At 67.7% G+C, this 54,969-nt stretch carries 50 protein-coding genes (1 of these 50 cut by a window edge); 15 read left to right on the top strand and 35 right to left on the bottom strand.

Features of this window, described 5'->3' with window-relative positions:
- Positions 1 to 46: 46 nt before the first annotated feature.
- The 3 genes from PSK12I2_RS0110350 to leuA form a co-directional block, all read right to left on the bottom strand.
- Positions 47 to 997 carry an aldo/keto reductase gene (locus tag PSK12I2_RS0110350; RefSeq protein ID WP_027598336.1) on the bottom strand — a complete coding sequence of 317 codons (951 nt, stop codon included), beginning with the start codon at positions 995 to 997 and terminating at the stop codon, positions 47 to 49.
- Between the two features lie 53 nt (positions 998 to 1,050).
- Entirely contained in the window at positions 1,051 to 4,362 is a 3,312-nt protein-coding gene (locus PSK12I2_RS23905; RefSeq protein WP_037007658.1) for an EAL domain-containing protein, read from the bottom strand.
- A 139-nt stretch (positions 4,363 to 4,501) separates the two neighbouring features.
- A complete protein-coding gene (leuA, locus tag PSK12I2_RS0110340) occupies positions 4,502 to 6,172 on the bottom strand; it encodes a 2-isopropylmalate synthase (RefSeq protein ID WP_007162440.1) in 1,671 nt (556 codons plus the stop codon).
- 363 nt (positions 6,173 to 6,535) lie between these two features.
- Here leuA and PSK12I2_RS0110330 point away from each other — a divergent pair, with 363 nt between their 5' ends.
- Positions 6,536 to 6,967, top strand: coding sequence for a DUF4174 domain-containing protein (locus tag PSK12I2_RS0110330; RefSeq protein ID WP_027598335.1), 432 nt, complete (start codon positions 6,536 to 6,538; stop codon positions 6,965 to 6,967).
- A gap of 382 nt (positions 6,968 to 7,349) precedes the next feature.
- Here the strand turns inward: PSK12I2_RS0110330 and PSK12I2_RS0110325 are convergent, their stop codons facing one another.
- Both PSK12I2_RS0110325 and PSK12I2_RS0110320 read right to left on the bottom strand, forming a co-directional pair.
- On the bottom strand, positions 7,350 to 8,018 hold the full coding sequence (locus tag PSK12I2_RS0110325) for a glutathione S-transferase family protein (protein WP_027598334.1): 669 nt from the start codon (positions 8,016 to 8,018) through the stop codon (positions 7,350 to 7,352).
- A gap of 29 nt (positions 8,019 to 8,047) precedes the next feature.
- Positions 8,048 to 9,328 carry a mechanosensitive ion channel family protein gene (locus PSK12I2_RS0110320; RefSeq protein WP_027598333.1) on the bottom strand — a complete coding sequence of 427 codons (1,281 nt, stop codon included), beginning with the start codon at positions 9,326 to 9,328 and terminating at the stop codon, positions 8,048 to 8,050.
- Between the two features lie 112 nt (positions 9,329 to 9,440).
- Here PSK12I2_RS0110320 and PSK12I2_RS0110315 point away from each other — a divergent pair, with 112 nt between their 5' ends.
- Together PSK12I2_RS0110315 and PSK12I2_RS0110310 are read left to right on the top strand one after the other, a co-directional pair.
- Complete coding sequence (locus tag PSK12I2_RS0110315) at positions 9,441 to 9,830, top strand: DUF6491 family protein (RefSeq protein WP_027598332.1); 390 nt, start codon at positions 9,441 to 9,443, stop codon at positions 9,828 to 9,830.
- Positions 9,831 to 9,836: 6 nt separating this feature from the next.
- Positions 9,837 to 10,400 (top strand): DUF488 family protein, encoded by a 564-nt coding sequence (locus PSK12I2_RS0110310; RefSeq protein WP_027598331.1) that lies wholly within the window; start codon positions 9,837 to 9,839, stop codon positions 10,398 to 10,400.
- Here the strand turns inward: PSK12I2_RS0110310 and PSK12I2_RS0110305 are convergent.
- The 3 genes from PSK12I2_RS0110305 to PSK12I2_RS0110295 form a co-directional block, all read right to left on the bottom strand.
- A complete protein-coding gene (locus PSK12I2_RS0110305) occupies positions 10,397 to 10,603 on the bottom strand; it encodes a hypothetical protein (RefSeq protein WP_027598330.1) in 207 nt (68 codons plus the stop codon). The two genes, PSK12I2_RS0110310 and PSK12I2_RS0110305, sit on opposite strands and share 4 nt — an antisense overlap.
- A 108-nt stretch (positions 10,604 to 10,711) precedes the next feature.
- A complete protein-coding gene (locus tag PSK12I2_RS0110300; RefSeq protein ID WP_027598329.1) occupies positions 10,712 to 11,533 on the bottom strand; it encodes a M23 family metallopeptidase in 822 nt (273 codons plus the stop codon).
- A 76-nt stretch (positions 11,534 to 11,609) separates the two neighbouring features.
- Positions 11,610 to 12,716: an L-dopachrome tautomerase-related protein gene (locus PSK12I2_RS0110295; protein WP_027598328.1), complete on the bottom strand. Its 1,107-nt coding sequence runs from the start codon at positions 12,714 to 12,716 to the stop codon at positions 11,610 to 11,612.
- 159 nt (positions 12,717 to 12,875) lie between these two features.
- On the opposite strand from PSK12I2_RS0110295, the gene PSK12I2_RS0110290 reads away from it, so the two are divergent.
- Positions 12,876 to 13,055 carry a hypothetical protein gene (locus PSK12I2_RS0110290; RefSeq protein WP_027598327.1) on the top strand — a complete coding sequence of 60 codons (180 nt, stop codon included), beginning with the start codon at positions 12,876 to 12,878 and terminating at the stop codon, positions 13,053 to 13,055.
- A 3-nt stretch (positions 13,056 to 13,058) separates the two neighbouring features.
- Here the strand turns inward: PSK12I2_RS0110290 and PSK12I2_RS0110285 are convergent, their stop codons facing one another.
- Positions 13,059 to 14,096 carry a purine nucleoside permease gene (locus tag PSK12I2_RS0110285; RefSeq protein ID WP_027598326.1) on the bottom strand — a complete coding sequence of 346 codons (1,038 nt, stop codon included), beginning with the start codon at positions 14,094 to 14,096 and terminating at the stop codon, positions 13,059 to 13,061.
- 73 nt (positions 14,097 to 14,169) lie between these two features.
- Positions 14,170 to 15,549: an exodeoxyribonuclease VII large subunit gene (gene xseA, locus PSK12I2_RS0110280; protein ID WP_027598325.1), complete on the bottom strand. Its 1,380-nt coding sequence runs from the start codon at positions 15,547 to 15,549 to the stop codon at positions 14,170 to 14,172.
- A gap of 102 nt (positions 15,550 to 15,651) precedes the next feature.
- Here xseA and PSK12I2_RS0110275 point away from each other — a divergent pair, with 102 nt between their 5' ends.
- Positions 15,652 to 16,203 (top strand): hypothetical protein, encoded by a 552-nt coding sequence (locus PSK12I2_RS0110275; protein ID WP_027598324.1) that lies wholly within the window; start codon positions 15,652 to 15,654, stop codon positions 16,201 to 16,203.
- Positions 16,204 to 16,448: 245 nt separating this feature from the next.
- Here PSK12I2_RS0110275 and otnI read toward each other — a convergent pair whose 3' ends face one another.
- The 6 genes from otnI to PSK12I2_RS0110245 all read right to left on the bottom strand — a co-directional run bounded on the left by otnI (position 16,449) and on the right by PSK12I2_RS0110245 (position 22,396).
- On the bottom strand, positions 16,449 to 17,228 hold the full coding sequence (gene otnI, locus PSK12I2_RS0110270; RefSeq protein ID WP_027598323.1) for a 2-oxo-tetronate isomerase: 780 nt from the start codon (positions 17,226 to 17,228) through the stop codon (positions 16,449 to 16,451).
- 15 nt (positions 17,229 to 17,243) lie between these two features.
- On the bottom strand, positions 17,244 to 18,704 hold the full coding sequence (locus PSK12I2_RS0110265; RefSeq protein ID WP_027598322.1) for an SLC13 family permease: 1,461 nt from the start codon (positions 18,702 to 18,704) through the stop codon (positions 17,244 to 17,246).
- Between the two features lie 139 nt (positions 18,705 to 18,843).
- Positions 18,844 to 19,482, bottom strand: coding sequence for an aldolase (locus PSK12I2_RS0110260; RefSeq protein WP_027598321.1), 639 nt, complete (start codon positions 19,480 to 19,482; stop codon positions 18,844 to 18,846).
- The gene (gene otnK / locus PSK12I2_RS0110255) at positions 19,479 to 20,771 is read right to left on the bottom strand and encodes a 3-oxo-tetronate kinase (RefSeq protein WP_027598320.1); all 1,293 of its coding nucleotides are present in this window, start codon (positions 20,769 to 20,771) and stop codon (positions 19,479 to 19,481) included. The genes PSK12I2_RS0110260 and otnK overlap by 4 nt, the downstream gene beginning before the upstream one ends.
- Before the next feature lie 5 nt (positions 20,772 to 20,776).
- Positions 20,777 to 21,670, bottom strand: coding sequence for an L-threonate dehydrogenase (gene ltnD, locus PSK12I2_RS0110250; RefSeq protein WP_027598319.1), 894 nt, complete (start codon positions 21,668 to 21,670; stop codon positions 20,777 to 20,779).
- A gap of 21 nt (positions 21,671 to 21,691) precedes the next feature.
- Positions 21,692 to 22,396 (bottom strand): FadR/GntR family transcriptional regulator, encoded by a 705-nt coding sequence (locus PSK12I2_RS0110245; RefSeq protein WP_027598318.1) that lies wholly within the window; start codon positions 22,394 to 22,396, stop codon positions 21,692 to 21,694.
- A gap of 192 nt (positions 22,397 to 22,588) precedes the next feature.
- Between PSK12I2_RS0110245 and dksA the strand changes: the two genes are divergently transcribed.
- Positions 22,589 to 22,993, top strand: a complete 405-nt coding sequence (gene dksA / locus PSK12I2_RS0110240; protein WP_027598317.1) for an RNA polymerase-binding protein DksA — start codon at positions 22,589 to 22,591, stop codon at positions 22,991 to 22,993.
- A gap of 656 nt (positions 22,994 to 23,649) precedes the next feature.
- Here dksA and pdxY read toward each other — a convergent pair.
- Positions 23,650 to 24,543 carry a pyridoxal kinase PdxY gene (gene pdxY / locus PSK12I2_RS0110235; RefSeq protein WP_027598316.1) on the bottom strand — a complete coding sequence of 298 codons (894 nt, stop codon included), beginning with the start codon at positions 24,541 to 24,543 and terminating at the stop codon, positions 23,650 to 23,652.
- A gap of 186 nt (positions 24,544 to 24,729) precedes the next feature.
- On the opposite strand from pdxY, the gene PSK12I2_RS0110230 reads away from it, so the two are divergent.
- A complete protein-coding gene (locus PSK12I2_RS0110230; RefSeq protein WP_017638634.1) occupies positions 24,730 to 25,167 on the top strand; it encodes a DUF4345 family protein in 438 nt (145 codons plus the stop codon).
- Here PSK12I2_RS0110230 and PSK12I2_RS0110225 read toward each other — a convergent pair whose 3' ends face one another.
- The gene (locus tag PSK12I2_RS0110225; RefSeq protein ID WP_027598315.1) at positions 25,168 to 26,100 is read right to left on the bottom strand and encodes a LysR family transcriptional regulator; all 933 of its coding nucleotides are present in this window, start codon (positions 26,098 to 26,100) and stop codon (positions 25,168 to 25,170) included.
- 120 nt (positions 26,101 to 26,220) lie between these two features.
- Here PSK12I2_RS0110225 and fpr point away from each other — a divergent pair, with 120 nt between their 5' ends.
- Entirely contained in the window at positions 26,221 to 27,000 is a 780-nt protein-coding gene (gene fpr / locus PSK12I2_RS0110220) for a ferredoxin-NADP reductase (protein WP_007160677.1), read from the top strand.
- Between the two features lie 137 nt (positions 27,001 to 27,137).
- On the top strand, positions 27,138 to 27,824 hold the full coding sequence (locus PSK12I2_RS0110215; RefSeq protein ID WP_027598314.1) for a dihydrofolate reductase family protein: 687 nt from the start codon (positions 27,138 to 27,140) through the stop codon (positions 27,822 to 27,824).
- On the opposite strand, the gene PSK12I2_RS0110210 is transcribed toward PSK12I2_RS0110215, so the two are convergent.
- The 6 genes from PSK12I2_RS0110210 to PSK12I2_RS0110185 form a co-directional block, all read right to left on the bottom strand.
- Positions 27,821 to 30,046: a bifunctional diguanylate cyclase/phosphodiesterase gene (locus tag PSK12I2_RS0110210; RefSeq protein WP_027598313.1), complete on the bottom strand. Its 2,226-nt coding sequence runs from the start codon at positions 30,044 to 30,046 to the stop codon at positions 27,821 to 27,823. The two genes, PSK12I2_RS0110215 and PSK12I2_RS0110210, sit on opposite strands and share 4 nt — an antisense overlap.
- Before the next feature lie 351 nt (positions 30,047 to 30,397).
- Positions 30,398 to 31,774, bottom strand: a complete 1,377-nt coding sequence (gene ppnN / locus PSK12I2_RS0110205; RefSeq protein WP_007160674.1) for a nucleotide 5'-monophosphate nucleosidase PpnN — start codon at positions 31,772 to 31,774, stop codon at positions 30,398 to 30,400.
- Between the two features lie 119 nt (positions 31,775 to 31,893).
- Positions 31,894 to 32,589 (bottom strand): tRNA (N6-threonylcarbamoyladenosine(37)-N6)-methyltransferase TrmO, encoded by a 696-nt coding sequence (gene tsaA / locus PSK12I2_RS0110200; RefSeq protein WP_027598312.1) that lies wholly within the window; start codon positions 32,587 to 32,589, stop codon positions 31,894 to 31,896.
- Between the two features lie 31 nt (positions 32,590 to 32,620).
- Positions 32,621 to 32,887 (bottom strand): hypothetical protein, encoded by a 267-nt coding sequence (locus PSK12I2_RS0110195; RefSeq protein ID WP_007160672.1) that lies wholly within the window; start codon positions 32,885 to 32,887, stop codon positions 32,621 to 32,623.
- Positions 32,888 to 32,956: 69 nt separating this feature from the next.
- On the bottom strand, positions 32,957 to 33,583 hold the full coding sequence (locus PSK12I2_RS0110190; RefSeq protein ID WP_027598311.1) for a CatB-related O-acetyltransferase: 627 nt from the start codon (positions 33,581 to 33,583) through the stop codon (positions 32,957 to 32,959).
- 54 nt (positions 33,584 to 33,637) lie between these two features.
- On the bottom strand, positions 33,638 to 34,381 hold the full coding sequence (locus PSK12I2_RS0110185) for a haloacid dehalogenase type II (protein WP_027598310.1): 744 nt from the start codon (positions 34,379 to 34,381) through the stop codon (positions 33,638 to 33,640).
- 100 nt (positions 34,382 to 34,481) lie between these two features.
- Here PSK12I2_RS0110185 and PSK12I2_RS0110180 point away from each other — a divergent pair, with 100 nt between their 5' ends.
- On the top strand, positions 34,482 to 35,069 hold the full coding sequence (locus tag PSK12I2_RS0110180; protein ID WP_027598309.1) for an HAD family hydrolase: 588 nt from the start codon (positions 34,482 to 34,484) through the stop codon (positions 35,067 to 35,069).
- 92 nt (positions 35,070 to 35,161) lie between these two features.
- A complete protein-coding gene (locus tag PSK12I2_RS0110175) occupies positions 35,162 to 37,351 on the top strand; it encodes an ATP-binding protein (protein ID WP_027598308.1) in 2,190 nt (729 codons plus the stop codon).
- On the opposite strand, the gene PSK12I2_RS0110170 is transcribed toward PSK12I2_RS0110175, so the two are convergent.
- The 4 genes from PSK12I2_RS0110170 to PSK12I2_RS0110155 all read right to left on the bottom strand — a co-directional run bounded on the left by PSK12I2_RS0110170 (position 37,319) and on the right by PSK12I2_RS0110155 (position 41,749).
- Positions 37,319 to 38,356, bottom strand: coding sequence for a hypothetical protein (locus tag PSK12I2_RS0110170; protein WP_027598307.1), 1,038 nt, complete (start codon positions 38,354 to 38,356; stop codon positions 37,319 to 37,321). The genes PSK12I2_RS0110175 and PSK12I2_RS0110170 overlap by 33 nt on opposite strands.
- A 20-nt stretch (positions 38,357 to 38,376) precedes the next feature.
- Positions 38,377 to 39,237: a neutral zinc metallopeptidase gene (locus PSK12I2_RS0110165; RefSeq protein ID WP_027598306.1), complete on the bottom strand. Its 861-nt coding sequence runs from the start codon at positions 39,235 to 39,237 to the stop codon at positions 38,377 to 38,379.
- A gap of 262 nt (positions 39,238 to 39,499) precedes the next feature.
- A complete protein-coding gene (locus PSK12I2_RS0110160) occupies positions 39,500 to 40,567 on the bottom strand; it encodes an NAD(P)-dependent alcohol dehydrogenase (protein WP_027598305.1) in 1,068 nt (355 codons plus the stop codon).
- Positions 40,568 to 40,816: 249 nt separating this feature from the next.
- Positions 40,817 to 41,749, bottom strand: coding sequence for a LysR family transcriptional regulator (locus PSK12I2_RS0110155; RefSeq protein WP_027598304.1), 933 nt, complete (start codon positions 41,747 to 41,749; stop codon positions 40,817 to 40,819).
- Positions 41,750 to 41,915: 166 nt separating this feature from the next.
- On the opposite strand from PSK12I2_RS0110155, the gene PSK12I2_RS0110150 reads away from it, so the two are divergent.
- From PSK12I2_RS0110150 to PSK12I2_RS0110140, 3 genes are all read left to right on the top strand, one after another.
- A complete protein-coding gene (locus PSK12I2_RS0110150; RefSeq protein WP_007160663.1) occupies positions 41,916 to 42,980 on the top strand; it encodes an SDR family oxidoreductase in 1,065 nt (354 codons plus the stop codon).
- 102 nt (positions 42,981 to 43,082) lie between these two features.
- Positions 43,083 to 43,853 carry a sulfite exporter TauE/SafE family protein gene (locus PSK12I2_RS0110145; protein ID WP_027598303.1) on the top strand — a complete coding sequence of 257 codons (771 nt, stop codon included), beginning with the start codon at positions 43,083 to 43,085 and terminating at the stop codon, positions 43,851 to 43,853.
- 250 nt (positions 43,854 to 44,103) lie between these two features.
- Entirely contained in the window at positions 44,104 to 44,991 is an 888-nt protein-coding gene (locus PSK12I2_RS0110140; protein ID WP_027598302.1) for an alpha/beta fold hydrolase, read from the top strand.
- Between the two features lie 322 nt (positions 44,992 to 45,313).
- Here the strand turns inward: PSK12I2_RS0110140 and PSK12I2_RS0110135 are convergent, their stop codons facing one another.
- The 7 genes from PSK12I2_RS0110135 to PSK12I2_RS0110105 form a co-directional block, all read right to left on the bottom strand.
- A complete protein-coding gene (locus tag PSK12I2_RS0110135) occupies positions 45,314 to 46,285 on the bottom strand; it encodes a D-2-hydroxyacid dehydrogenase family protein (RefSeq protein WP_027598301.1) in 972 nt (323 codons plus the stop codon).
- 144 nt (positions 46,286 to 46,429) lie between these two features.
- Positions 46,430 to 47,236 carry an ABC transporter ATP-binding protein gene (locus PSK12I2_RS0110130; RefSeq protein ID WP_027598300.1) on the bottom strand — a complete coding sequence of 269 codons (807 nt, stop codon included), beginning with the start codon at positions 47,234 to 47,236 and terminating at the stop codon, positions 46,430 to 46,432.
- The gene (locus PSK12I2_RS0110125; RefSeq protein WP_027598299.1) at positions 47,218 to 48,231 is read right to left on the bottom strand and encodes an iron chelate uptake ABC transporter family permease subunit; all 1,014 of its coding nucleotides are present in this window, start codon (positions 48,229 to 48,231) and stop codon (positions 47,218 to 47,220) included. Before PSK12I2_RS0110125 ends, PSK12I2_RS0110130 begins: the two co-directional genes overlap by 19 nt.
- Positions 48,228 to 49,205 carry an iron ABC transporter permease gene (locus tag PSK12I2_RS0110120; protein WP_027598298.1) on the bottom strand — a complete coding sequence of 326 codons (978 nt, stop codon included), beginning with the start codon at positions 49,203 to 49,205 and terminating at the stop codon, positions 48,228 to 48,230. The genes PSK12I2_RS0110125 and PSK12I2_RS0110120 overlap by 4 nt, the downstream gene beginning before the upstream one ends.
- Positions 49,206 to 49,264: 59 nt before the next feature.
- On the bottom strand, positions 49,265 to 50,209 hold the full coding sequence (locus PSK12I2_RS0110115; protein WP_027598297.1) for an iron-siderophore ABC transporter substrate-binding protein: 945 nt from the start codon (positions 50,207 to 50,209) through the stop codon (positions 49,265 to 49,267).
- A 249-nt stretch (positions 50,210 to 50,458) separates the two neighbouring features.
- Positions 50,459 to 51,709, bottom strand: a complete 1,251-nt coding sequence (locus PSK12I2_RS0110110) for a hypothetical protein (protein ID WP_027598296.1) — start codon at positions 51,707 to 51,709, stop codon at positions 50,459 to 50,461.
- Positions 51,710 to 51,940: 231 nt separating this feature from the next.
- On the bottom strand, positions 51,941 to 54,067 hold the full coding sequence (locus tag PSK12I2_RS0110105; protein ID WP_027598295.1) for a TonB-dependent siderophore receptor: 2,127 nt from the start codon (positions 54,065 to 54,067) through the stop codon (positions 51,941 to 51,943).
- Positions 54,068 to 54,232: 165 nt separating this feature from the next.
- Between PSK12I2_RS0110105 and guaB the strand changes: the two genes are divergently transcribed.
- Positions 54,233 to 54,969, top strand: partial view of an IMP dehydrogenase gene (gene guaB, locus PSK12I2_RS0110100; protein WP_007160653.1) — the 5' portion only. Its footprint extends 733 nt past the window's final position; the window shows 737 of its 1,470 coding nt (coding positions 1-737); it begins with the start codon at positions 54,233 to 54,235; its stop codon lies beyond the right edge, outside the window.

Genomic DNA, 54,969 nt, shown 5'->3' with positions numbered 1-54,969 from the left:
CGGGGTATGGATCAGGCCTGTAGGAGCGGCCCCTGGCCGCGACACCTCAGCGATAAGCGCTGACCTGATCCAGCAGGGTGATGTCGTCGGCCGGTAGTTGCAGCCGGGTGGCGGCCACCAGGTCGTCCAGTTGGGCCTGGGAGGTGGCGCTGGCGATCGGCGCGGTGATGCTGGGGCGGGCGATCAGCCAGGCCAGGGCGACCTGGGCCGGGGTGGCATCGTGCTTCTCGGCGATCTCGTCGAGACCGGCCAGGATCGCCATGCCGCGTTCGTCCAGGTAACGCTTGACCATCTCCGCGCGCGACCCCTGCAGATCGTCCTTGGTGCGGTACTTGCCGGTCAGGAAGCCGCTCGCCAGGGAGAAGTAGCTGATCACGCCCAGGCCGAGTTCCTTGACCACGGGTTCCAGCTCGGTCTCGTAGTCCTGGCGGGCATGCAGGTTGTAGTGGGGCTGCAGGCTCTGGTAGGCCGGCACGCCCAGGCGCTCGGCGACCTGGGCCGCTTCACGCAGGCGCTGGCCGCTGTAGTTGGAGGCGCCGATCACCCGCACCTTGCCCTGTTCCACCAGCCGCGCGAAGGCGCCCAGGGTTTCCTCCAGCGGGGTGTCCTCGTCGTCGCAGTGCGCCTGATAGAGGTCGATGCGATCGGTCTGCAGGCGCTTGAGCGAGGCTTCCACCGCCTGCTGCACATAGCTGGCTTTGAGGCCCTTGCGGCCTTCGCCCATGTCCATGCCCAGCTTGGTGGCAAGGATCACCTGGTCGCGCTTGCCGCTGCGGGCGAACCACTTGCCCAGCAGGGTCTCGGATTCGCCCCCGCGGTTGCCCGGTGCCCAGCGCGAATAGACGTCGGCGGTGTCGATGAAAGTCAGGCCCGCCTCGAGCAGGGCATCCAGCATGCGAAAGGACTGGGCTTCGTCCAGGGTCCAGCCAAAGACATTGCCACCAAAGCAGAGCGGGGGCACCTGGAGATCTGAGTGGCCAAGGGTACGAGTGTGCATGGAATCTTCATCCGGTTGGGGGAGTCATGCAGGTTACGACCGATGGCTGCGACTCAAGGTTCGAGGCGCGTAGGCCCGGGCCACTCCCGCAGGGGGAGGGGTTTGCCCAGGGCATAGCCCTGGGCGTAGTCCACGCCGATGGTGCCGAGCAATTCGAAGGTGGCCTGGGACTCGACGAATTCGGCGATGGTCTCGGCGCCGAGGTGGTGGGCGACCTGGTTGATGGATTCGACGATGGCGCGATCCAGCGGATCCTGGTCGAGGCTGCGGATGAAGCTGCCGTCGATCTTCACGTAGTCGACGCGGAAGTGCTTGAGGTAGGCGAAGGAGCTGAGGCCGGCGCCGAAGTCGTCCAGGGCTATGCGGCAGCCGCGTTCGCGGACCTGGCTGATGAGCGCCGAGGCCACCGAGAGCTTGTTGATCACTGCGGTCTCGGTCAGCTCGAAGAGCAGGCGCTGCGGATCCAGCGGCGAGGCCGCGATCAGCTCCAGCAATTCGGGCAGGAAGTCGGGATCGCTCAGGCTGTTGCCCGAGAGATTGATGCCCACGTGCAGCCCGGGTCGTTCCTGCAGCCAGGGCACCAGCTCGACCAGCACCTGACGTACCACCCAGCGGTCGATGTTGCTCATCAGACCGAAACGCTCGGCGGCCGGGATGAAGGTGGCCGGCGAGATCAGCTGGCCCTGGACATCGCGCAGGCGCAGCAGCAGCTCGACATGCTGCGCCGCGTCGCTGCGGCTCCGGGTAGGGACGATGGCCTGGGCGTGCAACTCGAAGCGGTGCTGCTCGAGGGCCTCGCGCAGGCCGCTGGCCATGAGGATCTCGCGGTGCTGGCGCTCGACGTCCTCGCTGCCGGCGCGATAGAGCGCCGCGCGATTGCGTCCGGCGTGCTTGGCGGTGTAGCAGGCCACGTCGGCCTGGCTCATCAATTCGGCCGGGCTCGGGGTTTCGGCGGTGATGGCGACGATGCCGGCGCTGGCGCCGACGTCATAGATCCGGCTCTGCCAGTTGAAGCGCACGGCGCCGATGCTGGCGATGAGCTTTTCGGCGACGGCCTCGGCCTGCACCAGATCGCAGTCGCGCAGCAGCAGGGCGAATTCGTCGCCGCCGATCCGGGCCAAGGCATCCGAGCCGCGCAGGGAGTCGCGCAGCAGGGTGCCCAGTTCGCGTAGCAGCAGATCGCCGGCGGCATGGCCGGCGGAGTCGTTGACCACCTTGAAGCGATCGAGGTCGATGAAGCACAGCGCGTGCTGGACGGTCCCGGCCTGGGCCTGCTGCCAGGCGGCGTCCAGCTCCTGCTCGAACTTCAGGCGGTTGTAGAGGCCGGTCAGGGCGTCGTGGGAGGCGTTGTAGCTCAGCTCGCGCTGCAGATTGCGCGCGTGGGTGACATTCTGGAACACCAGCACCGCGCCGATGATGCGGCCATCCACCGTACGCACCGGCGCGGCCGAATCCTGCACCTCGTGCCTATCACCCTGGCGGCTGAGCAGCACCGCGCCCTCGTCCAGGGAGGTGATGGTCTGCTCGCGCAGGCAGCGGGTCACCGGACTGGGCAGGACCTCGTCGCTCTGGCTGTCGTGGATGAGAAACACCTCTTCGTGGGGCCGGCCCCGGGCATCCGCCAGCGACCAGCCGGTGAGCTGCTCGGCGACCGGATTGAGAAAGAGGATGCGCCCGTCCATGTCGGTGGTCAGCACGGCGTCGGCGATGGAGGCCAGGGTGACCTGCAGCCGTTCCTTTTCCTCGTAGAGCGCCGTGGTCAGCTGGTGGTGCTCAGTGACGTCGCTGTTGCTGCCGACCAGGCGTACATGGCCGTCGGCCTCGACCACCGAGATCAGCTCGGAGCGGATATGGCGCACCTCGCCGCCGGGGCCGCCGCGGTTGATGCGGAAGTTGAAGGTGTAGAACATCGACTCGCTGGCGACCTTGTCGAACACCTCCAGCGAACGGGCCTTGTCGTCCGGGTGGATGAAGGTGAGCCAGAAGTCCATGTCCCGGCTGAGATTGTCGGGGGCAATGCCGTAGAGATCTCTCAGCCGCGCATCGGCATTGAAGCCCGGACTGCGGGTATCCCATTCCCAGATGCCGACGTTGCTGGCGCGAATGGCCAGTTGCAGCCGCTCGCGGAGCCGGGCGTTGGTCGCCTCGGCCCGGCGCTGGGCGTCGATGTCGCGGGCCTGCAGCAGATAGCCGGTGAGCAGGTCGCCATCATCATGGTCGGGCGACAGCGCCAGTTGCATCCACAGTCCCTGGCCGTCGCGGTGCAGCAGCCGGCGGGTCTGCTCGCCTTCCTCGATCGTCAGGGGTTCTTCGCCATCGGCGATCAACTCCTTGAGCGACCGGCCGTCGAGGCTGTGGCGCGGATAGCCGAGCATGGCCTCCAGGGCGGCATTCACCTGGCTCAGGCGGCCCTCCACCGACAGCAGCGCCATGCCATAGGGCGCGGCGCTCAGGGCATGGCGAAAGCGTGCCTCGTTGCGCGCCAGGCGCTGGTTGTGGTGACGGCTCTGCTGCACGGCGGCGGCCAGCAGCAGCGGGGGAATCTGCATCAGGGCCACGGGAATGTAGGTCAGGGCTTCCTGCACCAGGGTGGCGCCGCGGACGCCGAGCAGATAACCGTGGGCCACCAGGTAGGTGAAGATCAGGATGTTCAGGCCGCCGACCACCGCGGTACCCAGGGCAGTGAGCCTCAGGGTCATCAGCAGCAGCAGGGTGGAGACGTAGACGAAGGGGTAGGGCACATAGGCCAGCAGGCCGAGCACCAGCACGGGGCTGATCAGCAGCAGGACGATGAACTCGCGGGCACCCTGACGGCTGAATTGCCGCCACTGCAGCGGGCGGCCGAGAAAGGCGAGGGGCATCATCACCAGCAGGCCGAGGGCGTCGCCGAGGTACCAGTGCAGGGCCACCCGCAGCAGCTCGGGATTGCCCTGCTGAGCGGCGATCAGGGTGCCCAGGGCGGTACCGGCCAGGGGCGTCACCAGCACCCCATAGAACAGCAGTCGTCCCATGGCCGCGACATTGCGTTCGGGATGGAGGATGCGGCCATGCAGCAGCCAGGCGCCGAACAGGATCTCGGCCAGATTAGGTAGGGAATAGAGCGCGCCGATGGCCGGGTCCCCACTGAAGGGCAATTCGGCCAGGGCGCCGGCCAGCCAGACCGCCAGCAGTTGCAGCGGCCAGCGCCGGGGCGCCGAGCGCAGCAGCCAGGCGATCGCCAGGCCATTGGGCAACCAGAGGGTGGCCACGGTGGAGGACGCCTGGCGGGTGAAGAGGATGCACAGGACCGAACTGATCAGGAACAGCAGCGCCAGCGCGGTGGCGTCACGCAGCAGAGAGGTGTTTCGCGACAGAGTGAAGGTCATTGCCTATCCAGACAAGCTGCCCGGCTGGCCGAAGCGGGCAGGCGAGACGGTCCCTAGGAAGCGGGGAGTATCTCCGCTGATTCGCCATAAAAAAAGGGAACACCGACAGGTATTCCCTTTGGTTTGACGAATGTCAGTGTCAGGCGGCCTTGGCCTGGGCCTGGGTCACCGCGCGATTCAGGGCGCTGAGCAGGGCGCGGAAGCTGGCGGTGGTGATGTTCTCGTCGATGCCGATGCCATGCAGCGGACGCTGACCTTCCAGGCGGACCTCGATGTAGGAAGCGGCCTTGGCGTTGGCGCCGGCGCCGATGGAGTGCTCGTGGTAGTCCATGATCTCCACCGCCTGCGGCAGGCTGGCGACCAGAGCTTCCAGCGGACCCTTGGCGGTGCCGTGCCAGTGCTCGGTACGACCTTCGACGGCGACCTTGATGTCGACGGTGGAGGTGCCGTCTTCCTCGCGCAGCTTGTGGCTGACCAGGGCGTAGGGGCTCTTGGCCTGCAGGTATTCCTGTTCGAGCAGGGCGTGGATCTGCGCCGCTGTCATCTCCAGGCCCAGGCGATCGGTTTCGCGCTGCACCACCTGGCTGAATTCGATCTGCATGCGGCGCGGCAGGCTGATGCCGTATTCCTGTTCCAGCAGGAAGGCGATACCGCCTTTGCCCGACTGGCTGTTGACGCGGATGACCGCCTCGTAGTCGCGGCCGATGTCGGCCGGGTCGATGGGCAGGTAGGGCACTTCCCAGAGGGCGTCCGGCTTCTGCTGGGCGAAGCCCTTGCGGATGGCGTCCTGGTGGGAACCGGAGAAGGCGGTGTGGACCAGATCGCCGACATAGGGATGGCGCGGGTGCACCGGCAGCTGGTTGCACTCCTCGACGGTCTTGCGCACGGCGTCGATGTCGGAGAAGTCCAGCTCGGGGTCGACGCCCTGGGTGTAGAGGTTGAGCGCCAGGGTCACCAGGCAGACGTTGCCGGTGCGCTCGCCATTGCCGAACAGGCAGCCTTCGACGCGATCGGCGCCGGCCATCACCGCCAGTTCCGAGGCAGCGACGCCGGTGCCGCGGTCGTTATGGGTGTGGACGCTGATCAGCACGCTGTCGCGGCGGTCGATGTGGCGACCGAACCATTCGATCTGGTCGGCGTAGTTGTTGGGCGTGGCGCACTCGATGGTGGCGGGCAGGTTGAGGATCAGCTTGTTGGCGGGGGTCGGCGCGAACACCGCGATCACCGCGTTGCACACCTCGACGGCGAAGTCGGTCTCGGTGGAGCTGAACACCTCGGGGGAGTACTCGAAGCCCCACTGGGTCTCCGGCCGCTCGGCGGCCAGGCGCACGATGGTCTGGCCGGCGGCCACGGCGATGGCCTTGACGCCGGCCTTGTCCTGGCCGAAGACGATGCGGCGGAAACTCGGCGCGCAGGCGTTGTAGTAGTGGACGATGGCGCGCTTGGCGCCCTTGAGCGATTCGAAGGTGCGCTCGATGAGGTCGTCACGGGCCTGGGTCAGCACCTGGATGGTGACGTCGTCGGGGATGTGACCGCCCTCGATCAGCTCGCGGACGAAGTCGAAGTCGGTCTGGGAGGCGGAGGGGAAGCCCACCTCGATCTCCTTCAGACCCACGGCGACCAGGCACTTGAAGAAGGCCATCTTCTTCTCGGCGTCCATCGGCTCGATCAGCGACTGGTTGCCGTCGCGCAGGTCGGTGGACAGCCAGATCGGCGCCTTGTCGATGACCTTGTCCGGCCAGGTGCGGTCGGGCAGGGCGACGGGCGTGAAGGGACGGTACTTCTGCGAGGGGTCTTTGAGCATGGTCATGGCGATTCTTTCCTTGGGCGTGGTCGGGACTTACGAAGCGAGCGCGGTCGAGCTTCGCAGTCGTGGACTGACCAGTCGCAGGCAGCGGTGCTGCCGGAGGAGGATGAGGGTATGGGCGTTGTGCATGGCGCTTACGTTAGTCCGCCCAGGGCAGGTCTCGCAATGTTCTTTTTGAAATTGGCAGGAATGTTCGATCAGCGCGATTTGCTGATGATTTATTGCTGGCTGAGGCTGGTTATTGGTGATTTCTAAAAGAGCGGGTTTGTGTTTTTTGTGTAACCCGAAATCGCCGGGGCGATCCCTGGCGTCGGGTTGGGGTCAATGCTGGACGATTCCCGGCAACCGAACGGAAGGAAGGCGTCCATGAAGACTCTGGTGCTGGCAGGGCTGGCGACCACCCTGATCGCCGGCTTGGCGTCGGCGGCCCAGGCCGCCGACAACCCTCTTGAGGCGGAACGCTGGAAGACGCGGCCGCTGATCCTGGTGGCGCCGACGGCGAAGGATCCCCAGGTCGCGAAGCTTCGCGAAGAACTGGCGCAGCCGGCCAATCGCGAAGCCTTCGTCGAGCGGGAAATGGTGCTCTATACGGTGGTGGGCGAGGCCGGCAGCCGCAACGGCGAGCCGCTGCGGCCGGAGCAGACCCGGGCGCTGCTCAAGGCCCTGGACGCCCGCGCTGGCCAGCCGGCAACGCTCTATCTGGTGGGCAAGGACGGCGGGGTCAAGGTGCGGGAGCAGCAGGATTGGTCGCTCAAGGCGCTGTTCGGCACCATCGACCGGATGCCGATGCGGCGGTAGTCGTGGCTCCCTCACCCCGGTCCTCTCCCAGGGGGAGGGGGGGTTCTCCGAGGCCATCCGGACGGCGTGTAGGGTGGACAACGGCGCAGCCTTGTCCACGTGGGAGCGCCGAGCCACCGGAAACATTGCGGGCTGAGTGCCTGAGCTGATCGCGGCCATGGGCCGCTCCTACAGGCTCCGATGTGATCGTAGGAGCGGCCGCATCGGCGGACCGCCATGGCCGCGATAAGTAAGGTGGCGTGCCGTCAGTGGAAAACGCTGGCGCGGTTTTCCACGCTACGGGCTGGGGTTTTCCCTCACCCCGGCCTTCTCCTCGAAAGGAGAGGGGCGTAGGTACCGTAGGTTGGGTTGAGCGTCTAGCGAAGCCCAACGAGCCCAGCCTTCAGGCGTAGACGTAGGGCCCACCCTGCTCTAATGCCCGCTGATAAGCCGGACGCGCATGGATGCGCTTGAGGAAGTCCACCAGCTTGGGGCGCTTGCCGTTGTCCAGGCCGGCGCGGCTGGCGGCGGCTTCCAGGGGGAAGCTGAGCTGGATGTCGGCCGCGGTGAAGCTATCGCCGACGAACCAGCCGCTTTCGCCCAGCTGGCTTTCCAGGTAGTCCAGGTGCAGGTCGAGCTGGGGCTGGATGAAGCTGGCCGTGGCCTTGGCGGCGATGCCCTTGGCGATGGGCCTGGCAAAGAAGGGCATGGGCGAGGTGGCGATGCGGTCGAACACCAGCTTGAGCAGCAGCGGGGTCATGGCCGAGCCTTCGGCATAGTGCAGCCAGTAGGTGTAGCGCACGAACTCCGGGCTGTCCTGGGCGGGCAGCAGTTGCGGACCGTAGCGCCGCGCCAGGTAGTCGACGATGGCGCCGGACTCGGCCAGGGTCAGGTCGCCGTCGACGATCACCGGCGACTTGCCCAGCGGATGCACCTTGCGCAACTCCGGCGGGGCGAACAGGCCGCCCGCCGCTCGCTCGTAGCGTTGCACCCGATATTCGATACCGAGCTCTTCGAGCAGCCAGAGCACCCGCTGGGAGCGGGAGTTGTTCAGGTGGTGGACGACGATCATGGTCTTTCCTTAGGCCTGGAGCGGGCGGGTCAGGGCGCCGGGGTGCCCGGTTCGCCGAGGGAGGTCATGGCCTCGGTTGGCTCCAGCCGCATGCGGAAATCGCGTCCGCTCGGGTGCTGGAACACATGGAGGCCGAATTCCGGGAGGATGGAGAGCAGGTGGTCGAAGATGTCCCCCTGGATGCCCTCATATTGCGCCCACACCGTGGTGTTGGTGAAGCAGTAGATCTCCACCGGCAGACCCTCGCTGGAGAGCGGCATCTGGCGCACCAGCAGGGTCATGCCCTGGTGCACTCCGGGATGGGCGCGCAGATAGCGTTCCACATAGGCGCGAAAGGTCCCCAGGTTGGTGACCCGGCGGGTGTTGACCGGCTCCTGGCCGCGTTTTTCCAGCTTGCGATTCCAGTCCGCCAGTTCCTGTTCCTTGGCGGTGAGGTAGTCGTCCAGCAGGTTGAAGCGGTGCAGGTGCTCGCGCTCGGCGTCGCTGAGGAAGTGCACGCTGTTCTGGTCGATGTTGAGCGCGCGCTTGATCCGTCGGCCACCGGCTTCCTGCATGCCGCGGTAGTTGCGGAAGGAGTCGGTGATGAATCTCTTGGTAGGGATGGTGGTGATTGTCTTGTCGAAGTTCTGCACCTTGACCGTGTGCAGGGCGATGTCGATGACGTCGCCGTCGGCGTTGAGCTGGGGCATCTCGATCCAGTCGCCGACGCGGATGATGTCGTTGCTGGAGATCTGCACGCTGGCCACCAGGGAGAGCAGGGTGTCCTGGAAGATCAGCAGCAGCACCGCGGCCATGGCGCCGAGGCCGGAGAGCAGGATCAGCGGCGAGCGGTCGATCAGGGTGGCGATCATCAGGATGACCGCGATGGCGTAGATGACGATCTTGCTGACCTGGACATAGCCCTTGATCGGCTTGAGCCGCGCCGAGGGCCGGCGCGAATAGAGCACGTTGACCACGTTCAGGGCGCTGCCCAGGGCCAGGGCGATGGTCAGCACGATGAAGGCGCTGCAGACGTTCTGCACCACGGTGACCAGGGCCTCGGGACGCCCGGGCACCAGTTCGATGCCGATCGACAGCACCAGGGCCGGGACGATGTTGGCCAGCCGGCCGATGACGCGGTGGTGATTGAGCTCCTGGTCCTGACCGAAGGAGGTGCTGCGCAGCAGGCGATAGAAGCCGCGCACCAGGATGCGCTTGACGATCCAGTTAAGGACCCAGGCCGCCAGCAGCAGGCCGAGGCAGGCAACCAGGGTGAGCAGTTGCGGGTGTTTTTCGAGGTCGTCGATCAGGTTGGTCAGGGCCGTGGGCATAGGGGGTCTCTTGACGGGATACTACGGGCGCCACGTTAGCAAAGCTGCGCCCCGCATGCCGTATTCGGCGCCCGTGGTCGGTCCAAGGTTCAGCCCTTCCAGGAAAATTTCCATGCGCGTTCTCCCTGCCTTTTTCACCCTCGTCGCCGTGCTGCTGCTAGCCGGTTGCGCCGGGCGTCCCTTCGGACCGCCGACCCTGGACGATCGCCTGGCCGACCTCGGCTATCGGCAGGGTGCGGCCTTGGACACCATCCTGGGCTTCGATCTCTCCGGCTGGCACTACCTGGACACCCGGCACCTGGCGCTGGGCACCGGGTTGGGCCGCGCCTACCTGGTGGACCTCGCCGTGCCCTGTCGCAATCTGGCCGCTGGCAATCGCCTCGGCTATCGCTCGCGCGCCGCCGGCCTGCGCCCGGGTGACGTTCTCGTCTCCACCGATGCCCGGGGCAACCGTATGGAGTGCCCCATCGGCGGGCTGTATCGCCTCGATCCCTGGCGCTGAAATCCCATGATCCTGACCCTCGGTCATTCCAATCATCCGCTGGCGCGCTATGTCGAGCTGCTGCAGGCGCAGGGGGTGACGGCAGTGGCCGATGTGCGCTCCCAACCCTATAGCCGCCATGTGCCCCAGTATCGCCGCGAGGCCCTGAGCGACGGCCTGGCCGCGGCGGGGATCGCCTATGTGTTCCTGGGCCGGGAGCTGGGGGCGCGCAGTCCGGATCCGGCGCATTATGAGAATGGACAGGTGCGCTATGACCGCCTGGCCGCCAGCGCGCCGTTCCAGCAGGGATTGCTGCGGCTGGAGCAGGGCCAGGCGCGCTGGCGCATCGCCCTGCTGTGCGCCGAGCGCGATCCCCTGACCTGTCACCGGGGCCTGCTGGTGGCGCCCTGCCTGGTGCGGCGGGGCCTGGCAGTGACCCATATCCATGCGGACGGTCGGCTGGAATCGCAGGTCGAACTGGAGGACCGGCTACTGGCCACGACTGGGCTGGCGGATGGCGATCTGTTCAGCTCGCGAGAGGAACGGCTGGAGCGGGCCTATGCCCGCCACGGCTGGGGGCCAGGTGTCTAGCGCTCCACCGGCTCGCGCTTCTTCCACCAGCCGGCGAACAGGCCGACTGGATAGAGCGTCACCATGACGGCGAACACCACCCAGGTGCGCCAGGACCAGGCCGACAGTACGAAGCCCTGGGAAAAGCCCACCAGCAGATAGCAGGCCGCGGCGACCAGCAGGATGCTGCCGAGGGCACTGCCGAAGCGGGGTTTCTCAGTCATGGCGTCGGCTCCAGGCCCGGGCGGCCGCAGGAAAGAAAGGGCGTTCCTTTTAAGCCGAAGCCGGCTGTCTGGCAATGCCTGCGACTGCTACCAATTGTTTGCCACTGTTCAGGGCTTGAAGGCGCCGATGAAGATGCTCGGATCGACGCGCACGTCATTGAGGCTGACGTTCCAGTGCAGGTGCGGGCCGGTCGCGCGCCCGGTGCTGCCGACGCGACCGACCACCCCGCCACGGGGCACCTCCTGGCCGACCTGGACGTCGACGCGGGAGAGATGGCAGAACATGCTGATCAGCCCCTGGCCGTGGTCGACGAACACCGTCTTGCCGTTGAAGAAGTAGTCGCCCACCAGCACCACCTTGCCGGCCGCGGGCGCCTTGACCGGCGTGCCGGCGGGCACCGCGAAGTCCAGGCCGGAATGCGGATTGCGCTCCTGGCCATTGAAGAAGCGGCGCAGGCCGAAGGGACTGGAGAGCGGGCCGTCCACCGGCTTGTCGAGGAGCAGATTGCTGGGCTGGTTCGGCGAGAACAGCCGGTAGGCGGCTTGCTGTTCGGCCAGTTCGCGCTCGAAGCGCTTGAGGTCCTCGGGATTGGGCGTGACCTGGCGCTGGTTCTTCAGGGTGATGCGCTGCTCGGCATAGTGGCGGTTGCCGACCGTGAAGGCCTGGGGTGCGGCGCCGGCGACCTCCAGCGGCTGGCGACCCGCGGCGGTGCCCAGGGGGATGCCGACGATGGCCACCCAGCCGTTGCCGTCCTTGACCACCAGCACCGGCTTGCCCTGGTAGCGCACCCGCGGCGCCGCGTCGCCGGGGATCGGCACCACGGCGACGCCACCCGCCACGGGCTTGTCCAGCAGGCGTTGCAGGTAGGTACCGGCGTGGGCGGGCAGGGGGAGGAACAGGCAGCAGAGCAGGGGCAGCAGGCGGGACATGGGGTTTTCCAACGGCGAAAACGCCCATGCTGGAGCAGGCGAGGGCCGCAGGGCAAGGCGCCCGCAGCCCGCTTCGTCAGTTGGGCACGATCTTGTAGAGCACGGTTTCCAAGGCCGGCTTCTGCTTGGGATCGAAGAAGCTCATTTCGGGGATGCGCGAATCCGTGACATAGACGGTGCCATCCGGTCCGCGACCGAAGGTGTCCGGCCAGATCAGTTTCTTGTCCTGCACCAGGGTGGTGAGCTGGCCGTTCTCGCGGATCTTCACCGCATGGTCTTCCACCGCGCTGACATAGAGGCGCCCTTGCGGGTCCATCAGCAGGCCATCGGCCGGACCGTTCTCGCCGACCTTTTCCACCTTGGCCGGCAGGCTGGCGAGGTCGTCGCCCTGCAGCGCCGCGGTGGCGATGCGGTAGAGGGTATTGCCCTTGACCGCCTGCCAGTAGAGGTAGTCGCCTGCCGGGGAGAGGGCGATGCCGTCGGCGGAGAATTCCACGCCGCGGCCATCCGGACGCATCAGCGGCTCGCCATCGGCCTTGACCTTGACGCCCTTCTCGGCCTGGGTGCTCGGATCGCCATCCAGGGCGCGCCGCGCCTTGCCGCTCTCCAGATCCAGGACCACCAGGGCGCCGCGGGCACCGGAATCGGTGATATAGGCGTGGCGACCGTCCGGGCTGAATCTCACGTCGTTGAGGTAGCTGCCCTGGGGCGCCACGCTTTCGTCCAGCGCATAGACCTTGCTCACCTGGTTGCTGGCCAGGTCGATCCTGACCAGCTTGGGTGCGCCGGGCACCACCAGCGCCTGGGCCGGAGCGCCCGGATCGATCACCCAGAGACTGCCGCGACCGTCGGCCACCACGGATTGCACGCAGACCCAGTGGTTGCCCGGGGTCAGCTCGTCGCGCTTGGCATTGCGCCAGCCGTTCCAAGCCGGGTCCGGATAGGGCGCCAGGCTGCCATCGGGCTTGAGTTCAGCGACCGAGACCTCGCTGTCTTCGGTCCAGCGGGGGAAGTTGACGAAGATCCGTCCGCTCTCGCTGACGGTGACGCCGGTGACCTGGTGATCGAAGCTGGCGACCTTTTCCAGTTTGGCGCTGGATTCGGCGGCCAGGGCGACCGGTGCCAGGGGCAGGGCGGTCAGCAGGGTGGCCAGGGCGAGGCGGGAGAGGGCGGGTCTGGGCATGGCGGATTCCTGATGGGTGACCGGAAGGGCCGGTCCTGCAGGTACGACTGCGCCAGCCGCCCGGAAGATCGCCGGGGCCGACGGCCGGCCGGCCCTGGCCCCGGCGGGAACGTCCGTGGAAATCCCGGGGTCCTCCTTCAAACCCCAAGGGAGAAGACCATGCCTCGTCTCATCACCAGCAGCCTGGCCCTGCTGACCCTCGGCGCTCTGCTCGCCGGTTGCGACAAGTCGCCGGAAACGCCACCACCCCAGCGCAGCGAGGTGGTGCAAAAGAGCGCGCCGGGCAGCGATCCGGCTACCCAGTCACCCGAGCGAACCGTGGAGCAGCCCCGCCAGTAGGGCTCAGCTCGCCGGCACGCCCTGCTGCCAGACATCCCAGTGTTCGACGATCTCCTGCACCAGCGGATTGCCGGTGCGATAGAGATTTTCCAGCGCCGGGGCGAAGCCGCCCTGCTTGGCGTAGTCGAGCAGGTTGTCGACCTCGGAGGCGCCCTTGGCCGGACGGTCGAAGTCCGAGCCGGCACGGACCACCGCCAGGCGTTGCAGGTCCACCTTGCCCAGGCGGCTGGCGCGCAGCAGGGCCTCGTAGGTGGCGTTGTCCTCCTGCTGGGTGGTGCAGTAGCGGCCCTGGCCGTTGGTGAGCAGGCGGGTCCACTCCTCGGCCCGTTCGGAGAGGCGGGTGCCGGAATACCAGGTGTCGCCGGCCAGGGTGTCGCAGCGGGTCACCACCGGCGGCTGGTTAGCCGGGGCGTAATCGTAGCGTTGGCGCCAGGCCTTGGATTCCGCGCTCTCGGTCAGCTCGGCCTGGCGGGACAGGGCGTAGGCCTTGTCTCTCAGGCGCACATTGAGTTCGAACACCTCGGTCTTGTAGTCCAGCGGCGGTTTCTCGCCCGGCCCCCGGGTGTTGATGCCCAGGTAGCCGGTGGGCCAGTCCTTGGGCACGTCGCGGGGATCGAGCTCCCACTGGATGCCGAAGTCCACCAGGTAGCGCGCCCAGGCGGTGGTGCCCAGGGTGCCTTCCTTGGGACTGATCCCGGCGATGCCGGCGATCAGGAAGTAGGTGTGTTTGAGGTCGAACTTGGGCGACAGGGTCAGCGCCAGGGTCGAGGCGGCGGCGTTGGCGTGCCCCATTCCAGTGGTCATCAGGCACACCCGTGCCTCATTGCAGAGCACATCCGGATAGTCGGCGGAGAGCCCGTCGACGGCGACCTTATGGGTGAGCTTGAGGCGATCGATCCAGGTCTGGGCCTCGGGGGCGAACATCGCCACGAGCATGACCTTGGGTTGCAGCGGCGCGGCGGGCGGGTTCGCGGCCTGGGCCGCGCCGGCCAGCAGGGCGGTGGTGAGGGGAAACAGGGAAGCGCGCAGAAGGGAATGCATGGAGGGCCTCGGTAGGGGGAAATCCTGACCGAGGGTTCAAGATACATGCCACCATCGGTCCGGGTTGGACCGATTAGTCCAACAGAGACAGAGTGGTGGGTTCTTGGTGATTGTCCAGTACCCGCACCGCCAGTTCGCCCTCGGCGAGGCGGGCAATGAGCTTTTGCCCATTGGCGACCTCGGCGGCGGAGCGCACGGCATGGCCCCGCTCGTCGAGCAGGATGCTGTAGCCGCGGCCCAGGGTCGCCAAGGGGCTGACGATCTGCAGCGTCTGCACGGCGCCGGCCAGGCGTTGCTGGCGCTCCTTCAGCTGGCGCTGCATGACCCGGGGCAGCCGCTCGGCCAGTTGCTCCAGGCGCTGGCGCAACAGCGCCAGCTGGCGCCCGGGATGCTGGCCGGCCAGGCGGGTGTCCAGGTGCGCCAGGCGATCACGGCGACGATTCTGGGCGATGACATAGGCACGGCGCAGGCGCAGATCCAGGTCGTCCAGCCGCTGGGCCTGCTGGCGCAGTCGTTCGCCGGGATGGCGCAGGCGGCGGCTGCAGGCCTCCAGGCGCAGGCGTTCCCGGGCCAGGCGCTCGCGCATGCGCAGCAGCAACTGGCGATGCAGACCGTCCAGGCGCTGGCGCAGGTCGGCGCTGTGGGGCGCCAGCAACTCCGCGGCCGCCGACGGGGTAGGGGCGCGGACATCGGCGACGAAGTCGGCGATGGAGACATCGGTCTCGTGGCCGACGGCGCTCACCACCGGGGTCTGGCAGGCGGCCAGGGCGCGGGCCACGGGTTCTTCGTTGAAGCACCAGAGGTCTTCCAGGGAGCCGCCGCCGCGCGCCAGGATCAGCGCATCGAAGCCCTGGCGGTCGGCCAGTTGCAGGGCGCGGACGATCTGGGCGGTGGCCTCGCGGCCCTGCACCGCGGTGGGGACCAGGGTCAGCTCCACCTGGGGCGCGCGTCTCTTGAAGACGCTGACGATGTCGCGGATCACCGCGCCGGTCGGCGAGGAGACGATGCCGATGCGCTGCGGATGGGCGGGCAGCGGGCGCTTGCGTTCGGCGGCGAACAGGCCCTCGGCGGCCAGCCGCTCCTTGAGCGCCTCGAAGGCCAGGCGCAGGGCGCCGTCGCCGGCCGGTTCGACGCTGTCGAGGATCAGCTGGTAGTCGCCGCGGCCCTCGAACAGCGAGACCTTGCCGCGCACCTTGACCGCCAGGCCGTCACGCAGGGCCTGGCGCACCCGGCTGGCGTGCTGGCGGAACAGCGCGCAACGCACCTGGGCCTGGCCGTCCTTGAGGGTGAAATAGAGATGGCCGGACGCCGGCTTGGCCAGGTTGGAGATCTCGCCCTCGACCCAGACCTGGGCGAAGACGTCCTCCAGCAGCACCCGGGCGCGGCTGTTGAGCTGGCTGACGCTAAGTACCTCGCGGTCGAGACCGAGGCGGGCGAAGGGGTCCTTGAACATGGGGCGCTTTCTATGGCTTTCGTCGGCCTCACCTTAGCAGCTATGGGCGCGCGGCGAGCAGCGGATTAAGCTGCGCGCCCCATTCTTCGAGACCCGCGCTCCATGACCCTGCGCCAGACCATCCTCGCTCCCCGCATTTCCAGCCATCCACGGGTGGAGCGCACCGCCGTGGAGATCCTCGGCTGGCTCGCCGCCAGTGGCGTGGTCCGGGCCGAGGCCGCGCCTTGCCTGCCCAGTCGCGGCCGGCGGGGCCATGCGCCGGGTCCGCGACTGACCGAGGTGCTGCGCCTGGCGCCGGGCATGGACGATCCGCGCGACTATGCCGATGGCGGTCTGGAGATCGTCACCGAGCGCTGCATCTTCACCCCGCTGGACGGCTTCGAGGGGCGGGCGCGTTGCCCTGCCTGCCGTCGCGAGATCGGCGAGGCGCTGTTCGAGCACCTGGAGGTGTGGATGCCAGCAGAAAGCGACAACTTCGCCTGCCCGGAATGCGATCACGAAGACGACATCAACGGCTTCGACTTCCCCCAGCCCTGCGCCTTTTCCGACCTGGGCTTCATCTTCAACCACTGGCCGGCACGGGCCTTCGCTCCGGCCTTCCTGGAAGAATTCCGGAGAAGGCTGGGGCAGCCGTTGGCGGTGGTTGAGGTCTAAGGGTTTTTAGATATCTATCGCGGCCATGGGCCGCTCCTACAGGCTCCGATTCATCTGTAGGAGCGGCCCATGGCCGCGATAGAGCGATAGATCCGTAGCGTGGAAAACCGCGTAGCGTTTTCCACCGGGCACGGTGTTTGATGGTAGGTTGGGTTGAGATGGCTTTTTCGTCGAAGCCCAACAGGCACGCGCGGCTGGATGTGTGGGATGTTGGGCTTCGCTGCGCTCAACCCAACCTACGTCTCTTATGCCTGCAACCTGCGCAACCACTCCAACCCCGCCGAGGTATCGCCGCGCGGGCGGTACTCGCAGCCGATCCAGCCGTCGTAGCCGAGGGCGTCGAAGCGCTCGAACAGGTAGGGGTAATGGAGCTCGCCCAGGTCCGGTTCGTGGCGGTCGGGCACCCCGGCGATCTGCACGTGGCCGATGCCGGCGAAGTCGCGCTCGAAGGTCTTGCTGACATCGCCCTCGACGATCTGGCAGTGGTAGCAATCGAATTGCACCTTCAAATTGTCAGCGCCTATGGCCTGGCGGATGGCCTGGGCGTCGTCCTGGCGATTGAGGAAATAGCCGGGCATGTCGCGCGGGTTGATCGGCTCGATGAGGATGGTCACTCCGGCCTTGGCCGCCTGCTCGGCGGCATGGGCCAGGTTGCCCAGGTAGGTGTCGCGGGCGCGGGCCCGGTCGACCCCGGCGGGCAGTAGGCCGGCCATCACGTGCACCAGGCGATTGCCCAGCACGGCGGCGTAATCCAGGGCGCGGTCGATGCCGGCGCGGCACTCGGCCTCGCGACCGGGCAGGGCGGCCAGGCCGCGTTCGCCGGCGGCCCAGTCACCGGGCGGGGCGTTGAACAGCACCTGGGTCAGGCCGGCGGCGTCCAGCCGGGCCTTGATCTCGGCGGCACTGTGCTCATAGGGAAAGAGGTATTCCACGGCCTGAAAGCCATCCGCCGCGGCGGCGGCGAAGCGGTCGAGGAAGGCATGCTCGGGGTAGAGCATGCTGAGGTTGGCGGCGAAGCGGGGCATGGCTTGTCTCCCAGATCAGACGAAGGGCCAGAGCAGCAGGGTGATGGCGAAGCCCAGGCACCCCAGCAGGGTGGTCAGGACGGTCCAGGTACGCAAGCCGTCGGCGACGCTCAGGCCGACCAGCTTGGTGAAGATCCAGTAGCCGGCGTCGTTGATGTGCGACACGGCCAGGCCGCCGGCGCCCATGGCCAGGCACAGCAGGGCCATGTGGTTGGCCGAGAGGTCCAGGGTGGCGATCAGCGGGCCGAGGATGCCGGCGGTGGTGACCAGGGCCACGGTGGTGGAGCCCTGGACCGCGCGCAGCAGCAGGGTCAGCACGAAGCCCAGCGGCAGCACCGGCAGGCCGGTGGCGCGCAGCAGCTCCGAGACCACCGCGCCGATGCCGGTGTCCACCAGCACCTTGCCGAAGACGCCGCCGGCACCGGCGATGAGGATGACCATGGCTACGCCGGGCAGCGCCGAGCCGATGACGTCGGAGACCTGCTCGCGCGACCAGCCGCGGCGGAAGCCCAGCACATAGGCGCACAGCAGGGTGTCGATCAGCAGGGCTACCAGGGGCGCGCCGACCACGGTGAGGATGTCGCGCAGCAGGTTGCCGGCGGGCAGCCAGCTGGTGGCCAGGGTGCCCAGCAGGATCAGCACGATGGGCAGCAGGATCAGGGTCACCACCAGGCCGAAGCCGGGGGCCGGGGCGGGCGGCAGACCGGCGGCGAGGCCGGCCGGGGTCTCGTCGACCTTGACCGCGGCGGCGCCGAGGCTGGGCAGGCCGGGGGCCATGTCCTGGCCGCGGCCCCACTGCTGCAGGTGGGTGTCGGTGATCTGCGGACCATAGACGTCATTGCGGATGTCGTCGGTCATGGGGTAGTGACGACGGGTCATGCGCCCGGCCACCCACCAGCCGATCAGGGCCAGCACGGCGGTGATCGGCAGACCGAACAGCAGCACCCGACCCAGGTCGGCGCCCAGCTGGCCGGCGGCGGCCACGGCGCCCGGGTGGGGCGGCAGCATGGCGTGTACGGTGAGCATGGTGGCGCACATCGGCAGGGCGAAGACGATCAGCGGCTTGCGCGCGGTGCGGGCGATGCCATAGGCCAGCGGCATCAGCACGATCACGCCGACCTCGAAGAACACCGGGATACCGACCAGGAAGCCGGCCAGGGTCAGGGCCAGCGGCGTGCGTCTGTTGCCGAAGCGCTCGATCAGCGTCTTGGCCAGGGCCTCGGCGCCACCGGAGAGTTCGATGATGCGACCGATCATGGCGCCCAGGGCGATGATGATGGCGATGTGGCCTAGGATCTTGCCCATGCCGCCTTCGATGGTGGCCACCAGCTTGGACGGCTCGACCCCGGCGGCCAGGGCCACCAGGATGCTCACCAGCATCAGCGCCACGAAGGGCTGGAACTTGTACTTGAGAACCAGGAACAGCAGCAGGGCGATGCCCGCCGCGGCGATGAGGACCAGCAGCAACGGACTCATGAACGGGACTCCGGGCGGGTGGGGCTGACGACGTGGGACATGGCACTTTCCTCGCTATTGTTGTTTTTCCAGGGCAAGCCGATCCCGCGACGGCCAACGAGGGCCATCGTGGGGGTATTGCGGTAGCGCGGGCTTCAGGTCACCAGACGGCGCCGAAGGTCTCCGCCAGTTCGGCCAGCGCGGCGGCATCCAGCGGCGCCGGGCGTGGCTCGGTCAGCAGCCACAGCCGCGCGGTTTCTTCCAGCTCCTCCAGGGCGAAGCTGGCCTTGCTCACGCTGCTTTCCCAGACCACCGGACCGAGGCGTTCGAGCATCACGCCGCGGACCCGGTTGGCCAGTTGCGCCACCTGCTCGGCGACGCTGGCGGCGCCGGGGCGGGCATAGGGGATCAGCGGGATATGGCCGACCTTCATCACCTGGTAGGGGGTGATGGGCGGCAGGATGTCGTCCGGGCGCCACACGCCGGCCAGGGTCAGGGCCACCAGGTGCGTAGAGTGGGTGTGCACCACGCCGCCCACGCCGGGATTGCGGTCATAGACCTGGCGATGCAGGGCCAGGGTCTTGGACGGCTTGTCGCCGGAGACCCAGTCGCCGTTCAGGGCGACCTTGGCGATGGCGGCCGGATCCAGGCGACCCAGGCAGGCATCGGTGGGGGTGATCAGCCAGCCGTCTTCCAGGCGGGCGCTGATGTTGCCGGCGCTGCCCACGGTGTAGCCGCGGGCATAGAGGCTGGCGCCGACGGTACAGATCTCTTCGCGCAGCCGGGCTTCGACGCTCATGGCTGTTCTCCCGCCAGTTGGCGCAGGGCCTTGGCGAAGAAGTCGCGACTACCGAAATTGCCGGACTTGAGCGCCAGGGCCAGGGGTTCGCCCTGCACCTGGCCGAGGGTGGCCGGCACGCCCGGATCGATCTGGGCGCCGATGCGCAGGGCCTGTACGCCCAGGGCCTGGACCACGGCGCCGGAGGTCTCGCCACCGGCCACCACCAGACGGCGTACGCCGCTGTCGAACAGGCCGCGGGCGATCAGGCCGAGGGCGCGCTCCACCAGTTCACCGGCGCGCGCCACGCCCAGCTCGCGCTGGATGGCCTTGACCTCGTCGGCGGGGCTGGTGGCATAGATCAGCACGGCCTGGTCCTGCTCGCGCGCCCAGGCGAGGGCGGCGTCGATGGTGTCGTCACCCTGGGCAAGGGCCAGGGGGTCGAGGCGCAGGGCCGGGCGCCCGGCTTCCAGCCAGGCAGCGACCTGGCCATTGGTGGCCTGGGACGCACTGCCGGCCAGCACGGCTTCGCCACCGGTGGGCAACTTTAGGGCGGCGGCGTCGTGCGCCTGCAGTAGACCGGCGCGGCGGAAATTCTCCGGCAGGCCCTGGGCGATGCCCGAACCACCGGTGACCAGGGGCAGCTCGGCACAGGCCGCGCCCAGGGTGTGCAGATCGGCATCGGAAAGGGCATCGGCGATGGCCAGACGATGACCCGAAGTCCGGAGCTCGGCGATGGCCGCGCGCACGGCCTCGGGGCCCTTGGCGACCTGGTCGTAGCGCAGCAGCCCTACCTTGCCGCGACTCTGGGCCTGCAGCACCCGCACCAGGTTGGCATCGCCCATGGGCGTCAGCGGGTGGTGCTGCATGCCGGATTCGCTGAGCAGCTGGTCCTGCACGAACAGGTGGCCACGGAACAGGGTGCGGCCGGTCTCCGGGAAGGCCGGGCAGGCCAGGGTGAAGTCGCAGTCCAGCGCCTCCTGCAGGGCCTCGGCCACCGGGCCGATGTTGCCTTCCGCGGTGGAGTCGAAGGTGGAGCAGTACTTGAAGAAGAACTGCCGGCAGCCACGCTGGCGCAGCCAGGCGAGGGCGGCCAGGGATTCGCTCACCGCCTCGGCGGCCGGCGTGGTGCGGGATTTCAGCGCCACTACCACGGCGTCGGCGGCTTCCAGTTCGGCGTCGGCAGCGGGCACGCCGATCACCTGCACGGTGCGCATGCCGCCGCGCACCAGCATGTTGGCGAGATCGGTGGCGCCGGTGAAGTCGTCGGCGATGCAGCCCAGCAGCGGGCGGGTCTCGGTCGCGCTCATTGGGATCACTCCGCGGCCTTGGGCAGCTCGATGCCCGGGAAGATCTTGATCACCGCCGAGTCGTCTTCACGCCCGTAGCCGGCGGTGGAGGCCTGCATGAACATCTGGTGGGCGGTGGCCGACAGCGGCAGCGGGAATTTCGAGGTGCGCGCGGTATCCAGTACCAGGCCCAGGTCCTTGACGAAGATGTCCACGGCGGACAGCGGGGTGTAGTCGGCCTTGAGGATGTGCGGCACGCGATTCTCGAACATCCAGGAGTTGCCGGCGCTGTGGGTGATGACCTCGTAGAGGGCCTCCGGATCGACCCCTTCACGCAGGCCCAGGGCCATGGCCTCGGCGGAGGCGGCGATGTGCACCCCGGCCAGGAGCTGGTTGATGATCTTGACCTTGGAACCCTGGCCGGGCGCGTCGCCCAGGCGATAGACCTTGCCGGCCATGGCGGCCAGGACCGCTTCGCCCTTGGCATAGGCTTCCGCGGTGCCGGAGGTCATCATGGTCATCTCGCCACTGGCGGCCTTGGCGGCGCCCCCGGACAGCGGGGCGTCCAGCAGCAGGATGCCGCGCTCGGCCAGGCGCTCGCCCAGCTCGACGGCGTAGGCCGGGGCCACGGTGGCGCAGGCGATCACCAGGCTGCCCGGACGCAGGGCAGCGGCGGCGCCGCCTTCACCGAACAGCACGGCTTCGGTCTGCTCGGCGTTGACCACTACGGTGATGAGGATGTCGCAGCTGTCGGCCAGGGCCGCCGGCGAGGTGCAGGCCACGCCGCCTTCGCTGGCGAAGGCTTCCAGCACACTGGCGCGCACGTCGCAGGCATGCACGGCGAAGCCGGCCCGCAGCAGCGAACGGGCGACGCCCAGACCCATGGCCCCGAGGCCGATGACACCGACGTTGTCTTGCATCTTGTTGTTCTCCGTAAAAGGTCAGGCGAAGCCGGCCTGCCGCAGGCGGCGGGCGGCGTTGTAGATGTGCTGGCGGGCGGCGTTGGCGGCGGCCAGGGGATCGCCGAGGCGAATGGCGGCGACGATGGCCTGGTGTTCTTCGTGCACCTGACGGGAGAAGTCCTCGCGCCGCGCCTCGTTGGTGCGGGTGATGCGGGTGGCCGTCTCCAGGTACTGGCTGACGAATTCCAGGATCCTGATGAAGTAGGGATTGCCGGTGGCCTGGGCGATGGTGCGATGGAAGGCCACGTCGGCGCGTACGCCGTCATGGCCGTCGGCGACCTCTTCGTCGATGGCGGCCAGGGCTTCGTCGATGGCGACCAGATCGGTCTCGCTGCGGTTGATGGCGGCTTCGGAGGCGATCTCGGCCTCGATGGCGCGACGCAGGTCCAGCAGGTGGAAGACGCTGCCGGGCAGGCTGGCTTCGTCGGCGTCGATACGCAGCGGACGGATGCTGGCGTGAGCGGTGACGAAGATGCCGCGACCCTGCTGGGGCTGCAGCACGCCTTCGTTCTTCAGGCGGGAGATGGCCTCGCGCACCACGGTACGGCTGACGCCGAAGGCTTCGGAGAGCAGGGCTTCGCTGGGGATCTTGCTGCCGGGGGCGAAGACGCCGGCTTCGATCTTGTCCAGCAGCTGCTGAGCGACATTGTCGCTCAGGACATTGGCGGGAACCTTGGCGAACATGGTGACCTGCTTATGTGGTTGTAAGGTTGTCATACAGGTTATGGCGCTACTTTCGCACAGGCTTTTGCCTTTGTGTAGTGGTTTGGGCTGAGGCACTACGGAATTTTTGTGATGGATTCTACGGCTGGCAGGGGCGGGCTAGAGCCACTGATGAGTGTTATAATATAACATTTACCGATGGAGAGCTGGTCGATGACCCCTGAAGAACTGCTGGCGCAACCTGCCGCGGATTACATGAACGAGGTCCAGCGCGCATTCTTTCGCCAGTTGCTGCTGACCCAGCGTGGCGATCTGCAGCGCCTGATCGACGAGCAGGTGGAAGACCTGCGCGGCCTGGACACCCACGGCGATCCGGCCGACGTCGGCAATGCCGAGCAGGAACGCCAGTGGCAACTGCGCCAGCTGGAACGGGAAAAGAAGCTGCTGGACAAGATCGACGCCGCCCTGGAGCGCCTGGCCCGCGACGACTACGGCTGGTGCCAGGAGACCGGCGAGCCTATCGGCCTCGCGCGGCTGCTGCTGAGACCCACCGCGACCCTCAGCGTGGAAGCCAAGGAGCGCCAGGAACAGCGGGAGCGGCATCTGCAGTCGTCGTGAGGGATTCGCGGCTGGGCTTCCCTCACCCCAACCCTCTCCCAGGGGGAGAGGAGGCGGTATGGAGCGGCGGAGGACCCTGCAAGGGGCGTAGGGTGGAAAACCGCGCAGCGTTTTCCCCGTGTTCAAGGGCTCAGGCGTGAAGAGGTGCCCTCACCCCAAACCCTCACCCGGGGGGAGAGGGGGCGGTATGGAGCGGCGGAGGATCCTGCAAGGGGCGTAGGGTGGCAAACCGCGCAGCGTTTTCCACGCGTTCAAGGGCTCAGGCGTGAAGGGTTGCCCTCACCCCAACCCTCTCCCGGGGAGAGAGGGGGCGGTATGGCGCGGCGGAGAACCCTGCAAGGGGCATAGGGTGGCAGACCGCGCAGCATTTTCCACGTGCTCAAGGGCTCAGGCGTGAAGGGTTGCCCGCACCCCAACCCTCTCCCGGGGGGGAGAGGGGGCGGTATGGAGCGGCGGAGGACCCTGCAAGGGGCGTAGGGTGGAAAACCGCGCAGCGTTTTCCACGCGCTCAAGGGCTCAGGCGTGAAGGGTTGCCCTCACCCCAACCCTCTCCCAGGGGGAGAGGCAAAGCGGACCCCTAGGTTGGGTTGAGACGGCTGCACCGTCGAAGCCCAACAGCGCCCGGCACCCATGGGCTTCGCTACGCTCAACCCCACCTACGGCAACCGCTGCGCCTCGAACAACTCGCCCGGTCGCACGATCTGCTCGCGGGCGGCGATCAGCGGCAGGTCGCGGCTGCCGGGGGCGGTGCGGGCGACCAGGGCGTAGAGGGCGCTGACCGCATGGGACGCGGCGGCGGGCGTGGACTGGCCGTTGAGCAACTGGCCCAGCAGCACCGCGGAGAAGACATCGCCCATGCCGTTGGGCAGCGGCTGCAGATCCAGGTAGGGCGTCTGTACCAGCCAGGCGTCCGCGGCCTCCACCACCAGCGTGCTGAGGACGTCGGTCGGCAGATCCGGGGTGCGCAGGCTGGTGATGACGATAGTCTTGGGCCCCGGTTGACTAGGGCGGCCGAGCAGCAAGCGGGCAGCGGCCACGGCGTCGGCGGTGTCGGCCAGTGGCTGGCCGTGCAGCAACTCGAATTCGTACTGGTTGGGGGTGATCAGGCTGGCCTGTTCGATGGCGCGACGGCGCAGGAAGTCGGGGATGCCGGGGCGCACGAAGATGCCGCGGCCGACGTCGCCCATCACCGGATCGCAGAGATACTGCAGGTCGCCGCGCTGACGGCGGATCTCCTGCACCACGCCGAGGATCACCTCGCCGATGGCGGCGTCGCCCAGGTAGCCGGAGAGCACCGCCACGCAGCGCTCCAGCACGCCGCGGGCACGCAGGCCGTCGAGCACGTCGTGGATGTGTTCGGGCGGAAAGACCTGGCCCTTGAATTCGCCGTAGCCGGTGTGATTGGAGAATTGCACCGTGTTGACCACCACCGGCTGCAGGCCGAGCAGTTGCAGCGGCAGGGTGGCGGCGGCGTTGCCGACGTGGCCATAGGCGACATGGGACTGGATGGACAGCACCAGCGGCGGCTGGGCGGGCAGGGCGGCGGGCATGGCGATCTCTCGGGCGGCGGGCTTCGGGGTCAGGAGCCGGAAGGGTGGAGGCCTGCAGCTTACCCCAGCGCTTCCGGCGAACCCTAACCCGCCTGTGGCGGTCTGCATCGGCAGTGCAGATCGCTTCCGGCGCTGGCTACACTGGAGCGGCTGTCATTCACCTCTGGCCCCAAGGAGAAACGGGGAATGTCCGAGCTTCGCTTCGCACGTCTGGTGTTGGGTCTGCAGGCCCTGGTCTGGTTTGGACTCGCCCTGGCGCATTGGTTCTATCCCTATGAGATGGCCAATGCCCGCGGCATGGTGCTGATGGATTCGGCCTCGGTGGCCGAGGCGCGGGTCTGGTACGGCGGCATGCAATTCGCCCTGGCGCTGTTCGCGGTCCTGGCCTTTCGCCGGGCGGAATGGCTGTCGGCCGGCCTGCTCCTGGTGGCCTTCGTGCAGCTGACGCTGTTCGTGGTGCGCCTGATCAGCGGCGTACTGGGCGAGTCGGCCACCGCCGAGCTGGATCTCTATTCCCAGGGTTATCGCCTGGTGATCGGCGTCCTGGCGCTGCTGGCGTTGCGCGCCCACCGCCGCCACGAGCAGCGGGAGCTGGAGAATCGCCGGATCTACCAGGGCCAGTGACTAGCGCCCGGGCCGGGGCCGCGCGGTGTCGATCTGATCGCTGCGGGCGAGGCCCAGGGTCAGCTGGCGACAGAGGTCGAGGAATTCGACCATGGCCCCGGTCTGGTACTTCTGCTTGTGCCAGATGAAGCAGAACTGGCGGCGCAGATCCAGGGTCGGGGTCGCGATGGGCACCAGGGTGCCGCGGGCGAAGGCGTCTCTCAGCGCCAGCCGCGACAGGCAGCCGATGCCCAGTCCCGATTCCACCGCGCGCAGGATGGCCTCGGTGTGTTCCAGCTCCAGCCGCACGTCCAGCGGCTGGGCGTGATGGCGCATGGCCTGGTCGAAGGTCAGGCGGGTGCCGGAACCCTGTTCGCGCAGGATCCAGGCCTGGGCTTCCAGTTCGGCCTGGGTGGCGTCCCTGCCTGCCAGGACGTGTCCGGGCGCGCAGAACACCACCAGCTCATCCTCGATCCAGGGCTGCACCTCCAGATCCGGATGCTGGCAATCGCCTTCGATCAGGCCGAGGTCGATGTCATGGTTGGCGATGCGTTGCACCACGCTGGCGGTGTTATGCACGTGCAGTCGCACCCGGCAGTCGGGATGGCGCTGCATGAAGTCGCCCAGCAGCAGGGTGGCCAGGTAGTTGCCGATGGTGAGGGTGGCGCCGACCTCCAGGGAGCCGAAGCCGGTCTTGCCGCGCAGCAGATTTTCCACCTCGGCGCTGCGGTCGAGCAGGGCCACCGCCTTGGGCAGCAATTGCCGGCCCAGGGCGTTGAGCGTCAAACGCTTGCCCGCGCGGTCGAATACCCGGCAGTCGAATTGCCGCTCCAGTTCGCCCAGGGCGGTGCTGGTGGCCGACTGCGACAGACTGAGCGCCTCGGCCGCCCGGGAAACGCTTTCCTGGCGCGCCACGGCGACGAAGACCTCGAGTTGACGCAACGTGAATCTCATATCTGCCTTTTGGATAACCTATATTCGAATTATTCATTTCACGGATATTTTCCCCCTCTATAAACTGTCGCGCAATTTCTATCCAGCCCCGGGCTGTACCGATTTTTCCTGGAGTCATCGATGAGCAACCTGTACACCGAGCGCGTCCTGAGCGTTCATCACTGGAACGACACCCTGTTCAGCTTCAAGACCACCCGCAACGCGGGCCTGCGTTTCGAGAACGGTCAGTTCGTGATGATCGGCCTGGAAACCGAAGGCGGTCGTCCGCTGATGCGCGCCTACAGCATCGCCAGCCCCAACTACGAAGAGCACCTGGAGTTCTTCAGCATCAAGGTGCCGGACGGCCCCCTGACCTCGCGCCTGCAGCACCTCAAGGAAGGCGACAACCTGATGGTCAGCCGCAAGCCCACCGGCACCCTGATCCTCAGCGACCTCAAGCCCGCCAAGCACCTCTATCTGCTGAGCACCGGCACCGGCATGGCGCCCTTCCTGAGCACCATCCAGGATCCGGAAACCTACGAGCGCTTCGAGAAGGTGATCCTGGTCCACGGCGTGCGCTACGTGAACGAACTGGCCTACGCCGACTTCATCACCAAGACCCTGCCGGAGCACGAGTTCATCGGCGACCTGGTGCGCGAGAAGCTCATCTACTACCCCCTGGTCACCCGTGAGGAATTCCGCAACCAGGGTCGTCAGACCGACCTGATGCGCAGCGGCAAGCTGTTCGCGGACATCGGCCTGCCGCCGATCAATCCGCAGGACGACCGCGCCATGATCTGCGGCAGCCCGAGCATGCTGGACGAGACCAGCGCCGTGCTGAACGAATTCGGCCTGACCATCTCGCCGCGCATGGGCGATCCGGGCGACTATCTGATCGAGCGCGCCTTCGTCGAGAAGTAACGCGACCCGGCTCCCCGAAAACCCGCCCTCCGGCGGGTTTTTCGTTTCCGCGGCCCGGCGGGCTGAACTCCCCCGGCGCCGGACCGGTCGGTTGCTGCAGGGCGTGTCATGGCGACACGCCATTGCCGGGAGCCCCCATGAAGCCCTATGTGATCTGCCATATGATGTCGTCGGTCGACGGTCACGCCCTCACCGATGGCTGGGATCGCGCCGTCAAGAAACAGGCCGATACCACCTACGAGCGCTTGGCCGAGCGCTTCGACTTCGATGCCTGGGCCTGTGGCCGGGTGACCATGGAAGAGATCGCCCACGGCGAGGGCTATCCCACCGGCGTCGCCCAGGCGCCCATCCCGCGCACCCATCATTTCGCCAAGCGTGACGCCAGCAAGTACGCCATCGCCATCGATCCCCAGGGCAAGGTGGCCTGGAAAAAGAACGAGGCCCTGGATTCCCACGTGGTGGCGGTGCTGACCGAAGGCGTCAGCGATGACTACCTGACGCACCTGCAGAACATCGGTGCCTCCTACGTCTTCGGTGGCAAGGACGAACTGGATCTGGCAGCGGTGCTGGAATTGCTCAACGCAGAACTGGGCATCGAGCGGCTGGTGGTGGAGGGTGGTCCCCATGTCAGCGGCTCCTTTGTCGCCGCCGGCCTGGTGGACGAGATCAGCGTGCTGATCATCCCGCTGGTGGACGGCCGCGGCGCCCATCCGGCCTCCTTCGAGATTGCCGAGCAGGCCTGGCAGCAGCCGCTGTACCTCAAGCTGGATACGGCCGAAGCCCAGGACGACGGCAGCGTCTGGCTGCGCTATCGGCGCGGCTAGCCGAGCGCCCTGGCCAGCGCCAGGGCGTCGGCATCCACCTCCGCCTGGGCCTGCAGTGGGCAGACCCCGCTGGCATAGCGGGCGATCACCTCGGGCACCTGGGCCAGGGGGACCGGTCGGCTGATGTGATAGCCCTGGATGAAGTCGCAGCCCAGGGCGCACAGCAGCCGCAGCTGCTCCAGATGCTCGACGCCCTCGGCGGTGACCTTGAGCTTGAGCGGCCGGGCCATGCCGATGATGGCCTGGACGATCTGGTGATCGGCATTGCCCTCGGCCAGCCCGGTGACGAAGGAGCGGTCGATCTTCACGGTGTCGATCGGCAGGCGCTTGAGATAGGCGAGCGAGGAGTAACCGGTGCCGAAGTCGTCGATGGACACCGTCACGCCCAGGTCGCGAATGCGCTGCAACAGCTCGGCGGTGGGCTGCACGTTCTTGACCAGGGCATTTTCGGTCACCTCCAGTTCCAGGCGCCGCGGCGACAGTTGGTGGTCGTCCAGCCGCCAGGCGATCTGCCCGGGGAGGGCGTCGTTGCTCAGGCTCAGCGCCGAGCAGTTGACCGCGATGCGCAGCTCCGTGAGGCCAGCGGCGGTCAGCTCGGCCAGGTCCTTGCAGGCCCGCCGGAGTACCCAGGCGTCCAGCTCTTCGACGAAGCCATTGGCCTCGGCCACGCCGAGAAAGTGGTTAGGCGCCAGCATGCCGAGGCGGGGATGGTCCCAGCGGATCAGGGCTTCGGCCTTGTCCAGCTGACCGCTGGCGACGTCGAGGATGGGCTGGTAGTAGAGCTGCAGACCGCGCTCCTCGACCAGGGCTTCGCGTAGTTCGGCCTCCAGCTCCAGTTGCAGCGAGATCTTCTCGCGCAGGGTCTCGTCGAAGAAGCTGAAGGTGTTGCGGCCATTGCCCTTGGACAGGTAGAGCGCGAGATCCGCGCTCTTGAGCAGCTCTTCGCAGCAGCCGCCGTCGCGAGGATAGAGGCTGATGCCGATGCTGGTGGTCATCACCAGGGTGCGGTTGCCGATGGTGACCGGATTGCGCAGGCGCTCCAGGATGCGCTGGGCCAGGTGCCGGGCCTCCTCGGGTCCGGCGAGGCTGGCCAGGATGCAGAATTCGTCGCCACCGAAGCGAGCCACCAGGTCGCCGTCACGCACCGCCTCGCGAATGATCTTGGCCATGGCCACCAGCAACTGGTCGCCGGCGTCGTGGCCGAGGCTGTCGTTGATGCGCTTGAAATGATCGATGTCGAGAAACATTACCCCCAGACTGCGCCCCTGCTGGGCATGGCGCTCGAGGATCTCGGCGAAGGCCTGGTTGAAGGCGCGGCGATTGTGCAGGTCGGTGAGGGGATCGTAGTGCGCGGCCTGTTGCAGCGAGGCCCGCGCCTCGTCGAGCTGGCCGACCAGGGAATTGACCCGCTCCAGGTCGTTTTCCTTGCGCTGCAGCTGGCGATCGGCCCAGGCCGCGCCCAGGCCACCTACCACCAGCAGCAGGGCGATGATGGCGATGCCCACCCCCAGCTGCCAGGAATTGCTGGCGCCCTGCAGGGCGTCTGCGGTCTCGGCCGGGGCGACCAGCACCATGGACCACATGCCGGTGAAGTGCATGGCGGCGATCGCCAGGCCCATCACCAGGGCGGTGGCGATGCGCAGCCAGCGATAGATGCCGGTGTAGTGGCGACGGAAGATCTGGATCAGCTGCAGGGCGGCGAAGCTCGCCCCCACGGCGATGCCGATCGACAGCAGGAAGGGCAGCGGGCGATAGAGCACCATGGCCTCGGTGTGCACCGCGGCCATGCCGGTGTAGTGCATGAGCACGATGCCCACGCTCAGCACCGTGCCGGCCTTGAGCCGCTGGCCCAGGGTGAGGTCGGGCTGGCTGAGGGCGGGCATGGCCATGAGTCCGGCCAGCACCACGATCAGCAGCGAGGCCAGGGTGATGAAGAGGTCGTAGTGCACCCGGGTGGGCACGGTAAAGGCCAGCATGGCGATGAAGTGCATGCCCCAGACGCCGAAGCCGAAGCTCAGGGCGCCCATCAGGCTCCAGGCGCGCCGCCGGGCCAGGGTGCGGGTCTGGCCGATGCGCTCGGCGAACACCAGGGTGACATAGCAGGCGCTGACCGCCACCAGATAGGCAAGGGCGACCAGCCAGCCATCATGCTGGCCGTGCAGGTGCACCTGCTCTTGGGCGAGAGGGGCGACGAGGAAGTCGAGTCCCAGCCAGTTGTTCATTCCGTGGCCTCGGCAGGAAGTCTGGCGCGGCTGGAGGAAGACGGCCCGGCGGGATCTCCGCCCGGGTAGATTTCACTACGGCAACCTGCGCTCTGAGATTAGCTTGCCTTGCCCTATCGGCGCGGTGAAGAGGGGCTTTAGCCTGCGGCTATGCAGTTAGCGCGCGAGGTTTTTTCTGTAGCGGCAAAGTGACTTCGCCACCCGGCGAGCGCCGGTCAGCGAAGCGCTCTGGATAGCTGGCTAGCGACTTTGTGATGTCACCTGGCTAGCATCATGACCGTTCGTCGAACAGGATGTGGACGAACGGTCATGACGGGAGGAAATCGGCCAAAAAGGCCAACATGAAAGGATTCAGCTGACCACGCGATAGCAGGGCTCGTAGGCCGCGCCGCCGGGCAGCTTCATCCGGTGCTGTTCGACGAAGGCCTGCAGCAGCCGATCCAGCGGCCGCATGATGTCGGGATCGCCATGGATCTCGTAGGGCCCCCGTTCCTCGATCAGCTGGATGCCCTTGGCCTTGACGTTGCCGGCGACGATGCCGGAAAAGGCGCGGCGCAGGTTGGCGGCCAGCTCGTGCGGTGGCACGGCATGGGTCAGCTGCAAGGCGGCCATGTTCTCGTGGGTGGGATCGAAGGGGCGCTGGAAGCCTTCTTCGATGCGCAGCAGCCAGTTGAAGTGGAAGGCGTCGTGGCGCTCGCGGCGGAACTGCTTGACCGCCTTGAGACCCTGGGCCATCTGCCGGGCCACCTCGACCGGATCGTTGACCACGATCTGGTAGTGGCGCTGGGCGGCTTCGCCCAGGGTGGCGCCGATGAAGGCATGCAGCTGCTCGAGGTAGGGCGCGGCGCTCTGCGGCCCGGTGAGCACCACCGGGAAGGGGATGTCCCGGTTGTCCGGGTGCATGAGGATGCCCAGCAGGTAGAGGAATTCCTCCGCCGTGCCGGCGCCGCCCGGGAAGATGATGATGCCGTGGCCTACGCGGACGAAGGCCTCCAGGCGCTTCTCGATGTCGGGCAGGATCACCAGTTCGTTGACGATGGGATTGGGCGCCTCGGCGGCGATGATGCCCGGCTCGGTGAGGCCCAGGTAGCGGCCGCCCTGAATGCGCTGCTTGGCGTGGGCGATGGTGGCGCCCTTCATCGGGCCCTTCATCACGCCCGGGCCGCAGCCGGTGCAGATGTCCAGGCTGCGCAGGCCGAGTTCGTGACCGACCTTCTTGGTGTACTTGTATTCCTCGGTGCTGATGGAGTGACCGCCCCAGCAGACCACCATCTTCGGCTCCATGCCGGCGCGCAGGGTGCGGGCGTTGCGCAGCAGGTGGAAGACGTAGTCGGTGATGCCCTCGGAGCTTTCCAGATCGATGCGCAGGCTGCTCTGTTCGCTCTCGGTGTAGACGATGTCGCGCAGGGCGCTGAACAGCATCTCGCGGGTGCTGGCGATCATCTCGCCGTCGACGAAGGCGTCGGCCGGGGCGTTGATCAGTTCCAGGCGCACGCCGCGGTCCTGCTGGTGGATGAGTATCTCGAAGTCCTGGTAGGCCTCGAGGATGGTCTTGGCGTTGTCGCTGTGGGCGCCGGTGTTGAGGATGGCCAGGGCGCACTGGCGAAAGAGCTGGTAGAGGTTGCCCGAGCCGGCCGCGCTGAGCTGCTGGACCTCGCGCTGGGAAAGGGTCTCCAGGCTGCCCTTGGGGCTGACCTGAGCGTTGATGACCTGTCTGCTTGGAGCCATAGATGCTTCCCTATCGGTGATACGGCCGAACGGCGGCCGTAGCCGGGTGCGGACCGCCTCATGCGATCCGGCAATGTCATTGTTGGGGCCTTGGCCGCCGGAATGCAAACCGGGCGGCATCAGGACGCCGCGGTCACGTCCAGTACCCGGATCTGTTCCGCGGTCGGATAGTGCCAGTGCACCTCGACGTCCCAGAGGCGCACGCCATAGCGGCGCTCGGGCGTGGGCGCCTGGTAGGCCGGGCGCGGATCCTGGGCCAGGCACTGCTCGATCAGCTCGGCCAGGGGTTCGCCCAGGCGCTGGCCATGGGCCTCGGCCTGGACGCGCGCTGCGTCCGCCCAGCCTACCGCCAGGGCCGGCGGCGGCGCCTCGGCGATGGCGTTGTGGGCGCCCGGCGGGCTGTCGGCGTAAGGCACATAGGGCTTGATGTCCAGCACCGGGGTGCCGTCGAGCAGGTCGATGCCCGAGAGCAGCAGCCGTCCCGGTTCGAGACCGTCCAGCCGGACCACCGACTGGCCGATGCCGTTGGGTCTGTGGGTGGCGCGGGTGGCGAACACCCCCAGGTAGCGATTGCCGCCCAGGCGCGGCGGCCGTACCCGCAGGCGCGGCTGGCTCTCCAGCGCCTGGTGGAAGAGAAACAGCAGCCAGACATGGCTGACGCCTTCCAGCCCTTCGACCGCCTCGGGCCGATCGAAGGGCGGCAACAGTTCCAGCACGCCGCGGGCGGCCGGCGCCAGGGCGGGCTGCCGGGGAATGGCGAATTTCTCCTTGAAGCAGGAGCGGACGTGGCCGATGGGGGTGACGCTGTGCTGCATGGGGCGGGGCCGTCTGACGCAGGGCTGGTCATTATGCCCTGCCCGAGACCTCGGCGGCGGCGGGCGCCTCGTCGGCGTTGCGGCGCACGCCGCGCAGATTCATCGCCGCCAGGCCCAGCTGCAGTACGATCAGGGCATAGGCTTCGGCCTGCAGGCCCCAGGCGATCCACAGGGCATTGCTGAGCAGGAACACCCAGAAACCCAGGCTGCGCCGGCCCTGGCGCTGGGAGGCCACCAGCCAGGCGGCGAGCAGGGTGATGGCCATGGCCGGCCATTGCAGCAGATCGAGCGCTTCCATGGAAAACCTTCAAAAGATTGACTAATGAAGGTGAGCCTTGGGAGGCGCCTCGAGTTCCAGACGCTTGATTCAGGACGCCGGATGGCGCGCCCGGGCGTAGGCGATGAAGCCGTCGATATCGGCGCTGCACAGGTATTCGCCGGCGGCGAGGATCTCCGCCTCGGGCCAGTCCCACCAGGCGATGTCGAGCAGCGCCTGGCAGGTGGCTTCGGGAAACCGCCACTTGATGAAGCGTGCCGGATTGCCGCCCACCACCGCATAGGGCGGCACGTCGCGGGTAACCACGGCGCCGGCGGCCACCACGGCGCCATGGCCGATGGTGACGCCGGAGAGGATCAGCGCATCGGTGCAGATCCAGCAGTCGCTGCCGATCACCACGTCGCCACGGGTGCCGCCGTAGTCCTTGATGTGGGCCAGGTCGTCGACGAAGGCGGGAAAGGGATAGGTGGTCACCCAGTCCAGCCGGTGCAGGCCGCCAAGCAGAATGCGCACCCCTTCGGCGATGGAGGTGTAGCGCCCCAGGCGCAGGGTGGCGCCTTCCTTGAGATCGAACACCCTGGGCGCGCCATAGGTGCCGGCGCCGATCTCGTAGTCGGGCAGTTCGCGGCGCAGGCGCGCCGTGCGCTGGTGCAGGCGGGGCAGGGCGGCCAGGGCCTGGCGTTCACGTTTCTTGCGCAGCTTGTCGAGAAAACCCATGGCGGTGCCCTGGCGAAAAGTATCCGGCAGGATACAGAAGCGCCCGGGCCGCGCTCAATCGCCGGGCTCGGCCCGCTCGCCCTCCATCGCTGGCAGGCCGAGCTGGTCGGCAAGATCTTGCAGGTCGCTCGCTTCCAGATCCCAGCCGCCTGCGGAGACTTCGCCACCGGCCGGGCCCTTTTCCCGTGGGCGCTGGATGAAGGCGGTGGCCAGGCCCAACTCCTTGGCCGCCTGCAGGTCGCCATTGTGGGCGGCGCAGAGCATCACCTGTTCCGGTTCCAGGTCGAGCAGGGTGCAGGCACCCAGGTAGACCTCCGCGGCCGGCTTGTAGCGCTGGAAGAGATCGGCGCCAAAGAGCATGTCCCAGGGCAGCCCGGCATGGCGGGCCATGTCCAGCAGCAGACTGACGTTGCCATTGGACAGGGCACAGACCGGATAGCCCTGGCGCAGCCGCGTGAGACCCGGCACGGCGTCGGGCCAGGGCGTCAGCTGATGCCAGAGTCTATTGATCCAGGCCACCTCGGCGGTGGTCAGGCCGACCAGGCCGTAACGGGGCAGCAATTCGTCCAGCGCCAGCCGATGCACCTCGTCGAGGGGCAGCCAGGGCAGGGTGCGGGCCTCGATCTGCGGCAGGATGGCCTCGTAGGCTTCGGCGCGCCAGGCATCGGCCAGCCGCTCCCAGTCGCCCTGGACGCCATGCTTGGCCGACAGCCCCTGCAAGCCCTCGACCAGGCTGCCACGCCAGTCCACCACGGTGCCGAAGACATCGAAAAGTAGCGCCCGGACGGTCGTCGTCATGGGTAGACTCCTGCAGAAGGTTGTCTCCACCAGACGGAGCACGGGTGACGGGGGTTCCCCCGGAGTGCCCGAAGGTCACCTCTCGCCAAAGGATCCCTGCATGACACTGCGTCACCTCAGCCACTGGGTGTTCGACCTGGACGGCACCCTGACCCTGGCGGTACACGACTTCGCCGCCATTCGCCGGCATCTGGGCATCCCCGAACAGGCCGACATCCTCCACCACCTGGCCGAGTTGCCGGCCACCGAGCGCGAGGCCAAGCACGCCTGGCTGTTCGAGCACGAGCGCGAACTGGCCGTCGCTGCCCGCCCGGCACCGGGTGCGGTCGCCCTCATCCGGCGCCTGCACAAGGACGGTCGCGCGCTGGGCATCCTCACCCGCAATGCCCGCGATCTGGCGCTGCTGACCCTGGCCGCCATCGGTCTGGAAGACTGCTTCGCGCCCGCCGCGGTGCTGGGGCGCGACGAGGCGCCGCCCAAGCCTGATCCGGGTGGCCTGCTGCGGCTGGCCGAACTCTGGCAGGTGGCGCCTGACCGCCTGGTGATGATCGGCGATCACCGCTACGACCTGGAGTGCGGGCGGGCCGTGGGCTGCCGGACGCTGCAGGTCAATCAGCCGGGCGATCCCTGGCCGGCGGCGCGGGACCAGCGCTTCGAGACCTGCACCGAGATCCTGGCGGCGCTCTGACGCCAGGAAATTGCCCGTCAGGCGCAAATAGTCTGTTGTTTGCCGGGCCACTGGCTAAGATGCCGGCTTCGGATCCATCTCAGGCCAGCCCTATGAGCCTCCACGCCCCATCCAGCGACCAGCCGTCCTCCAGCGATCTGCGTCAGTACGAGCGCCAGACGCTGGAAAGCCTTGCCACCGGGCTGCCTCTGACCAGCGTGCTGCACGCGCTGCTGCAGCGGGTGGAGGCCCTGGCCCAGGTTCGCCTGCATGCCTGCATCCTGTTGCTCAGCGAGGATGGTCGCTATCTACAGGACGGCATCGCGCCCAGTCTGCCGGAAGCCTACAGCCGCGATCTCGGGCGGTTGAAGATCGGCCCGCTGGCGGGCTCCTGTGGCACCGCCGCCTACCGGTGCGAAGCCGTCTATGTCGAGGACATCGCCTGCGATCCGCTGTGGGCGGGCGCCCGTGACCTGGCGCTGCGCTACGGCCTGCGGGCCTGCTGGTCGATGCCGCTGCTGGCCCTGGATGGCCGGCTGCTGGGCACCTTCGCCAATTACTATCTGGAGCCACGGCGCCCCCTGGCCGCCGAGCGCGACGCCTTCCGTCTGGTCACCGAGACCGCCGCCCTGGCCATCGAGCGCCACCAGGCGGATCTGCAGCTGCGCGAAAGCGAAGACCACTATCGGCATCTGGTGGAACTCAATCCCCAGTACACCTGGACCTGCGATCCCGACGGCGGGCGGATGGTCTTTTCGCCGCGCTGGCAGCAACTGACCGGCCAGCCGGCGCTGCACGCCGATACCTTCTGGACGCTGCTGCATCCGGACGACCGCCAGGCGACCCGGCAGGCCTGGGATGCGGCGCGCCGCGCCGGTCGGGCCTACGACCAGGAACACCGGGTACGGGTGGCGGATGGCAGCCACTGCTGGCTGCGCACCCGCGCCTATCCGCGGCGCGATGAAGCGGGCGCCGTGATCCGCTGGTACGGCACCAGCGAAGACATCGATGACCGCCGCGAGGCCGAAGAGGCCCTGCGCCGCGAGCGCGCCACCCTGGAGGTCCAGGTGCAGGCGCGGACCGCCGAACTGGAGGAGAGCAATCGCCAGCTGCGCGAGGAGATGCACAGTCGCGCCCAGGCCGAGGAGCTGCTGCGCCAGGCGCAGAAGATGGAAGCCGTGGGCCAGCTCACCGGCGGCATCGCCCACGATTTCAACAACCTGCTGGCCGGCATCCAGGCCAGCCTGGATCTCCTGCGCCGCCGCCTGGCGCCGGAGGTCCTGGCCGGGGTCGGCAGTCTGCTCGACACCGCCACCCAGTCGGTCGGGCGGGGCGCTAGTCTCACCCATCGACTGCTGGCCTTTTCCCGTCGCCAGACGCTCAATCCCCAGGCGGTCGACGTCGCCCGGCTGATCGGCGGCTTCCAGGAATTGCTGCTGCACAGCCTGGGACCGCAGATCCGCTGCCAGCTCGAACTGGAGGCCGGACTCTGGCCGGTCGACGTCGATCCGCACCAGCTGGAAAACGCCCTGCTGAATCTGGCCATCAACAGCCGTGATGCCATGCCGGCGGGTGGCACCCTGACCATCCGCGCGCGCAACTGGGTGCAGTCCGACGCCGATCCGGGTCTGCCGGCGGGCGACTACCTGCTGATCGAGGTCGGCGACGATGGCGTGGGCATGGCGCCGGAGGTGCTGGAGCGGGTCTTCGAACCCTTCTTCACCACCAAGCCGGTGGGCCAGGGCTCGGGGTTGGGACTGTCCATGATCTATGGCTTCGTCCGCCAGTCGCGCGGCCAGGTGAGCGTGACCAGCGCGCCGGGGCAGGGCTGTCGGGTGAGTCTGCTGCTGCCGCGTCATCCGGCCCTGGCCGCCCAGGCACCCCAGCCGGTCGCCAGTGCCCCGACCGCTCGCGTCCTGCCCGGCGTCCGGGTGCTGCTGGTGGAAGACGATGCGGTCATCCGCGAATTGCTGGTGCAGGTGTTTGTCGACCTGGGCTGGGAGTATCGCGACGCCGTGGATGCCGAGTCGGCGCTGGCGGCCCTGCGCGAAGGCGAGGGCTTCGACCTGCTGATCACCGATGTCGGCCTGCCGGGGCTGAACGGCCGCTTGCTGGCCGGCGCGGCCCGTACCCTCAGGCCGCACCTGCCGATCCTCTTCATCACCGGTTATGCGGCGGGCAACGAGCCGCCCGTCCCGCTGGTCGGCGAGCGCATGGCGGTGCTGGGCAAGCCGTTCACCCTGGAAGCCTTCGTCGCCCGGGTGCAGGAGCTACTGGACGCGCCCGCCGCCCTGGCGCGCTGAAGCCTGGTCGCCGGCGCCGAACAGTGCCTGGCGGCCTGCGGGCGAGGTAAAGATGGCGTCACCGTTGTGGCCCACGCCGGGGACCTCGATCAGCGCCTGGCGCAGCCCCGGATGGCGGCCCTGGAGATAGCGGTAGTAGTTCAGCCCGCGGGCCAGGCGATAGGGGCCCTGGGCCTCGGCTGCGCAGCCCTTGTCCAGCGCCGGATGGTTGGGATCGGTGTCCTCGGCGCCCAGCAGATAGGTCAGGTCGAGTCCCGCATAGTGCTCTTCCAGGCTGGCGGCCGTGCGACCCGCGGCATAGGCCGGCAGGCCCTGCATGCCGTATTTCCAGGTGTCGAAGTCCGGGCAGCTGGCCGCCGCGGCGAAGGGCACGGGCTGGCCCTGCGCATCCGGTCGGTGGGCATCGAAATAGGCGTAGGACGAGGGATTGGCCACCACGTATCTCAGGCGAATGCCCTGGGCGGCGAGGGCCTGCTCGCCCTGGCCGAGCACGGCGTAGCGCTGCACCACCTGGCCACCGCCGGAATGTCCGGCGATCACCACCTCCTGCAGATTGGGCAGCAGCCGACGCTCCGCCAGGCGGGCGAGCAGGGCATCGAACACCGCGAAGCTGCTCAGCGGCTGCGGACCCAGGGCGGGCTCGCCGCCCATCCAGGCATTGCCCTGCCAGCGCAGTAGGGTGTCCGGCAGCCGATGACGCTGGATGTCCGCTTCATTGAGGAATTGCGGGGCGATCACCAGGGTGTCCGCCGTGGCGCCGGCCGCTGCCGTGGCCGTTTCGCCGGAGCGGAAATAGGTCGCGGCATTGCGCAGCCGGCCATGCACGATCACCAGGGCGCGGCGGATTTCCGGATGGGGCCGGTCCCAGTCGGTGGACAGCTGCAGCGCGGCCTGCGCCTGGCCGATCGGCAGCCGGTCGCTGACGATACGGGCGACCCCCTCATGGGGCGCCGCCAGGGCGGAGCCCCAGGCCAGGGCCAGGCACAGCGCGAGCAGGCGACGCATCGGGTATCTCCCGCTAGAGGTCAGAGCGCCTTGGCGGCGAAGGTGTCGCAGCTCTCCACCTTGCCACTGTCGAAGCCGGTGCGGAACCACTTGACCCGCTGCGCGGAGCTGCCGTGGGTAAAGGAATCCGGTACCACGCGGCCCTGGGACTGGCGTTGCAGGCGATCATCGCCAATGGCGTTGGCGGCGTTCAGCGCCTTCTCCAGGTCCCCCGGCTCCAGCCAGTTCAGCCGCTGCTGGGCGTCGTTGGCCCAGACCCCGGCATAGCAGTCGGCCTGCAGTTCCAGGCGTACCGACAACCCGGTGGCACCCTCGGTGGGAATGCCACGGCGGCGCGCCGCTTCCATCTTGCTGGTGGTACCGGTGAGGTTCTGCACATGGTGGCCGACCTCGTGGGCGATCACATAGGCACGGGCGAAGTCGCCGTCGGCGCCGAAACGCTGCTGCAGTTCCTGGAAGAAGGTCAGGTCCAGGTAGACCTTGCTGTCCACCGGGCAATAGAAGGGACCGCTGGCCGCGGTGGCGCCGCCGCAACCGGATTGCACCTGGCCGTTGAACAGCACCAGCTTGGGCGGCTGATACTGCTCGCCATGGGCCTGGAAGATGCGCGTCCAGGTGTTTTCGGTCTCGCCCAGCACCACGCGGACGAAGTCCACCTGGCGATTGTCGGCCGGGGCGGTGGTCTCCTGCTGGCTCGGCGCGCTCTGGCCGCTGAGGCTGATCAGGTTGCCGAGGATCTGCGTCGGACTCTGGCCGCTGAGCAGGCCGAACACCACCACCAGGGCCACGCCACCCAGGCCGAGGCCGCCGCCGATCTTCATGCCGCGTCCACCGCTGGCCTGTTGCACGTTGTCGCTACGTTGTCCCTTGTCCCACTGCATGGCGGCCGCCTCGTGATTGTCGTTATCGCTTGCTTCTACCCGAAAAGTGTCTGCGCATCGGTGATGCTTCGTTGAAAAGCCCTTCGGAATGCTCATTTACCGCTCGTAAATTCCGCTTCCTCAGGACTTTTCGCCTCGCCTGACCTTCGCTCGACGACTTTTCGGACAGAAGCTAGGACCGCAGGCCGCGCCAAAAATGCGTTACCGGAAATGACAACGCCCGCGACGGGCGCGGGCGTTGTCGGCGGAGCGGAACGCGGAATCAGGCCGCGGTCTGGCCCTGCTTGAGGCTCTGCATGTCGATCACGAAGCGGTACTTCACATCGCTCTTGAGCATGCGCTCATAGGCTTCGTTGATGTCCTGGATGGCGATCTGCTCGATGTCCGAGACGATGCCGTGCTTGGCGCAGAAGTCCAGCATTTCCTGGGTCTCGCGGATGCCACCGATGAGCGAACCGGCCAGCTGGCGGCGCTTCATCACCAGGTTGAAGACGCTGGGCGCCGGGTGCGGCTCGGCGGGTACGCCGACCAGGGTCATGGTGCCGTCCCACTTCAGCAGGGTGAGGAAGGCATCCAGGTTGTGCGGCGCGGCCACGGTGTTGAGGATGAAGTCGAAGCTGTTCGCGTGCGCGGCCATCTCGTCTTCGTTCTTCGATACCACCACCTCGTCGGCGCCCAGGCGCAGGGCGTCGTCCTTCTTGCCTGCGCTGGTGGTGAAGAGCACCACGTGGGCACCCATGGCATGGGCGATCTTGACGCCCATGTGGCCGAGGCCACCCAGGCCGACGATGCCGACCTTCTTGCCCGGGCCGACCTTCCAGTGGGCCAGCGGCGAGTAGGTGGTGATGCCGGCGCACAGCAGCGGCGCCACGGCGGCCAGGTTCTCGGTGTGGCTCACCTTGAGCACGAACTTCTCGTTGACCACGATGTGGTCGGAGTAGCCGCCCTGGGTGTTTTCGCTGCCACCGTAGAGGTTGCCGTTGTAGGTGCCGGTGAAGCCGTTCTCGCAGTAGGACTCTTCACCGGCGTCACAGGGGGCGCAGTGCTGGCAGCTGTCGACCATGCAGCCGACGCCGACGGTGTCGCCGACCTTGAAGTTCTTCACGTGGGCACCGACCGCGGTCACCTTGCCGACGATCTCGTGACCGGGCACGGACGGGTACAGGGTGTTGTTCCACTCGTTGCGGGCAGTGTGCAGGTCGGAATGGCAGACGCCGCAGAAGAGGATGTCGATCTGCACGTCGTGGGCGCCGGGTTCGCGCCGCTCGAAGGAGAAGGGCGCCAGGGGCTGGTCGGCGGACTGGGCAGCGTAGCCTTGGGCTTGGCTCATGAGATACCTCATCTAGGTGGTGGAACTGAGTGGTGGAGCAGGGCGGCCAGGTTGGCCTGGCCCGGTGACAAACCGTCGATCCTGCTGAGCCAGAGCCGACGGCACCAATCGATCGTCTCGATAATCGTCATGCCGCCCATCGATGGAACTCAGGGGCGAGCGGGCGTACGAGGGTTTACGACCGGGGTGCCCGAGCGGATGTTCCCGTCCGTGGTGCGGCAGTCGGGGCCACTGGTCGAGCGGTCGTGGCTAGCGCGAAAGCTTCGGCGCCACCGTGGGCAGCAGGCGACTGGCCAGGTGCTCCAGCAGCAGCCGGACCCGCGGCAGACTCTCGCGACTGCGCGGCCACACCAGGTTGATCGGCGAGCCCTCGACGCCGTGCTCGGGCAGCACGTCCACCAGAGCGCCGCTGGCCAGGTGCGTGGCGATCAGCCAGGTCGGCAACTGGGCGATGCCATGCCCGGCCAGGGCGGCCAGCACCTCGCCTTCGCCATCCCCCACCACCAGGCGCGGCTGGAAGATCCAGCGTTCGCTGTCGCCCGGCTGTTCGCCGCGCAGCTGCCAGGGGCTGATCAGGCCATCGGCCTGGCGAAAGCCGATGCACTGGTGATCGACCAGCTCGGCCGGGGTCCGGGGGCGGCCGTGCTGGGCGAGATAGGCCGGGGCGGCGCAGAAGACCTGGCGCTGGGTACCGAGGAAGCGATGCCCCAGGCTGGCCGGCCAGGCGTCGGAGCCGCCGATGCGCACCAGGATGTCGATGCCCTCGTGGACCGGATCGACGAAGCGATCCGACAGCGACAGATCCGGTTGCAACAGCGGATAGCGGTGCAGCAATTCCAGGATCAGCGGCAGCACATGCAGGCGGCCATAGGAGGCGGGCAGGTCGATGCGCACCCGGCCGTGGGGCTCGCCGTCCTGGGCGGCCAGGCCCACTTCGGCCTGTTCCAGCTCGGCCAGCACCCCGGTGCAGGTGCGATAGAAGCGGGTGCCGGCTTCGGTCAGGCTCAGCCGGCGGGTGGTGCGCTGGAACAGCCGCACGCCCAGCCGGCTTTCCAGCCGGGCCACGCTCTTGCCGACGGCCGAACCGGTGAGATTGAGACGCTCGCCAGCCGCCGTGAAGCTGCCGAGATCGGCCACGGTGACGAAGACGTCGAGGCCCTTGAGGCGTTCGGAGGAATACAAGGCAGGCTCCCGATTGCGGAATCTGATTCCGATTAAAAAGGAATTTATACCCAGGATACGCCGTTAATTCTCCAATAGGCTGGAATCAACCCTGAGACAAGGCACTCCCTTATCTACAGCGCCTGCGTCCACTGCAGGCCGTCTCCCACCCCTATCTGGAGGTTTCATGCGCAAGGGCACCGCTCTCATCGTCGGCGTGACCGGCATTTCCGGCTACAACCTGGCCAACACCCTGGTCGCCTCGGGCTGGACCGTCTACGGTCTGGCACGCAAACCGGTGGCACAGGAAGGCGTCATCCCGGTCGCCGCCGACCTGCTCGACGCCGAGTCCACCCGCCAGGCGCTGGCCGGCCTGCCGATCAGCCATGTGTTCTTCTGCACCTGGACCCGTCGCCCTACCGAGAAGGAAAACGTCGAGGCCAATGGCGCCATGATGGACAACCTCTGCCAGGCCCTGGACGGCGCGCCGCTCGAGCACCTGGCACTGGTGACCGGCACCAAGCACTACCTGGGTTCCTTCGAGGAATACGGCAGCGGCAAGGCCGAGACGCCCTTCCGCGAAAGCGAGCCGCGCCAGGCCGGCGCCAACTTCTACTACACCCTGGAAGACATCCTCTTCGCTGCCGCCGAGCGGCATGGCTTCGGCTGGAGCGTGCACCGCTCCCACAGCATGATCGGCCAGGCCAAGGGTACCAACGCCATGAACATGGGCCTGACCCTGGCGGTCTACGCTTCCCTGTGCAAGGCCACCGGCCAGCCCTTCGTCTTCCCCGGTTCCCGTACCCAGTGGGACGGCATCACCGACGTCACCGACGCCGGCCTGCTCGCCGAGCAACTGGAATGGGCCGCCCTGGCGCCGGCCGCGCGCAACCAGGCGTTCAACACCGTCAACGGCGACGTCTTCCGCTGGCGTTGGCTGTGGGGCGAGATCGCCGCCTTCTTCGACCTGGAGCCGGCGCCCTATCCCGAGCAGCCCATGCCGCTGGAAGCGCGGATGAAGGACGTGGCTCCGGCGCAGTGGCGCAAGCTCGCCGAGGAGCACGACCTGGTGGAAGCCGACGTCGACAAGCTGGCCTCCTGGTGGCACAGCGACGCCGACCTGGGCCGCGAGATCGAGTGCCTCAACGACATGACCAAGAGCCGCGACCTGGGCTTCTTCGGCTATCGCGACACCCGGGCGAGCTTTCTCGACCTCTTCACCCGGCTGCGGGCCCAGCGCCTGATTCCCTGAGCCGCTCTGGACCGCCGGTCCCCGTGAACGGGGGCGGCTGGCGGTTTTCAGAGGTTGCACGCGGGGCGCAGAATGCGAGCTCTTCTCGCAGGATGCGCCCCCATGCTCGACTCTCTGGTTGCCCTCGTTCCCGCCTTCAGCCCGCTCGACTGGCTGTTCATCGAAGCCATCGTGGTCCTGGCCTACCTGATCTTTGGCGTCGCCGGCTTCGGCAGCGCCCTGGTCGCCGGCCCCCTGCTCACCAGCTGGATGCCGCTGTCGCGCATCGTACCCCTGCTGGTGATGCTGGATTTCCTCGCCTCCTTCCACAACTGGCTGCCGGATCGCCGCGCCATCGCCGGACGTGAACTCAGGCGCCTGCTGCCTATGCTGCTGCTGGGCGCGGCCCTGGGCACCTACCTGCTGATGCGCACCGACGCCCGGCTGCTGATGCTCTGGCTGGGGCTCTTCGTGGTGGCCTATTCCACCTACAGCCTGCTCAGTCCCAAGGGCTTTCGCCAACTGGCGCCGGCCTGGTCGATCCCGGCGGGCGGGGTAGGGGGCCTGTGCGGCGCCCTGTTCGGCAGTGGCGGTTTCCTCTATGCGCTCTATCTCAACGGCCGCCTGGAAGACAAGAACGCCATCCGCGGCACCCAGAGTTTCCTCATCGGCTGCAGTGCCTCCATCCGTATCGTCCTGCTGCTGATCGCCGGCGCCTACAGCGATGGCAGCCTGCTGCTCCTGGCGGTCTGCCTGCTGCCCGCCATGCTGCTCGGCGGCTGGATCGGCCGCCACCTGCAACGGCGCCTGTCGCGAGAACGCTTCACCCGCCTGGTGACCTGGTTGGTGCTGGTGTCGGGCGTGACCCTGATCGGGCGGTATTTGGCGGGGTAACCAACGAGCCTACGGTGGTCCGCTATCGAGTTTGGCGTTGTGATGATCGCGGCCATGCCGGTGCGCCGTAGCGACCGCTCCTACAGTGACCGGTGACTCCGTAGGAGCGGCCCATGGCCGCGATGCTCTCAGACGCCGTAGGCTGGTAGGGTGGAAAACCGCGTAGCGTTTTCCACGCGACGCTGCCACCTCGGGAACTCCCAAGCCGATCCACCTCTCCGCTCTACAACACCCGTGGCGGAGATCCCCCATGCTCACCTCCATCCAGGCCGGCGTCCTTGACGTCGCCTACCAAGTCCAGGGCCCGGACGCCGGCCATCCGGTCCTGCTGCTGCATGGCTTTCCCTATGACATCCACGCCTACGCCGAGGTGGCCGATGAACTGGCCGCCGCTGGCTGCCGCGTCCATGTGCCCTTTCTGCGCGGTTACGGCGCGACCCGCTACCTGAGCGCCGACACCCCGCGTTCTGGCCAGCAGGCCGCCCTGGCCCATGACGTCCTGGCGCTGCTCGACGCCCTGGGCCTGGAGCGGGCGACCCTGGCCGGTTACGACTGGGGTGGTCGCGCCGCCGGTATCGTCGCCGCCCTCTGGCCGGAACGGGTGAGCGGGCTGGTGCTGGGCGACGGCTATCCGATCCAGGACATCGCAGCCGCTGCCACCCAGCCTGCCGAACCGGCGGCGGAGCTGCGCTATTGGTACCAGTACTACTTCCATGGCGAACGGGGTCGCGCCGGACTGGCGAAACATCGCCGCGAATTCTGCCGACTGCTCTGGTCGCTGTGGTCACCCAGCTGGCGCTTCAGCGACGCCACCTACGCCCTTACCGCCGCGGCCTTCGACAACCCCGATTTCGTCGATACCGTGATCCACTCCTATCGCCACCGCTACGGTCTGGCCCCGGACGATCCGGCCTATGCCGAGACCGAGCGCCGGCTCGCCGCTCAGCCACCCATCCGCGTGCCCACCACGGTATTGGCCGGTGCCGACGATGGGGTCACTGCGGTGCAGGATGAAGCCGGGGTAGCGCAGCACTTCAGCGGACCCTTCCGCTACGAGGTGCTGCCCGGCTGCGGCCACAACATCCCCCAGGAAGCCCCCGCCGCCTTCGCCGCCGCGGTAAGGGAGCGCCTGCCGTAGGTTGGGTTGAGACAGCTTCATCGTCGAAGTCCGACAGCGTTCAAGCCTGGACAATGTCGGGCTTCGCTACGCTCAACCCAACCTACGAGGCGTGCGCTGCCTTTCCCCCTCTCCCTCTGGGAAAGGGCTGGGGTGAGGGTGCAGGTTGTCGGGCTTCGCTGCGCTCAACCCAACCTACGAGGAGTGCGCCGCTTTTCCCCCTCTCCCTCTGGGAGAGGGCTGGGGTGAGGGTGCAGTTGTCGGATTTCGCTGCGCCCTACAGAGCGCTGCGTAGGGTGGATAACGGCGCAGCCTTATCCACGCGATCCACGCGCCCCCAATCCTACCGCCCCAACACCTCCGGATTGGCCAGGCCGGTCGGTTCGCCGCTGAAGAAGCCCACCAGGTTGGCGAAGGCCTCGCCGAAATAGAGTTCGTAGCTGTGCTTTTCCACATAGCCCAGGTGCGGGGTGCAGAGCACCTGGGGGTGGGCGAGCAGGGGGTCGTCCGGCGCCACCGGTTCCTGCTCGAAGACATCCAGCGCCGCCTGGCCAGGGTGGCCCAATTCCAGCGCCGTGAGCAGGGCACCGGGTTCGATCAGGCCGGCGCGGGCGGTGTTGACCAGCAGGGCGCTCTTCTTCATCCGTGCCAGGTCCTCGGCGCGCACGCAGCCGCGGCTGCGCTCGCTGTATCTAAGATGCAGGCTGATGACATCGGCCTCGGCGAAAAAGGCCTCCTGGCTGGGCGCCGCGCGATGGCCGTCGGCTTCGGCGCGGGCGCGCGAGGCCTCGCTGCCCCAGACCAGCACCGGCATGCCGAAGGCCTGGCCGTAGCGCGCCAGGCGCTGGCCGATCTTGCCGTAGCCCCAGATGCCGAGGATCTGCCCGTCCAGTCGTTCGCCCAGATTGACCTGCCAGCGCCCGGCATAGAGGGCGTCGATGGCCGGCTTGAGCTTGCGGCGGGCCATGAGGATCAGCGTCCAGGTCAACTCGGCGGTGGAGACCGGCGAGCCACTGCCTTCGCACACCGCCACGCCCTGGCGGGTGCAGGCGGCCACGTCGAGGTGGGCGGTGGCTTTGCCGGTCTGGCTGATCAGCTTGAGTCGCGGCAGGTGCGCCAGCAGCTCGGCGTCGATGCGGGTCCGCTCGCGGGTCAGCACCAGGGCATCGGCGTCACGGAAGCGTTCCACCAGCACCCTGGGATCGCATTCGGCATCGTGATAGAGCGTCACCTGATGCCCGGCGCGCTGGAGCAGGGGATAGCAATCCAGGGTTTCGACGACGTGCTGGTAGTCGTCCGGGATGACGATATGCATGGCGAGCTCCGTTGTTGTTCTGGATCGCCAGTGGAGCACCTGCGGGGTCGTCCGACAAGATGGGGCGCAACGGTGGACGAGGCGGCGCCGTCGTCCACCCTGGCGGTAGCCTGGAAAACCGCGCAGCGTTTTCCGGGACGAGCCCTAGTAGGGAATCACCAGCGGCGTACCCGCCAGGGGATTCTCGATCACCGCGCACTTGAGGCCGTACAGCGCCTCGATCAGCTCGGGGGTGACGATCTCCGCCGGCGGGCCCTCGGCGAGGATGCGGCCGGCGCGCAGGGCGATGATGTGGTCGGCGTAGCGACAGGCCTGGTTGAGATCGTGCAGCACCGCCACCAGGGTGCGGCCGCCTTCGCGGTTGAGCCGGCAGAGCAGCTCCATCAGCTCCACCTGGTGGGCGATGTCGAGAAAGGTGGTGGGTTCGTCGAGCAGCAGCAGCGGAGTCTCCTGGGCCAGTGCCAGGGCGATCCAGACGCGCTGGCGCTGGCCGCCGGACAGACTGTCCACCGCCCGCTCGGCCAGCTCCAGGGTGTTGGTGGCTTCCAGGGCGTGCTGCACCGCGCGCTCATCGGCCTCCGTCCAGCCGGCGAAGGCCTGGCGATGGGGATGGCGCCCGCGCGCCACCAGGTCGCTGACCAGGATGTCGTCCGGCGCCACCGCGCTCTGCGGTAGCAGGCCGATGCGACGGGCCACCTCGCGGGTCGGCAGGTCCTGGATCAGCCGACCGTCCAGGCGTACCTCGCCGGCACTGGGACGGATCAGCCGCGCCAGGCTGCGCAGCAGGGTCGACTTGCCACAGCCGTTGGGGCCGATGATGACGGTGAAGCGCCCATCGGGCAGCCGTACATAGAGGTCGGCGCAGATCGGCTGGCCGCCGTAGCCGACGGTGAGACCGTGGGCGGCGAGGCGACTGGAAGGGGCGTCTTGGCTCATGAGGTCCGCCGCCATTCGCGGCTCAGCAAAAAGATCAGATAGAGGCCGCCCAGGGCGCCGGTCAGCAAGCCGACCGGAATCTGGAAGGGCGCCAGCAGCCGCTGGGCCAGCAGGTCGGCCAGGGCGGTGAGGCAGGCGCCGAGCAGGGCGGGGGCGAGAATGCCGAGATCGGCGCTGCGGGTCAGGCGCCGGGCCAGCTGGGGCGCCGCCAGGGCGACGAAGCCGATGGGACCGGCGGTGGCGATGGCCAGGGCGGCCAGGGCCACGGCAACCGCCAGCAGCAGATTCTGGCTGGGCAGCACGGCCAGGCCCAGGGCCCGGGCCAGGTCGTCGCCCAGCTCCAGCAGGCGCAACCGCCGCGCCAGCCAGGCGGCCAGCGGCAGAAGCAGCAGGCAGCCGGCGAGCAGGGTCAGGGTGCGACTCCAGGTCAGCATGTCCAGGCTGCCGAACAGCCAGAGCCGGGCCTCCTGGGCTTCGTCCAGTTCGGCGCGGGTCAGCAGGTATTCGTTGAGCGAGGCGAGCAGGGCGCTGACGGCGATGCCCAGCAGGATCATCCGCTCGCCGCGGATCCCGGCCAGGGCCGCGAGGCCGGCTACCAGTACCGCGGCCAGCAGCCCGCCGCCGAGGGCACCCAGCATCAGCGCCGCGCCGCCCAGTTGCAGCCAGAGCAGGGTGATCAGGGCGCCACTGGCCGAGCCGACGGTGAAGCCCACCAGGTCCGGACTGGCCAGGGGATTGCGCGCCAGGCGCTGGAAGATGGCGCCGCTGGCGCCCAGGGCGGCGCCGACGCCAAAGGCCGCCAGCAGCCGCGGCAGGCGCAGATCCAGCAGGATCAGACTGGCCAGGGCATCGCCCCGACCGAGCAGGGTGACCGCGACCCGGTGCGGCGCCGGGGCGAAGGCGCCACCGGTGAGGGTCAGGGCGCAGATGCCGATGGCCGCCAGCAGGAGCAGCAACAGGCAGGCCTTGAAGCGCGCCGAGCGGCGGGGGGCGAAGCGATGACGACTCAAGGGCGTACCCGCCGGGCGGAACGGATGATCAGCGCGAGCAGCACCGGGGTACCGAGCAGGGCGCAGACGATCCCGGCTTCCAGCTCGCCTGGCAGGGCCACGCGGCGGCCCAGGGTATCGGCCAGCAACAGCAGATTGGCGCCGGCCAGGGGCGCCAGGGCCAGGATCCAGCGCCAGTCGGCGCCCACCAGCAGGCGCAGGGCATGGGGCACCACCAGGCCGAGAAAGCCGATGGGTCCGGCCACCGCGGTGGCGGCGCCGCACAGCAGCACGATGGCGACGAAGGCCAGCAGCCGCAGTTGCCCCGGTCGGGCCCCCAGGGCGCGACCCAGGTCGTCGCCCAGGGCCAGGGCATTGAGACGGCTGCCCAGGGGCAGACCCAGCGCCAGGCCGATCAGCAGCAACGGCAGGATGCCGAGGGCGCCGCCCGGCGTCTGGCCGCTCAGGGCGCCCACCGCCCAGAAGCGGTAGCTGTCGAACACCGCGCTGTCGAACAGGGTGATGATGCCGGTGCAGGCGTTGAGGCTGGCGCTGAGGGCGATACCGGCCAGGATCAACCGTATGGGCTGACCACGGGCCGGGGCACTGCCACCGAGCAGATAGACCAGGCCGGCGGCCAGGGCCGCTCCCAGCAGGGCACAGGCCAGGCGCGTCGGGGCATCGTCCAGCCCCACCAGCGACAACCCGGCCACCACGGCGAAGGCCGCCCCGGCATTGATCCCCAGCAATCCGGGATCGGCCAGCGGATTGCGCGTCAGCGCCTGCATCAGTGCACCGGCCAGGCCCAGGGCCGCGCCCACCAGCAGTCCGAGCAGGGTGCGCGGCAGGCGCAGTTCCCAGAGCACCACCGCCTCGGTGGAGTCATCGGGGGCGACGAGCAGGTGCAGGATCTGCGCCGCCGACAGCGACCGCGCCCCTATGCCCAGACTCGCCACCACCGCCAGCGCCAGGACGATCAGCAGCAGGACCAGCACCAGGCCACCGCGGGCCGCGGATACTCGTTGCGCAAGGGGCGCGGGGCGGGCTGGCTGGGTCATGTCACCCCCAAGGCGCCGGCGACCGTGCTGATCACCTGGCGCGCGGCGAGGGGACCGGCGTTGAGATAGAAGGCGTCGGTGTCCACGCGGATGGCTCGGGACTGGCTCACCGCAGTGAGTCGAGGCCACAGCGGCTGTCGCGCCAGGCTGGCCAGGGCGGTGCCCTGCTCGGCATAGAACAGCCAGTCGGCGTCGGCCAGGTCCAGCAACTCGGCGCTGACATCCCGCGAGGTGCCCTTGAAGCGCTGCGCCGCCGGACGGGTCATGCCCATGGCCTGCAGCAGTCCGCCGGCAAAGGAATCGGCCCCCATCAGGCGCAGTCGCGCGCCGCTGGAAAACAGCAGGGAGGCGGAGGGCGGCTGGGCGCCGAAGCGCTGCGCCAGGCCGGCCAGCTCAAGATCCAGGTCCGCCAGCAGGCGCTCGGCCTGCTGGCGACGGCCCAGGGCATCGGCCAGCAGCAGGAAATCCGGTCGCCAGTTGCCGCCGGTGCCGCGCGCCACCACCGTGGGGGCGATGCGCGAGAACAGCTCCAGCCCGCCGGCCTTGAGCACGGTGCGATTGAGCACGATCAGATCCGGCGCCAGCCGCGCGAGGGCTTCCAGATCCGGCGCCTGGCGACTGCCCAGATCGACCATGGCCTCCAGCTCCGGCGCGCGATTGGCGAGGGCGGTGCGCAGATAGCCCGGCGCCAGTTCGCGATTGTCCACCCGGGTGGTGCCCGCCGGGATCACGCCCAGGCTCAGGGCGGCGTCCAGCTGGCCGGTGGAGATCACGGCCACCCGCTGGGGCTGGCGCGGGATCAGGGTGCTGCCCACCACATGCTCCACCTGCCGCGGGAACTCGCCATCCGCCGCGGACGCGCGGGCATGCACCCGACCGGGCAGTCCGGCGAGCAGCGCGGTACCAGCGGCGAAGTGCAGAAGGGTGCGGCGATCGAGCATGAGGGGGACTGGCCGAAGACGGAAAGAGGCCCGCCAGGCGGGCCGAGGCCCCGTGGCGGGGCGGCTAGGATAGAGCATCAGCACCTGGCTGACATCCGCTGTCCATTGCCTCTTTCTGGCTCAGGGCGATTTTCTTCGCCCGCTCTCGGCGGTGCTGTCGCCTCCATTGTTCCGAGCCGCCAGATCGCGCGAAAGCCAAGGGACCCTAACGTCTGGGCAGGCAGGGATCCCGCGGCTGGGCGTCGGGCCCTAGCTGCCTATGCCGCGCGGACCGGCGGACACCGTACCGGCCACGTCCTGCAGATCCTGGATGCCCACCAGTTGGATCAGCGAATCGGCGGCGTCGACCTGACCGGTATCGCCCACGTTATGCAGAACGTAGGTGTCCGAGCCATAGTGAAAGACCGCGGCACGCTCGTTGTAGGCCATGGATTGCGCCACCTGTTGCAGTGCGCCGTACAGGCTGGTGGCGCCCTTCAGGGCCGCATCCGCCACCGTGGTGACCGCCTCGGGTTTCTGGATCGAAAAACCGAAGATGAGCTGGTCTTCACTGGCCTGGTAGTCGGTAATCGTGACGTGGTTGGCCGCCAGAGAGCGATTGGCGGCGGCGCTGCTGCTGCCATCGAAGTTGGCCAACGTGCCGTTGCCCAGGGTGTCGACGATGAGGTAGTCCCGGCCTTCACCCAGGGTGATGGTAGCGCCGTGACCGTAGTTGCCCCTTACGGTGGCATTGTGCGCCGCGACGCCCTTTTCGATGGACAGGTCGATGGAGTCTCCACCCGCACCGGCGTTGATGACCATATCGGCCTGCTGGATGTAGGCCGAGATATCGTCCCCACCGGCACCCGTGTCTATCGTCAACGGCTTCACCCTGGAATTGCCGAGCGCGGCGACGCTGTCCAACTCCGCTGCGGCGATGGTGCTGACATAGAGAAAATCGCCCGCGCTGCCAGTCGTTACCGTCTTGAGAAAGGCGCTCTCGCTACGCACGTCGGGGCCATCGCTTCTGTAGGCATTGGTCAGGTCGATGAACAGGCCGACGGTGGACTGGGAGCCGTCGAACGTCTGCAGCCCGTCGAAGTTGCTCAGGTCGACGTGAGACCACAGGTTGAGGTCATTGGTGGGCACATCGGTGAGGCTGACGGTCAACTTGGCAATGCTCGAATCCAGCGAGGTGTCTCCCGGTGTGGTGCCGCGGGTATGGCCATCCAGGAGCGTTCGTTGCTCTTCGTAGTGACCGATGAGGTTCACTTCATTCAGTGTGGAGCCTGCCGTGTAGTGCGGACCGTTGGCGTCGAAGGTCTTGGCGAAACCGACCTTGGCCGCGGCGGCGTTGATGTCGAGGGTAAGGCGCGGCTGGTTCTGGAACGCGTAGTAGCTGACGCCATCGAAGGTACCGGCCGGCGTGGCGGGTACGGCGGCCTGGGCTGCCCTGGCAAAGGCGGCGGATGGATTGGAGAGGTTCTGGTCAGCGTCTAGCGGATGTTGCTTGGCAGTCATGGCGTTCATCCTTGGTGAAAGTCAGGTTGAGCGCTCGCTGAACTTGCTCAGAAGAGCAAACGACTTGAACAAACGAACGTGGGCTGGACAGTGCCTGCCTTTCCACGCCCCGTCAGTGAACCATGCCTCATTCGTTGGCGCTGAAAGACGTTGCCGGAAGGGGGCATCGCACCTCTCAGCCCTCGGCCTGTTTCGCACGCTGAGGGCTAAGAGGTAGACGTATTCCCTGGATCAGAAGCTCACCGTGGCACTCAACCGCGCCGTCCGCGGCTCGCCCACCGCGACCTGCAGCGGGCTGTTGGCGCTCGATGGGTAGTACTGCTTGTCGAACAGGTTGTCGACGTTGAGCTGCAGGCGGGTCTGGTAGCCGGTCACCGGCAGGTCCCAGCGCAGGAAGGCGTCGGCCACGGTGTAGCTGCTCATGTAGAAGCTGTTGGCCGCATCGCCGGCCCGTTCGCCGACGTAGCGGGCGCCGCCGCCCAGACGCCAGTCGCCCAGGTTCGAGGGCACTTGCAGGTGATGGGTCAGGTACAGGCTGCCCATGTGCTCGGGTGCCTGGGTCAGGCGATTACCCTCATTGCTGGGGTCATCCAGCACCTTGGTCTTGTTGTAGGCATAGGTGGCGATCATGTCCCAGCGCTCGGCCAGGCGACCGGTGAGATCCACCTCCACGCCTCGTGAGCCAACCTTGCCGGCGGCTTCGCCGATGCTTACGCCATTCACGCTACTGGTGGTGACGACGTTCTTCTTCTCGATGTCGTAGAGCGCGACGTTCAGGTTCAGCCCCGGCGTCAGGTCGTACTTGGCGCCGACCTCGAAGCTGCGGCCTTCTTCGGGATCGAAGGTTGTACCGCGGTCGTCCACCGTGGTGTTGGGGACGAAGGAGCGGCTGTAGTTGCCGTACAGCGACAGGTCCTCGGTCGCCTTGAACACCAGTCCGGCCAGTGGCACCACGGCATGATCGCGCTTGTCCAGGTTGACCACATGGGTGTTGCCCAGGCCCTGAGCGGCGTACTGGTCGAATTGCTGATAGCGCCCGCCGAGCACCAGGATCCAGCGATCGTTCAGGTGCCAGTTGTCCTTGAAGTAGAGGGACGTCGAATCCAGGTCGCTATCCTGATCGCTCTGGGCTGCGCTGAGCAGACTGGGCGCTGCCAGGTTGCCGTACACCGGCGCGAAGATATTGATGTTGCGGCGCGAGGCCGTGTTGTTGCGGTAGGTCTTGCCACGGTACTGACTGTTCTCTTCGTGGTCGATGCCCACCAGCAGCTCATGACGCTGGCCGAACAGCTCCTGACTGCCGATGAAATCCCAGCTGGTGTACTGGGTTTCGTAGTCGTAGTCGGCGCCATTGGCAGTCCGCAGCAGGTTACCGTTGGCAGCCAGGGAGACCGGCTGGGCGAAGTCCAGGCTGTAGCGATCGTTGTTCCAGGCATAGATCAGCCGGGTCTTCCAGTCGTCGCTGAGTTGATATTCGAAACGGGCACTGGCGGTTTCGGTGATGCCGTCGCCCTTCGCCCATTTCTCGTCCAGTCGCGTGTTGTAGTCGACGCTGGCCGGATGGCCGTTGACGAACACGGTGCCGCGATCCACCGGGCCGCTGTAGTCGTTGTAGGAATAGGCCAGCGTCAGGCTGGCGCGCTCGCCGGTCCAGGACAGCGACGGCGCCACCAGGGTGTGCTGGCTGACGCCATAGTTGCGCCAATAGTCCTCGCTCTGGCGTTCGGTGACCAGCCGGTAGGCCAGGCCGGTATCGCCAATCGGGCCGGTGGTGTCCAGCCCCAGATTGCCGCCGCCTTCGCTGTAGGCCGAACCACTGAGCCGGGTGCGTTGCTGATATTGCGGCTGTTTGCTGACCACGTTGATCAGGCCGCCGGGCTCCAGGGCGCCATAGAGCAGAGAGGCGGGGCCCTTCAGGACTTCCACGCGCTCGGCGGTGGCATCGAAGTTGTGCGACAGGCTTGAGCGGACGCCATCGCGCAGGATGGAGCCATCGGCGTTGGTGCCGAAGCCGCGCTTGACGAAGCTGTCCTTGGTACCTGCGAGGGTATTGCTCTGGGTCACGCCGCTGATGAACTTCATGGCGTCATCCAGGCTGCGCACCTCGAAATCGCCAATGGTCTCGGGTGTTACCACCTGCACCGACTGCGCCTCTTCCTTGATCGGCACATCGCTCTTGCTCGCGGTCGAGGCCCGGGTCGCGCGATAGCCCTGGTCGGCCTCCGTCGCCGGGGCGGAAATGTCCATGGGGGCGAGGCTGGCGTTTTCCGCGGCCAGGAGGCCCGAACTGGTCGCCAGGGCCAGGGTGCTGAAGGCGAAGGGCGCAAAACGGCGAAGGGCTCTGGGCGGCGTGTTCAAGGGCGATCTCGAGAGGGGCGGGGAAAGTGGCGGCGATTCTATGTTGATAGTCATTCTCACGTAAATCGAATCCTCTTACCGTTGGTGTCCAGGTGCGTTGCCGCCCATCCCCAAGCGCAGGTATAATGTCGCGCTCCTAAATTTTCCCGCCCGGGAGCGCCCGCCATGCTGCGCATCAGCCAAGAAGCCCTGACGTTCGACGACGTTCTCCTCATCCCCGGCTATTCGGATGTCCTGCCGAAAGACGTCAGTCTCAAGACCCGCCTGACCCGTGGCATCGAGCTGAACATTCCCCTGGTGTCCGCCGCCATGGACACCGTGACCGAGTCCCGTCTGGCCATCGCCATGGCCCAGGAAGGCGGCATCGGCATCATCCACAAGAACATGACCGTCGAGCAGCAGGCCGCGGAAGTCCGCAAGGTCAAGCGCTTCGAGGCCGGCGTGGTGAAGGACCCCATCACCATCGACGCCGACGCCAGCGTGCGCGACCTGTTCGACCTGACCCGTATGCACAACATCTCCGGTGTTCCTGTGCTCTCCGGTCGTGACCTGGTCGGTATCGTCACCTCCCGCGACGTGCGCTTCGAGACCCGTCTCGACGTGCCGGTGCGCGAAGTCATGACCCCCAAGGATCGCCTGGTCACCGTGCGCGAAGGCGCCGACAAGCAGGAAGTCCGCGAGCTGCTGCACAAGCACCGCATCGAGAAGGTGCTGATCGTCGACGAAGCCTTCGCCCTCAAGGGCATGATGACCGTCAAGGACATCGAAAAGGCCAAGGCCTACCCCAACGCCAGCAAGGACGACGCCGGTAGCCTGCGCGTCGGCGCGGCCGTCGGTACCGGCGCCGAGACTCCCGAGCGCGTGGCCGCCCTGGTCGCCGCCGGCGTCGACGTCATCGTGGT

Source organism: Pseudomonas sp. MOIL14HWK12:I2 (assembly GCF_000510745.1).
GTDB classification, from domain to species: Bacteria; Pseudomonadota; Gammaproteobacteria; order Pseudomonadales; family Pseudomonadaceae; genus Chryseomonas; species Chryseomonas oryzihabitans.
The sequence above is the reverse complement of the archived record's forward strand: the minus strand, read 5'-3'. Positions and strand labels throughout refer to the sequence as shown.

Excerpts from the sequence above, each read along its gene's own strand:
- PSK12I2_RS0110350 (WP_027598336.1), bottom strand. The coding sequence starts at position 997 with ATGCACACTCGTACCCTTGGCCACTCAGATCTCCAGGTGCCCCCGCTC.
- PSK12I2_RS23905 (WP_037007658.1), bottom strand. The coding sequence starts at position 4,362 with ATGACCTTCACTCTGTCGCGAAACACCTCTCTGCTGCGTGACGCCACC.
- leuA (WP_007162440.1), bottom strand. The coding sequence starts at position 6,172 with ATGACCATGCTCAAAGACCCCTCGCAGAAGTACCGTCCCTTCACGCCC.
- PSK12I2_RS0110330 (WP_027598335.1), top strand. The coding sequence starts at position 6,536 with ATGAAGACTCTGGTGCTGGCAGGGCTGGCGACCACCCTGATCGCCGGC.
- PSK12I2_RS0110325 (WP_027598334.1), bottom strand. The coding sequence starts at position 8,018 with ATGATCGTCGTCCACCACCTGAACAACTCCCGCTCCCAGCGGGTGCTC.
- PSK12I2_RS0110320 (WP_027598333.1), bottom strand. The coding sequence starts at position 9,328 with ATGCCCACGGCCCTGACCAACCTGATCGACGACCTCGAAAAACACCCG.
- PSK12I2_RS0110315 (WP_027598332.1), top strand. The coding sequence starts at position 9,441 with ATGCGCGTTCTCCCTGCCTTTTTCACCCTCGTCGCCGTGCTGCTGCTA.
- PSK12I2_RS0110310 (WP_027598331.1), top strand. The coding sequence starts at position 9,837 with ATGATCCTGACCCTCGGTCATTCCAATCATCCGCTGGCGCGCTATGTC.
- PSK12I2_RS0110305 (WP_027598330.1), bottom strand. The coding sequence starts at position 10,603 with ATGACTGAGAAACCCCGCTTCGGCAGTGCCCTCGGCAGCATCCTGCTG.
- PSK12I2_RS0110300 (WP_027598329.1), bottom strand. The coding sequence starts at position 11,533 with ATGTCCCGCCTGCTGCCCCTGCTCTGCTGCCTGTTCCTCCCCCTGCCC.
- PSK12I2_RS0110295 (WP_027598328.1), bottom strand. The coding sequence starts at position 12,716 with ATGCCCAGACCCGCCCTCTCCCGCCTCGCCCTGGCCACCCTGCTGACC.
- PSK12I2_RS0110290 (WP_027598327.1), top strand. The coding sequence starts at position 12,876 with ATGCCTCGTCTCATCACCAGCAGCCTGGCCCTGCTGACCCTCGGCGCT.
- PSK12I2_RS0110285 (WP_027598326.1), bottom strand. The coding sequence starts at position 14,096 with ATGCATTCCCTTCTGCGCGCTTCCCTGTTTCCCCTCACCACCGCCCTG.
- xseA (WP_027598325.1), bottom strand. The coding sequence starts at position 15,549 with ATGTTCAAGGACCCCTTCGCCCGCCTCGGTCTCGACCGCGAGGTACTT.
- PSK12I2_RS0110275 (WP_027598324.1), top strand. The coding sequence starts at position 15,652 with ATGACCCTGCGCCAGACCATCCTCGCTCCCCGCATTTCCAGCCATCCA.
- otnI (WP_027598323.1), bottom strand. The coding sequence starts at position 17,228 with ATGCCCCGCTTCGCCGCCAACCTCAGCATGCTCTACCCCGAGCATGCC.
- PSK12I2_RS0110265 (WP_027598322.1), bottom strand. The coding sequence starts at position 18,704 with ATGAGTCCGTTGCTGCTGGTCCTCATCGCCGCGGCGGGCATCGCCCTG.
- PSK12I2_RS0110260 (WP_027598321.1), bottom strand. The coding sequence starts at position 19,482 with ATGAGCGTCGAAGCCCGGCTGCGCGAAGAGATCTGTACCGTCGGCGCC.
- otnK (WP_027598320.1), bottom strand. The coding sequence starts at position 20,771 with ATGAGCGCGACCGAGACCCGCCCGCTGCTGGGCTGCATCGCCGACGAC.
- ltnD (WP_027598319.1), bottom strand. The coding sequence starts at position 21,670 with ATGCAAGACAACGTCGGTGTCATCGGCCTCGGGGCCATGGGTCTGGGC.
- PSK12I2_RS0110245 (WP_027598318.1), bottom strand. The coding sequence starts at position 22,396 with ATGTTCGCCAAGGTTCCCGCCAATGTCCTGAGCGACAATGTCGCTCAG.
- dksA (WP_027598317.1), top strand. The coding sequence starts at position 22,589 with ATGACCCCTGAAGAACTGCTGGCGCAACCTGCCGCGGATTACATGAAC.
- pdxY (WP_027598316.1), bottom strand. The coding sequence starts at position 24,543 with ATGCCCGCCGCCCTGCCCGCCCAGCCGCCGCTGGTGCTGTCCATCCAG.
- PSK12I2_RS0110230 (WP_017638634.1), top strand. The coding sequence starts at position 24,730 with ATGTCCGAGCTTCGCTTCGCACGTCTGGTGTTGGGTCTGCAGGCCCTG.
- PSK12I2_RS0110225 (WP_027598315.1), bottom strand. The coding sequence starts at position 26,100 with ATGAGATTCACGTTGCGTCAACTCGAGGTCTTCGTCGCCGTGGCGCGC.
- fpr (WP_007160677.1), top strand. The coding sequence starts at position 26,221 with ATGAGCAACCTGTACACCGAGCGCGTCCTGAGCGTTCATCACTGGAAC.
- PSK12I2_RS0110215 (WP_027598314.1), top strand. The coding sequence starts at position 27,138 with ATGAAGCCCTATGTGATCTGCCATATGATGTCGTCGGTCGACGGTCAC.
- PSK12I2_RS0110210 (WP_027598313.1), bottom strand. The coding sequence starts at position 30,046 with ATGAACAACTGGCTGGGACTCGACTTCCTCGTCGCCCCTCTCGCCCAA.
- ppnN (WP_007160674.1), bottom strand. The coding sequence starts at position 31,774 with ATGGCTCCAAGCAGACAGGTCATCAACGCTCAGGTCAGCCCCAAGGGC.
- tsaA (WP_027598312.1), bottom strand. The coding sequence starts at position 32,589 with ATGCAGCACAGCGTCACCCCCATCGGCCACGTCCGCTCCTGCTTCAAG.
- PSK12I2_RS0110195 (WP_007160672.1), bottom strand. The coding sequence starts at position 32,887 with ATGGAAGCGCTCGATCTGCTGCAATGGCCGGCCATGGCCATCACCCTG.
- PSK12I2_RS0110190 (WP_027598311.1), bottom strand. The coding sequence starts at position 33,583 with ATGGGTTTTCTCGACAAGCTGCGCAAGAAACGTGAACGCCAGGCCCTG.
- PSK12I2_RS0110185 (WP_027598310.1), bottom strand. The coding sequence starts at position 34,381 with ATGACGACGACCGTCCGGGCGCTACTTTTCGATGTCTTCGGCACCGTG.
- PSK12I2_RS0110180 (WP_027598309.1), top strand. The coding sequence starts at position 34,482 with ATGACACTGCGTCACCTCAGCCACTGGGTGTTCGACCTGGACGGCACC.
- PSK12I2_RS0110175 (WP_027598308.1), top strand. The coding sequence starts at position 35,162 with ATGAGCCTCCACGCCCCATCCAGCGACCAGCCGTCCTCCAGCGATCTG.
- PSK12I2_RS0110170 (WP_027598307.1), bottom strand. The coding sequence starts at position 38,356 with ATGCGTCGCCTGCTCGCGCTGTGCCTGGCCCTGGCCTGGGGCTCCGCC.
- PSK12I2_RS0110165 (WP_027598306.1), bottom strand. The coding sequence starts at position 39,237 with ATGCAGTGGGACAAGGGACAACGTAGCGACAACGTGCAACAGGCCAGC.
- PSK12I2_RS0110160 (WP_027598305.1), bottom strand. The coding sequence starts at position 40,567 with ATGAGCCAAGCCCAAGGCTACGCTGCCCAGTCCGCCGACCAGCCCCTG.
- PSK12I2_RS0110150 (WP_007160663.1), top strand. The coding sequence starts at position 41,916 with ATGCGCAAGGGCACCGCTCTCATCGTCGGCGTGACCGGCATTTCCGGC.
- PSK12I2_RS0110145 (WP_027598303.1), top strand. The coding sequence starts at position 43,083 with ATGCTCGACTCTCTGGTTGCCCTCGTTCCCGCCTTCAGCCCGCTCGAC.
- PSK12I2_RS0110140 (WP_027598302.1), top strand. The coding sequence starts at position 44,104 with ATGCTCACCTCCATCCAGGCCGGCGTCCTTGACGTCGCCTACCAAGTC.
- PSK12I2_RS0110135 (WP_027598301.1), bottom strand. The coding sequence starts at position 46,285 with ATGCATATCGTCATCCCGGACGACTACCAGCACGTCGTCGAAACCCTG.
- PSK12I2_RS0110130 (WP_027598300.1), bottom strand. The coding sequence starts at position 47,236 with ATGGCGGCGGACCTCATGAGCCAAGACGCCCCTTCCAGTCGCCTCGCC.
- PSK12I2_RS0110115 (WP_027598297.1), bottom strand. The coding sequence starts at position 50,209 with ATGCTCGATCGCCGCACCCTTCTGCACTTCGCCGCTGGTACCGCGCTG.
- PSK12I2_RS0110110 (WP_027598296.1), bottom strand. The coding sequence starts at position 51,709 with ATGACTGCCAAGCAACATCCGCTAGACGCTGACCAGAACCTCTCCAAT.